Here is a 57,671-nt window from a genome sequence, read left to right on the forward strand (position 1 = left end):
GTACCACTCCAAGACCCACTACCCGCTCCAGGGACCCCGGCCCCCGCTGCCGCGGTACTTCGGCCCCGCCCAGGTGGCGGAGCTGGCCGCGACGGGCCCGGTCGACCTCCGGCGCGACGTCCTGCCGCTGATGGCGAAGGAGATCGGCTTCGGGCACTACCACGAACTGTTCCTCGCCCACCCGGAGCGCACCGCCCTGCCCTGGCCTGAGTTCGAGGCCGCCTACGACCGTCTCGAACCGCACGGGACCGGCCTGGCGGAGCTGGTCGCCACGGCGGTGCCGGACCCCGCAGACCGGCTGGACCTGGAGCGGCTGGACCGGCCGCTGGACGGCCTCTCCTTCGCCACCCCCGAGGCGTTCCAGGAGCACCTGCGCCGCTACGTCTCCCACGACGTCGCGCGGCGCGCGGACCCGGCGCACAGCGCCGACCTCGGCGCGTTCCTCGCGCTGCTCTCGGTCTACGGGAACCTCGCGCGTCTCGCGGCGACGGGAACCCTGACCGCCCGCTCCGTCGCCCGCGACCTCGACGGCTGGTGGCAGGGCTTCTTCAGCTTCCTCGCCTCCGGCCCGCCCGGCTTCCGGCTGCGGCAGCTCCTCGCCCTCTCCCGGGCGGGCGTGGTCCGGTTCACGGGAGCGGACCTGCGGGTGGGGACGGACGAGGGGACCGGCACGTTCACCGGTGTCAGCCCGTCGGTCCCGGGGCACACCGTGCACGCGACGGCGCTGGTCGAGGCCCGCCTCCCCCGCTCCTCCGTGCTGCGCACCACCGACCCCCTCCTGCGGGACCTGCACCGCAGGGGGGCGGTCACCGAGGAGGTGCTGGCCGACGCGACCGCCACCCACCGGTCCGGGCTGCTGACGGTGACGCACCCGGACGGCGGCCTGGTCGACCCCGGGCTGGGCGGCCGTCCGCACCCGCGCCGGGTGGCCCTGGGCGCGCCGACGAACCAGCGGGCCGTGGCCGCCTTCGCCAGGCCCCTCACCAACGCGCCGGGATTCCAGCAGAACGACGCGACGGCCCGGAGCCTGCTGCGGTCCCTGGCCTCGCTCCCCCGGGAGACCGGCGCGCCGGGCGCCCCTGGCCCGGCCGACGTCCCCGGCGCGTCCCGCGTTCCCGGCGTTCCCGGCACAGTCGGCGTCCCCGGCGCCTCCGCCGCGGCCGGCGCTTCCGGTGCCGTCGACGTCCCTGACGTTGTTCGGTGTCCCTGACGCCGTCGCGTCGCTGACGTCGCCGGTGCGGTCGGCGCCACCGGCGCAACGGGCAAGCCCCGCGCGGTGGGCATCCCCGCCACGGCCGGCATCCCGGCGCGGTGGGCGCCCTCGCCGCGGCCGGCGCCTCCGGCGCACAGGGCGCGTCCGCCGCGCCGTCCCGTCCCCGGACATCGCCGCGGACGGTGCAGCCCCCGGATGCCGGCGGCCCCCGCGCGTTCCTCGCCGACCGACGCGTCGTCTCTCACACCGAGGGGGACCGCCCGCCGGCCCCGCCCGTCCCGTACGCACACGCCACCCGGCAGCCGGCCGCGGCGACCCCGTCCCGCCGGCCCCACGGACTCCGGGAGGGGTCGCTGCGGGAACGGGGGACGGGGACCGGTGTCCCGGAGAGGGGCCGAACGCAGCGGCCGCGGGCCGGAACCGCACCATGGGTCCCGGCCCGCGGCCGTCGGTGCGCCGGCCGCACCGGTCAGCCGGGCTGCCGCACCGGCTCGGGCGCCGTCCGCCGCGCGTACGCCGCCCAGTCCACGATCTGCACCGCCGCGCCCGCGGCCTCCTCGCCCCGGCAGCGCGCGTGGTGCCTGCGAGCGATGCCGTCCAGGTCGAGGTGGGACCCGAAGGCGGGGTGCGCCGCGAGTCCCCGTGCGTACGCCCACAGCCGGGGATGACCGGTGATCCGGTGCACCGCGGCGGCGTCCAGGTGGTGGCGGTGCACGGTGTCGAGCTGCAGCAGCGTCGCCCACACGTGGACGTCCGCGAGGGTGAGCTCGTCGCCCGCCATGTGGTCCTGGAGGGCTAGCCGCCGCTCCAGCGCCTCCAGACCCTCCAGCAGGGTGGCCAGTGCGGCGTCGCGCGCCTCCTGGTCCGTGCCGGGCAGCCCGGCGCGCTGGGCCGCGCGGCCCATCTCCTCGCAGAGCCGGTCCACGCCCCCGATCGCCTCCTCGGCGCCGTGCGGGAGCAGGTCGGGGTCGCCGGCGCCGAACTGCCGGACCAGGTCGCGCAGGATGTCGGGTGTGTGGGTGCTGACGATCCGTCCGGTCCAGGTGTCGTGGAGCACGGGAGCGGCGGCCGGTCCCGGGTACTGGTGGGAGCTGGCCTCGTACAGCGGGCGCAGGAGCCGGTGGCCGCCGTCGGGACCGTCCGGCACGGCGGGCAGCAGTGTGACCGGCAGGCCGTCGCCCAGGCCGAGCAGGCTGTGGGTGACGGCGATCCGCAGGCTCTGCGGACAGGAGACGGAGAGGTGGAGCCGGTAGCGACGCGCCGCGGCGTAGTAGCCGCTGCGGGCGTCGCGGCCGATGCGGCCGCGGAAGGACGGCACGGCGGAGGGCGAGATGGCGGACATGGGTCTCCCTGGGATGCTCGGCGCGGGTGCGGGAAGGCGCCGGCGCGCGCGGTCCCGCGCGGCCGGGACGGGATGCCTGCGCCAACCGGTCAGAGGTGACCGGCGGCGACGGCACCGCCGTGCGGGCGCCGTGCGGCACTGCACACACGCATGAGATCGATGTGGCGGCGGGAGGTCAGCAGGGGCAGCGGGCGGACGGCGACGCGGACGGCGTCGCTCCCGAGGTCCGGTCCCGCACGGCCCATGTGATCCCCCATCGATTCACCAGGGTTCCTGAACGGAGTGTCAGGCGGTCCTCGAGCGGCGTCAAGGGACCGGGTACGGTCCGTCGCCGGCGTCTCACCCTGTGGAAGGAGGAGGTCCACCCCCGGGCGGCCCGGGACGGCCCGCGAAGGCGTCCCGGAGGAACGACGCGGACGCCCCGCCGGCGGACCGGCGGGGCGTCGTGGACGGCCGTCACGGGCGGGCGGCCGCCGGCACGGATCACAGGGCGGAGCAGGCCGCCCCGTTCAGGGTGAAGGTGGCGGGAGCGGTGTTGGCGCTCCCCTTCGAGGCGAGGAAGCCCAGGGTGACGGAGCCGCCCGCCGCGATGGTGGTGGTGTAGGAGGCGGGGGTGACGGTCACCGCGGCGCCCGACTGGGCGACGGTGCCGCCCCACATGTTGCTGATCTTCTGGCCGTCGGCGAAGGAGAAGGCGAGCTTCCAGTTGCTGACCGCCGTGGTGGCGGTGTTGCGCAGGACGATCTCGCCCTGGAAGCCGCCGGACCACTGGTTGGTGATCTTGTAGCCCACCGCGCAGCTGCCGCTCGGGGTGTCCCCGCCGGGCTGCGTGGTGACCTGCAGGGTGGCCGAGTTGGCCGAGCGGTTGCCGGCCGCGTCGCGGGCCCGGACCGCGAAGGTGTAGGCGGTGCCCGCGGACAGGCCGCTCACCGTGGCGGAGGTGGTGGCCGAGGTGGCGACCACGGTCTGCGAAGAGCCGTCGACGCGGACCACCTCGTAGCCCGTCACGCCAACGTTGTCAGACGAGGCCGACCAGGTCAGGGCCACCGAGCTCGAGCTCACGGTGGACGCCTTCGGGGTGCCGGGGGCGGTGGGCGCCTGAGTGTCGCCGCCCGTGCCGCCGGAGTAGATCGTGGCCTCGCGGGAGGTCTGGGCGATGCCGTTGGCGCCCTTGAAGAAGCGGGTGCCCCAGCTGGTCAGGGAGGCGGCGTCGAAGGTGGTCGCCATGTCGAGGTACTCGACCCCGCCGCCGTTGCCGCTCCACGACCAGCCGATGTAGCCGATGCCGAGGGACTGCGCGGTCGCCATGATGGCGTCCTCGTCCGGGTTGCCGTCGCTGTGGTCGTGACCGAACTCGCCGACGACGATCGGGAGTTTGTTGGTGACGAAGGTGTTCAGGTAGCTCTGCACCTCGGCCGCCGTGTCGTACACGCCGTACATGTGGATCGAGAAGACGGTGTTGCGGTCCGGGTCGGAGGCGAAGACCGAGGCGGCGTTGTCGCGCATCGTGTTCGACCAGTCCTGGCCCCAGTTGGGCGCGTCCACCATCAGCGCGTGCCGCAGGCCGGCGCCGCGCAGTTTGGCGATCGCGTTCTTGGTGGCGTCCGTCCAGCCGGTGTAGTTGTTGTTGCCCCACGGCTCGTTGCCGATGTTGATGACAACGTAGTCCTCCTGGCCCGCGAGAACGTCCTTGAGGCCGATCCAGTAATTCGCGGCCTGCTCCAGCGTGCCCGCGGCGGACTCCTCGCCGTACCCGGTGGTGTCGTGCACCTCCAGGACGCAGATCAGCTTGTTGGCCTTGCAGCGGTCGACCACGGCCGCCACGTCGGAGGCGCTGTTGGCGGTCCACCGGTGCCCGTCGGCGAGCACGACGCGGACGGTGTTGGCGCCGAGCGCCTTGATGTCGGCGAACGACTTCGTCTGACTCTGGTACCAGGTGTGCGCGTGGTTGACCCCGCGCATCACGAAGGGGTTGCCGTTGCTCTCGACCACGCGGCCGTCGGTGACGCGGAGGCCGGCCGGGGCGGCCGCCGCCTGGGCGGGCTCCTTGGCCTGGGCGGGTGCGGCGCCGAGGGCGAGCAGCCCGAGGAGCGTCGCCAGGGTGGCGATCACGGCCGCGAGGGGCCGTCGTCTTGGTGCGCGTGCGGTTCTCACTCTGCCTCCAGCAGTCCGGCGCCGGCTGTGTCCGGCCACCGGTGAGGGGGATGCGCGGATAGGGGGACAGCAGGTTCTCGGGCCGTCGGCGCGAGAGGGTGGAACGCATACTTGGGAGCGCTCCCATGAATCCAGCCGGAAGGGTCCACGTCAAGGTTGAGGATGCGCCAACCGCACGAACTGTTGTATGCGACACGGGACTTGACCGACCCGCACGTCACGGGGGTCGCACGCGCCCCCGCCACCCCGCACGCCCCCGCAACACCCCAGGGCGAGCGTGGCGCGATCGGACGTTGCCCTTCCGCCGCACTTTACGCACCCTTGACGTGGGAGCGCTCCCAACGAGCCCGACGCTGAAGCGACGTCAACTCCGCCCCGTGATCCACCCCGGCACCACGCTTGATCCATTCCGACCTGCGCGTCGTCGACGGTTCCGCTCCGGCGAGGCGCCGTGTTGCGGGCCCGTGAGGCGAAAGTTGCGACGAAGTTTCGTAACAAAAATTGTCCTCCGGGGCGCAACTCCCCGTCCTGTTCGCTAATTTCTCGCCTCGCAGCGGTAAACGGCGCCTCACGGCACAGCTTGCGTTTCGATGCGGTACGAAAGTTTCGGTGAGGCGCCGTCCAAGCCGACCGTTGCCTGTTCGATCCTGGCCACCCCCAGCGAAGGGTCGCAAGACAATGAAGATGCAGTCCTTGTGGCACACAGCCGCAAGAAAGGCGGTCGTCCTCGGGACGGCGGGCGCCATGGCCCTCGGAGGAATGGTCGCCCTGGCCGGCTCGGCCGAGGCGGCGACCACCCTCGGCGCCGCCGCCTCCGCGAAGGGCCGCTACTTCGGTACTGCGGTCGCGAACAACCGGCTCAGCGAGACGGACTACGTCAACACGCTGAACACCGAGTTCAACTCGGTGACGCCGGAGAACGAGATGAAGTGGGACGCGGTCGAGCCCAGCCGCGGCAGCTTCAACTTCGCCAACGCCGACAAGATCGTCAACCATGCCAAGAGCCGCAGCATGCAGGTCCGCGGCCACACCCTGGTCTGGCACTCGCAGCTGCCCAGCTGGGTCGGCTCGCTGAGCGCCGACGAGCTCCGCAAGGCCATGACCACCCACATCACCGAGGTGATGACCCACTACAAGGGTCAGATCGCGGCCTGGGACGTCGTCAACGAGGCCTACCAGGACGGCAGCAGCGGCGCCCGCCGCAGCTCGCCCTTCCAGGACAAGCTGGGCGCGGGGTACATCGAGGAGGCGTTCAAGATCGCGCGCTCCGTCGACCCGGCGGCCAAGCTCTGCTACAACGACTACAACACCGACGGCGTCAACGCGAAGTCGACGGCCGTGTACAACATGGTCAAGGACTTCAAGTCCCGTGGCGTGCCGATCGACTGCGTGGGCTTCCAGGGGCACTTCAACTCCAACTCCCCGGTGACCGCCGACTTCCAGCAGAACCTCGAGCGCTTCGCCGCTCTGGGCGTCGACGTCCAGATGACCGAGGTGGACATCGAGGGCTCCGGCTCCACGCAGGCCGCCGACTACGAGAAGGTCGTCAAGGGCTGCCTGGCGGTGAGCCGTTGCACGGGCATCACCGTCTGGGGCGTCACCGACAAGTACTCCTGGCGATCGAGCGGCACCCCGCTGCTCTTCGACGGCAACTACCAGAAGAAGCCGGCGTACACCGCCGTCCTCAACGTGCTGAACGGCGGCACCACCACGCCTCCGACCAGCCCGCCGCCGTCGACGTCGCAGCCGCCCACCAGCCCGCCGCCCGCCGGCAGCGGTTCCTGCACCGCGAGCTTCAAGGCCGACTCCTCGTGGTCCGGCGGCTACAACGCCACGGTGACCGTCAAGGCCGGCAGCGCCGCCATCAGCAAGTGGACCGTCACGCTGACCATGCCCTCCGGGCAGACCATCGCCTCGCTGTGGAACGGTGTCGCCACCACCAGCGGCAGCACGGTGACGGTCAAGAACGCCCCCCACAACGGCTCGCTCGCGGCCGGCGCCTCGACCAGCTTCGGCTTCACGGCGAACGGTGGCAGCACCGCTCCGACCGTGGCCGGGTGCTCGGTCTCCTGAACCCAGGCCCTCGGGCCTGACGGGGGACCTGCCGGTCCTGCCGGGACGGAGGACGTGCCCCCCTCCCCCGGCAGGCCGGTCCGGTTCCCGTGACCGTGCCCCCCACCACGGTCGGCCGCCGGCCACACGCCTTGTGGCCGGCGAACACCCCCCAGGCGCCCCCGCCGGATTCTCCGGCGGGGGCGTCGGCGTTCCGCGTTCACACCGTCCGTGGCGCGTGTCCGCCGGTCACCGGCTGCCGAGGCATTCCCAGAAGCGCTGGACGACGCCGTCGAGGTAGTTCTTCCCCTCCTCGCCGGAGGTGGCCGCGCCGGTGGCCCGGCTCAGCGTCCTGGCGATGAGGTTCTGGTACTCGCCGTGCATGAGGCGTAAGGGTTCCTGCAGTTCGCGTTTCTCCATCGACAGCAGCCGCGCGACGGCACGGATGTGCGCCTGCCACCGGGTGGAGACCGCCTCCACGAGCAGCGCCGCGAGCTCACCCTCGAGACCGGTGACGGCGACCATGTCGGGCGCCGTCAGCTGGAGGGTGCGGCCCAGCTGGGTGGACTGGTACGCGCTCCCCGTCCACCGTCCGGTCTCCTCCATGCGGAGGTAGTCGCCCACGCCCATGCCGATCGAGTGGGCGACGTCCTCGGGGGCCATCCCGCGGGCCAGCCGGTGCTCCCGCAGGGTGCGCGGCGCGCCCATGAGGTCCCCGGGAGCACACCACAGGGCGCCGGCGAGCGCGGTCAGTTCCTGGAGGCTGGGCATGGCGACGCCACGTTCCCAGGCCGCGATGTGATCGGGCGTCACGTAGCTCATCCCGTAGGAGGCGCGCATTCCGTAGGCGACATGACCGGGGGCCATCCCGAGCCTCTCGCGCAGTGTGCGGGCAGCGCGTGCGTTGAAAGGGAGTGGTGGGTGCACGGGCGGAGACTATGCAGTCACGGGGCGTTGTTCCATGGCCACTGTCTGCGGTGTCCCGGTTGGGCGGGATAGATCACCACGAGGTTCGTAGCTACCTACGAGAACTTGATGCATGATCAACTCGGCGTATACACAGAGGAGTTGTGACCTGACGCGGGATGCGTATGATCCGCACCGCGAGACGCCGCACACACGTTCGTCACATCGTGCGGCGTGCTCCGTCCACGACGGCGCCCTCGCATCTCCCCCTGCCCGTTCGTCCCAGGAGACGTCATGCACAAAACAGATGCTGGTCCCGCCGCGCCGCCCTCCGGCGGCGGTGGTGGCGGCGGCGGTCTGGACCGGTTCTTCCGCATCAGCGAGCGGGGATCGACCCTCGGCCGGGAGGTCCGCGGCGGACTGGCCACCTTCTTCACCATGGCGTACATCCTGGTGCTCAACCCGATCATCCTGGGCAGCGCCAAGGACAAGTTCGGCGACCAGCTCGACGTCCCGCAGCTCGCCACGGCCACCGCCCTGGTCGCCGCGGTGATGACGGTGATCATGGGTGTGGGCGGCAACCTCCCGCTCGCCCTCGCCGCCGGTCTCGGGCTCAACGCGGTCGTCGCCTTCCAGATCGCCCCGCTGATGGCCTGGGACGACGCGATGGGCCTCGTCGTGCTCGAGGGCCTGCTGATCTGCGTGCTGGTGATGACCGGTCTGCGCGAGGCGATCATGCACGCCATCCCGCAGCCCCTGAAGCAGGCGATCAGCGTCGGCATCGGCCTGTTCATCGCCTTCATCGGCTTCGTCGACGCCGGCTTCGTCACCCGCATCCCGGACGCCGCCAACACCACCGTGCCCGTGCAGCTGGGCACCGGCACCCTCGGCGGCTGGCCGATCCTCGTCTTCTGCCTCGGCGTCCTGGTGACGATCGTGCTGCTCGCCCGCAAGGTGAAGGGCGCCATCCTCATCAGCATCGTCCTGATGACGCTGCTGGCCATCGTCATCAACGCGCTGGCCGACGTGAAGAGCTGGGGCCTGACCACCCCGGCGCTGCCCGACAACCCGGTCGCCAGCCCCGACTTCGGGCTGCTCTTCCAGTTCGACCTGCTCGGCTCCTTCGGCCAGGTGACCGTGCTGACCGTGGTCCTGCTGATCTTCACGCTGATCCTGTCGGACTTCTTCGACACCATGGGCACGGTCGTCGGCGTCACCGCCGAGGCCGGACTGCTCGACGAGCGGGGCCAGGTTCCCGGCCTGAGCCGCGTCCTGCTGATCGACGGCGCCGCGGCGGTCGCCGGCGGTGTGGCCTCCTCCTCGTCCGCCACCACCTACGTGGAGTCCGCGGCCGGTGTCGGCGAGGGCGCCCGCACGGGCTTCGCCAGCCTGGTCACGGGTGGCCTGTTCGCCCTCGCGCTCTTCTTCACCCCGCTGCTGACCATGGTCCCGATGCAGGCGGCCTCCCCCGCGCTGGTGGCGGTCGGCTTCCTGATGATGACGCAGGTCCGGCACATCGAGTGGGACCGCTACGACGTGGCGATACCCGCCTTCCTGACGATCACCGTCATGCCGTTCACGTACTCGATCACCAACGGCATCGGCGCCGGCTTCGTCGCCTACGTGGTCATCAAGGCGTGCCTGGGCCGGGCTCGCGAGGTCCACTGGCTGCTGTGGGGCACCGCGGTGCTCTTCCTGGCCTACTTCGCCATCGGCCCGATCGAGATGCTGCTGGGCGTCAAGTAGGGCGCGCCTCCCCCGCGACCGGTGTCCGGAGGCGGCCTTCGCGGCCTCCGGACACCGGCCGTGACCGATGACCGGATCGGTCCGCCGCCGGACCCGATGGGGCCTGTCCCGGGCCTCCGTCGGTGGCCGAGGCTTGAGGGCATGAACAGAGCGCTGATCGTCATCGACGTCCAGGAGTCCTTCCGTGCCGGCCCGCAGTGGGAGGCGATCTCCGACCCGGAGATCGCCGGCAAGGTGAACCGGCTGGTCCGCCTCGCCCGCGCCGCCGGCGACCTGGTGGTGTGGGTGCTGCACTCCGAACCCGGCACCGGCGGCCTCTTCGACCCGGCGCTCGGCCAGGTGCGCCTGATGGAGGAGCTGCGGCGGGCGGAGGGCGAGCCGCTGATCCACAAGACCTCCCACAACGCGTTCACCACCACCAACCTGCAGCAACTGCTCACCGAGCGCGGCATCGGCGAGCTCACCGTGTGCGGCATCCGCACCGAGCAGTGCGTGGAGACCACCACCCGGGTCGCCGCCGACCTCGGCTACCGGGTGACCTTCGTCGTCGACGCCACCGCCACCGGTCCGATCCCGCACCGCGACGCCCCCACCGGCCGGAGCGTCGCCGAGATCCTGGCCGACCCGCGCACCCTGCCGGCCGAGGAGGTCGTCCGGCGCACCGAGTACGCCCTCTCGGGCCGGTTCGCCACCGTCACGACGGTCGGCCGGCTGGAGGCCGGGGCGGCTCTTCCGGCATGATGACCGGATCGTGAGCCGAGTCGTCTTCCTCCTGGTGCCCGGAGTCCATCTGCTGGACCTGGCCGGCCCCGCGCAGGTCTTCTCCACCGCGGCCGACCAGGGGCACCGCTACAGCCTCTCCTACGTGGCCGAGCGGTCTCCGGTCGCCACCGCGCAGGGTCTGCCGGTGGCGGCGGACACCGCGTGGCCGCCGCTCTCCCCCGAGGACCTGGTCCTCGTCCCCGGCTGGCGGACCGACGGCCGCAGCGGCGGCCCGCAGGCCGGGGACCCCGCGCTGCGGGTGCTGCGGGAACACCACGCGCGGGGCGGCACGGTGGCCAGCGTCTGCGCGGGGGCGCTGGCGCTGGCCCGGGCCGGTCTGCTCGACGGACGCACCTGCACCACCCATCACGACGTGCAGGAGGCACTGGCCAGGAGCCACCCGAAGGCCCTGGTGGTGCGCGACGTCCTGTTCACCACGGACGACAGGGTGATCACCTCGGCCGGCATCGCCAGCGGCATCGACCTGGCCCTGCACCTCGTCGCCACCCGCCACGGTCCGGCGGCCGCCGCGCGGGTGGCCCGGCAGATGGTGGTCTACGCCCGCCGCAACGGCGACCAGCCGCAGGACAGCACCATGCTCCGGCACCGGTCCCACCTCGACGACGTGGTCCACCGGGCCCAGGACGTCCTGGACGCACGCTTCGACCGCCCGCTGCGGCTGGCCGCCCTGGCCGCCGCCGTCGGCGTCAGCGAGCGCACCCTGTCCCGCCACTTCCCCCGGGCCACCGGCCTCACCCCGCTGCGCTACCAGCAGGCGCTGCGGCTGGAGCACGCCGAGCACCTGATCGGCCACGGGGCGACGGTGGAGGCGGCGGCCCGTTCCGCCGGGTTCGAGGACCCGCGCATGCTGCGGCGGCTGCGGGGCCGCGCGTCCTGAGGACGGGGAGGGCGGCGCCCCGTACGCGACGGCGCCGCCCGGTCGCCCGGCCTCCGGCGGGGTCGGCCGGGGCGGTCCTGGCCGAGGGGGGCCGGGCGGTCGTGCCCGGCCCCCCTCGGATGCGCTCAGTGAGCGTCGGGTCCCTCGAGGACCACCGGTACCTCCTCCCCCGGTGCGACGACCAGCGTCTGCGCCCGGTGCCGGGAGACGTGACCGTCGGCGTAGGTCTCGCCGGTGACGGTGAAGGTCAGCGGGGCGTGGCCTTCGCGGAGGGTGGCCAGCGGGGCGTCGAGCCGGTCGAGCCAGCGGATCAGCTTGTGCCCCAGCCGGTGGACCACCTGCGGCTCGCGGGCGGCCAGGTCGTCCTGCTCGCCGATGTCGGCGACCACGTCGTACAGCTCCCAGCGCCGGCTCTCGTAGTCGTAGATCAGCTTCCAGCGGCCGGACCGGACCACCGACTGCGGATGCTGGTCACGGGCCTCGTCGACGAGGTAGCCGGGCAGGTGCCAGTACAGGGCGTCCCGGTCCGGTGCGCCGGTCGCGCCGGAGAGCAGCCCGCTCAGGTCGGCGCCGTCCAGCGGCTGGTCCGCCGGGACGTCCGCACCGCCCAGGGCGGAGAAGGTGGCGTGCAGGTCGGCGCTGTAGACCGGCGTGTGGTGCACGGTGTGCCCGCGCACCAGGTCCGGGTCGCCGCTCCAGGCGATGAGCGGGACGCGCAGGCCGCCTTCCCTCAGCTCCCCCTTCTCGCCGCGCAGCGGGCCGTTGTCGGTGAACCGCCCGACGCCGCCGTTGTCCCCGGTGAAGACGACGACGGTGTTGTCGGCGAGGACGTGGCCCGGACGCCGGGGGTCGGCGGTGGTCTCCAGGTGCTCGACCACCCTGGCCACGCTCTGGTCGAGCCCTTCGACGAGGGCCCCGTAGGCAGGGTCGGACGGGCCGGTCCCCGGCGCCTTGGCCCGGTACTTGGCGAGCAGGTCCGCGCGCGCCTGCTTGTCCCCCACCGGCGTGTGGACGGCGTAGGGGCTGAGGAAGGCGAAGAACGGCTGGGCCTTGTTGCGGTCCACGAAGTCGATCGTGGCGTCCGCCAGCGCGTCCGAGACGTGCTTGTCGGTGCCGACGAGGGCGTCGACGGCGGCGGGGTCGGTGCCGTGGGCGTACGGCTTGATGTTCTCGTCGACGTACCGCTGCGTGTAGTCGGCGGCGAAGGCGTCCAGCTCCGGTCCGATCTGCTGGACGAACCTGCCGTTCTGCGCGTGGTAGGCGCCGGGGGCGCCGGCGTGGGTGCCGCCGACGTTCTCGTCGAAGCCGTGCAGCGCGGTGATGTCGGACGGGGTCGCCGCGACGTGGAACTTGCCCAGGTAGCCGGTGGTGTAGCCGGCGCCCTGGAGTCGTTCGCCGACGGTGACCGCCGCGGCGGGCAGCGCGACGTCCTCGTCGGGCAGGCCCTGCGGGGGCCCGACCAGCAGGGTGTCGTCACCGCCGCGGTTGAGGTCGTCGACGAGGTAGATGTTGTTGGTGGGCCGCGGGGCGTAGAGGCCGGTGAGCAGGGCCGCGCGGGTCGGCGCGCAGTTCGGGGAGGCGTAGGCGTTGTCGAACGCGGCTCCCTCCTGGGCCAGCCGCTCCAGGGTCGGCGTCTCGTAGAAGTCGTTCGGGTTGCCCTGGTTGGTCAGCGGGCTGCTCAGGTCGGTCCAGCCGAAGTCGTCGCCGAGGACGAACACGATGTTCGGGCGTTCGCCCGCCGGCTGCTGTGCTCCGGCCGCCTCCGGGGTGGTGGCCGGCGGACCGGCGGCGGTCAGGGTGAGGGCGACCGGAAGGGCGAGCAGGCCCAGGCGCCGGGAGTGGCGGTGTCTCATGACGGGTCCTCGGGGGTGACGGGGTGCACGGGTCGGTCAGGGGAGTCGTTGGCGCAGCGGAAGCCGATGTTCCCGGTGGCCGAGTCGGCGGTGTTGGCGGACCGGGCGGCGACCCGGTAGCGGTAGCAGTACGAGTCGTGGCACAGGTAGGAGCCGCCCCGCATGACACGGGGCGCCGAGCGGCCGGGGTCGTGCCAAGGGCCCCGGGGGTCGTCCACGGGGGTCTTGGCGGCACGGTCCGCGTAGGCGTCGGCCGCGAAGGTGTCGGCGCACCATTCCCAGACGTTGCCGACCATGTTCCACAGCCCGTAGGCGTTGGGCCGGTAGGACTTCACCGGCGCGGTCGTGACATGGCCGTCCTCGGCCGTGTTGTGGGTGGGGAAGGTGCCCTGCCAGATGTTGCACATCCAGCGGCCGCGCGGAGTCCGCTCGTTCCCCCAGGGGAACCTGGCGCCCTCGAGGCCTCCGCGGGCGGCGAACTCCCACTCCGCCTCGGTGGGCAGCCGCTTGCCCGCCCAGGCGCAGTACGCCTGCGCGTCGTTCCAGCTGACCTGTGTCACCGGGTGGTTCTGCAGGCCGGCGACCGAGGACAGCGGTCCGGCGGGCCGCCGCCAGGAGGCGCCCCGCACGGTCAGCCACCACGGGGTGCCCGCGGCCTGCCCGAGCACGTCGGAGCTGTCGGCCCGGACCGCGAGGTGGAAGACGGCCGAGACGCCGAGCCGTTCGGCGTCGGTGACGTATCCGGTGTCCTTCACGAACGCGGCGAACGCGGCGTTGGTGACCGTGGTCGCGTCGATCAGGAAGGACGGCAGCCGCACCGCGTGCACGGGTCCCTCGCCGTCGGCGGCGTACCCCTCGCCGTGGGCGTCGCCCATCGCGAACGTGCCGGCCCCCAGGCGCACCTGGCCCCGGGTGGTGCGGTCCGCCGGCGCGGGGCGGAAAGGGCCGGGAGGCCCGACCGTGACAGTGGCGACCAGCGGGCCGCCGCCGGTCCGCGGGGCGCCGCACGACCCGTGGCCGTGGCCGGCGTTCGGGCTGTGGCTTCCTGCCGAGGGTGCGCAGCAGCTCACGGTCGGCCTCCCGCCACCGCGTCGGCGAGCAGGCGCTCCGCCTTGCGGACGAGCGCGGGGTGCCGCGCCGCGAGATCGGTGCTCTCGCCGGCGTCCTGGTTCAGGTGGTAGAGCTCGACCGGACCGCTCTTGGGCCGCACGGCCTTCCAGTTGCCGAACCGCACGGCCTGGTCCTTGCGGTCGTGCTCCCAGAACAGGTAGTCGTGCGGGGGCTGTTCGCGGCCGGTCAGGGCGGGCACGAAGGAGATCCCGTCCAGCGCGGGCGGGACGGGCGCCCCGGCCACCTCGGCGAACGTCGGGAGGAAGTCCCAGACCGCGACCGGGTCGTGCACGACGGAGCCCGGCGCGACGCCGCCCTCGGCCCTCAGCGCCTCGGGCAGCCGGACGATCAGCGGGATCCGGATGCCTCCCTCGTACACGGTGAACTTGACGCCGCGCAGGGGGCCGTTGCTGTCGAAGAACTCCGGGTCGTGCGGCAGGGTGCTGCCGACGTGCTCGAAGCCCGCGCCCGCCGTGTGCGGTCCGTTGTCGCTCGCCACCAGCACCAGGGTGTCCTCGGCGAGACCGAGTTCGTCCAGCCGGGAGAGGACCCGGCCGATCTCCGCGTCGACGTGGGTGATCTGGGCGGCGTGGTTGCGTTCGCCCTGGGGCCAGTCCTCGGCGCTGTACGGGGCGTCGCTGGGGATCTCGTTGGGGGCGTGCGGCGTGGTGTAGGCGAGGTTCAGGAAGAACGGCTCGTCCCGGTGGCGCTCGATGAAGTCCAGCGCCTCCTGGGTGAACAGGTCGGTGGCGTAGGTGACGTCGGCGTCCGCGTTCTCCGGGAAGCGGACCTTGACGCCGTCGCGCCAGAGGTAGGTGGGCCAGTAGTCGTGGGCGTGCGTCTGGTTGATGTAGCCGAAGAAGTGGTCGAAGCCCTGGCGGTTGGGGTGGCTCGGGTTGTCGCCGTTGTCCGGGCCCAGGCCCCACTTTCCGACGATCCCCGTGGTGTAGCCGGCGTCGCGGAGCACCTCGCCGACCGTGACGTCCTCGGCCCGGAGTCCCTTGCCGGCGTCGCTGTTGGCCTTCACCGTCGCGTGGCCGGTGTGCAGTCCGGTCAGCAGGGAGGCGCGGGTGGGCGCGCAGGAGGGCGCGGCGTACGCCTGGGTGAAGCGGGCGCCCTGCGCTGCGAGGTCGTCGAGCACCGGGGTGCGGATGGTCCGCTGGCCGTAGGAGCCGAGTTCGCCGCTGCCGAGGTCGTCGAGCAGGATCAGCAGGATGTTCGGCGCCCTGCGGCCGGCGGTCCGGGAGTCCGCCGCCTCGGGCGCCCCGGCGATCGCGGAGGCGGGACGGGTCGTCGCCGTGGCCAGGGCGGCGACCGCCGATGCGGCCGCGCCGGCCAGCAGTGCTCTTCGGGAGAGACCGGTGCGGGGCGTCGTGCTCATGGAAGGACCTTTCGACAGGGCGGGCCGCAGCGCGGCGGATGGGGTGCGGGGTGGCGGGGCGGGCCGCTGGACGGCCGGATGGGGTGCGGGGTGGCGCGGGGAACGGACGGCCGCGCACGCATCCGACGGTCCGCCGGGCTGCGCGACGGGGTCCGCGCGGCCGGACGGGGTGCCGGCCGGCGGAGGGAAGAGGCCTCGGCCGTTCGCGCGGGGACGCGCCGTTCGGGCGCGTGCCGACGGGGGCGGTGTCCGGGCCGGCCGGCGGGTGGCGGTGGTCCGGGAGGAGGCGTTCGCGGGCGTGCGGGGACCCTGCGTGGGGAGTCGCGACGCAGGTCGTGGCTCAGCGACAGATCTGGTCGAAGTGGTCGGCGCGGCGCGTCGGCCAGAAGGGGTCGAGCGGCACGGGCCGGCCCGCACAGACGAACGGCATGAGGCGATTCGATCACGCGATCGACGCCGGCTCCACGGTCCCGGCGGGGATGCAACACGACTGCCACACGGCCGTCACGACCGCCCGGGTCCTGCCCCGCGGCCCCGTCCGGACCCGCGACGGCCACAAGTTGTGCCGTCCCGCTGACGGAGCGTCGCCATTCGTTCTACAGTTCGGCTCCCGAGTACGTTCCGTGCGTTCCGGAGGCGAAGACATGGGGCCGGAGTGAGAAGGGGTGCGGCCGCCCTGCTGTGCGCGGGGCTGGTGGTGCTGGGAAGCCCGTGGGTGGCGGACCCACTGATGGAGCTCCCGCCCGACGAACCGGTCCTGGCGGTGCTGAGCAGGGCGCTGCTGTCCGTCCGGTGGGACCTGTCACCCGGCCCCGACGAGTGGGACCAGGCGTACTCCCTCGCGGGGCGCACGTTCCTGGTCACCGTGGTGGTGGGGATCATGCTGCTCGCGCCCCGCGTCCTGGGCGGCGCCTCGCCGGCACGCGTGCGGTGGGCTGCCGCCCTGGGCCTGGCGGTCGCTCTCTCCCTCGTCGCCTCGGTCGTCTCCTGGCTGTCGCTGCTCACCCGGGACGGCTCCACCTGGGTCCTGGGCCTCGGCCCCGAGCAGGTCTTCCTGAACTTCCTGGTGGACGGGCTGCTCCTCGGTCTCCTGCTCGGCCTCGTCCTGGCTGCCGTCGCCGCCGCCCGGCCCCGTGCGTCCGCCCCCGTACCCGGCGCGGCGGCCCACCCCGTCGCACCGAGATTCGTGCGAGAACGGAGCAGACTGATGCGCCTCTCCGTCCTGTCCTCGTCGGCCGGCCTGCCGGGCGGCGTGGTGGCCGGCGGCAGCGTGCCGGGGGACGCCACCCGGTACCTGTGCGCCCTGGCCCATCTCGATCCCGTCTTCGCCCGCCGGGTGGTGGACGGGGTGCTGGACGACGAACTCGGCGCCGTCGCCCCGTCCCCCGGCGTGGACCTGGTGCCGGTCGTGCGGCACGCGCTCGCCGCCCGTCGCCGGCACGCGGCGCTGAGCCGACGGCTGGCGGCCGTCTGGTGCCTGATCGGCGTCCTCGGCCCGCTGTGGCTGCTCTTCGCGGCCTTCGCCTTCCGCGCCCTGGGCGCCGCTCCGGCACGCGTGGCCCGCCGCGGACGGGCAGCGCGGGCGGACCTCTGGTCGGCCCGGGGCAGTGAACTGCCGGATGTCCGCGCGACCTTGCGCGGCACGATCGGCACCGCCGCGTCCCTGCTCGTCGCGGGACTGCTGCTCGGGCTGGGCCTCTCCGCCCTCCCGCTCCCCGGCTTCGCGGCCTGGCTGGTGGGCGGCTACCTGGGAGGCGTCCCGCCCCTGCTCGCCGTGGTGGCGGGCGGTCTGGTGGCGTTCCGGGTGCTGCTGCGCGACGAGGAGGAGCTCGACGCCCGGCTGCGGGCGAGCCTGCTCCGCGACACCTTCGACCCGCGCTCCGCGCCGCTCCCCTGGCCGGACCCGCACCTGGCCGCACGCGTCGAGGCGGTGGCGGAGGCGCAGCACGGCAACGTCACGGTGTACAGCGGCTTCGACCCGTACGTCGGGTGGGGGTCCCGGGACTCGCAGTGGGCGTTCTCCGTCCCGCTGCTGCCCGCCTCCCCGGGCGAGGCCGTCGACGCGTTCGACGCCTGGGACGTGGTGGAGCGGCTGAGGGTCCGTCTGGCGGAGACGGCGGGCGCGGCCGGAGCGGTGGTGAAGGACCGGGTGTTCCTCGCGGGCACCGAGCTGGAGGGGCACGCAGACCTGCTGCCGGACCTCATGCGCGCCCCGGCTGCCCGGCTCGGGCCGGACGCCGTGCGGGACATCGCGCGCACGCCGGCCGGCCCGGCCCGGCACTGCCTGACCGCGCATCTCCCGCTGTGGGGAGGCGAGGTGGTGCCCAGTCACCTGCTGCACGTCTCGGTGGCCGACCGGACGCTCCACCTGCGCTGCGAGCGGTACGTGCTGGCACCCGTCCGGCGCGACGCCCACGAGATCGACCTGCGAGGCTCCGTTCCCCCCGAACTGTTCCGGGGCACGCTGCTGGTGCGGGCGTTGCGCCGGACCGGCGGGGTACCGGGGGGCGCCGTCGGGTCGTTCCTCGACCACGCCTTCGAGGGCCGGCGGCGCGCCCGGCGACTGGACCGTGACCGGGGCGCGGCGGTGACCGACCCCGCCTTCGACCGCGGGGCCCGGCTGAGCGTCCGGGAGCTGGGGCAGGGCGGGGAGTACCTCAACCACTTCCAGCGCTCCGACGCGGAGGAGGCCCTCGCCTCGCTGGACCGGCACACCCTGGCGGCGGTGCGGGACTTCCTGGACGAACGCGGGGTCAGCACCGAGGACTTCCGCAGCCAGGCGCAGACCATCCTCAACCACGGGGTCCTCCAGACCGGCGGGGTGAGCGTGGTGGGCAACCAGGCCGTCGGGCAGGGCGCCCAGGCACGGGCCGGCACGGCGAACGCCCAGGCGCCGGGGCCGCGGACCGGCGCGGGAGCGGCCACGGGGCCGGGAGCGGGCCCTGCCGGCGGCGCCGGCGGGGCAGCGCGGGGGTAGGGCACGCGATCGCGGAACGTACGGCGACACGCAGGCGGGCGAGACGTAGGGAGGGAGAGTCGTGTCCGACCAGGAGAACGGTCAGATCCGGCAGATTCACGCGCAGGCACAGGCGCGGGCGCGGGCACAGGATCAGGCGAACGGTCAGGATCAGGCGAACGGCCAGGATCAGGCGAACGGCCAGGACCGGGCCGCTCAGGTGAACCACGGGATCCAGCAGTACGGGGGCCACAGCCAGGTGGGCAACCAGGCCGTCGGGCAGGGCGCACGCGCCGAGGCGGGGCAGGTGGCCGTCGGAGCGGCCTTCACCGGCGAGCAGTCGGCCCGGGTGGAGGAACTGCTCACCCGCATCGAACTGCTGCTGGACCAGCATCAGGACGAGCTCGCTGACGGCAGCACACCGCGGGTGGAGCTGCGCAGGCTCCGCGAGGAACTGGCGGAGAGCGAACCGCAGCCGGGGGTGCTGCGCAGGGCCCTGGACCGTCTGACCGCCATCGCCGAGCCCGTGGTCCCGCTGGCGACCGCGGTCGGCGAGCTGGCCCGGCTGGTTCAGGGCGGGTGAGGCAGTGAACCCACGGTGACACGCCGTCCGACGACGGGACGTCAGCGCAGCGGCGGGTCCGGGGGGAGTTCGGCCGGGTCGAGTGCCGGGCCGAGGGCCGTGAGCGCGCCGACCGGGTCCGGATCGGCGGCACCGCGCGGCCACCAGTCGTCCGCGCCGGGTTCCGACTCGTAGGCGTACCAGAGGTTGTCCTGGCCGAGTCGTAGCTGGGCGTGCCCCACCGGGTGGGTGAGGCGGTTGCACCAGGGGCGGAACGGCGGCAGCCCGGCGGCCGTCAGGAGTGGGCGGGCGCGGTCGAAACGGCCGGCCGGCGGGTTCCACGGCTCGCCCTCCAGCACGGCCAGGCCCGCGAGGCCGCCCTGCCGCCAGGCGGCGACCGCGCGCGCCAGGTCGACGGGGGTGCGGCCGGACGCTGCGGCGAGGGACGCGTAGAGGGTGCGGGTCGTGGCGGTCAGCCCCGAACCGGGACGGGCCGCCGCGATGCGCACGGCGTCCTGCCAGAGGGTCAGCTCGCCCACCGGGTCCTCGCCGGTGGTGAGCAGGGCGAGGGCGCGGGCGGCGGCGTGCGTGGCCAGCTGGTCCAGCGCGTAGGGGTCGGGGCCGCCCGGGGCCGCGGGGTAGGCGGGCGGATGACCAGGGTGCGGGGGCGGCGGCAGCGGGGCGGGCAGGGGCGGCAGCCCCGACGCCCCACGGGCCAGCGCCTCCGTGGCCCGCACGCCCTCGAGCACTCCCCCGTCACGCCCGCCGGCCGCGTTTTGGCGGGCGGCGTGCGCCTCGGCCGCCGCCCGGGCGGCGTGGGCGGCGTTGCGGCGGGAGAGGGCGTCGAGGATCTCCTGCTCGCCCCGGCCGCGCAGCAGGAGCAGCGCGAAGGGGTCGGCGTCGAGGAGCCGGGCGGTCTGGTAGCAGAGTGCGGCGGCGTGCTTGCAGGGGCGGCCGGTGTCGGGGCAGCCGCAGAACGGCAGCAGGTCTCCCCGGCGCGGCAGCAGCGGGGCGCCGACACCGCCCTCGATCAGGGCCTCCGGCAGCTGCCGGTCGAGCAGCGCGGCGATGTGGGCGGGCCGCTCCGCCACGGCGTCCAGGAACGCCTCCCACTCGTCCTCGTCGAGGGTGCGGACCCGGACCTGGGCACGGTAGGGGCGCGGGCGGCTGCCGTGCACGTACGCGAGGACGAGCCCGGGCGTCACGGTGACGGAGTCGACCCGGCCCTCCTCGGCGTAACGACGGCCCCGGGCCAGCCGGGCGGGGTCCAGCGCCCGCTCGGTGAGCGCGGTGATCCATGCCTCGCCCCAGGGCGTGCCGGCGAGGGCCGCGCCCTGCTCGCGCGGGGGCAGCCGGTCGAACGTCTTGCGGAGCTCGGCACCCGCACCGCGGGGCCGGGTTGCGGGCGCGGGATCGTCGTGCGGGAGGGTGTCCTGCACGGGGGGTCGCGGCGGCCCGGCCCGGCGCGACGCGGCGTGCCCCTCCCCGGCCTCACCGGCCGGTATGCCGATCCCCGACCGGTCGCGGGCCGAGGCGTCAGCCGCGGGGACGTCATGGTCCTCGGGAAGATCCCCGCCTGCGGGAAGTTCCCCGAGGGAGCCGTGCTCGGTGGAGCGGTCCTTGGCGAAGCCGTGCTCGGCGGAGCGGTCCTTGGCGGATCCGTGCTCGGCGGAGCGGTCCTCGGCCAAGCCGTCAGCTGGGGTGCGGTCCTCAGCGGGACCGTCCGCGGTGGAGCCGACCTTGGCGGAGCGGTCCTCGGCGAAGCCGTCAGCAGGGGTGCGGCCCTCAGCAGGGCCGTCTGCGGTGGGGGCGGCCACGGCGGAACCGGCCGCAGGGGCGCGGCCCTCGGTGGAGCGGGCCTCGGAGGTGTGGCCAGCAGCAGAACCGTCAGCGGTGGGACCGTCCGCGGGGATGCCGCCCGCGGCCGCGGACCGATCGGGCAGAGCCGCACCGCCCCGGGGCACGGCGGCGCCCAGATCAGCGAGCCTCCTCACGGGCGACACCGACGTCTTGCCGTCAGCGGCCGACGAGGCGTCGACCGCCCGGTCGTTACCCGCTCCCGCAGCCGCGTCCTCCGTCGAGCCCGCCCTGTCCGTACGGGCCTCCGCTGCCCGGGCGGCGCGCAGGGCCTCGCGGGCACGTTCCGCCGGCCCCGACCGAACGGCTCCCTCCGCCCCGTTCCCGCCGTGTTCGTCCGGTCCCTGTCCTCGCCCGGTCGGGGCGTCCGCAGCCGCCGGACGGCGACGGATGGCCGCGCGGGCAGCAGCGGAAGGGCTCGCCCCGGTGGCCGGAGCGGGGGTCACGGCCGGGCCGGAACGCTCGGTGCCGCGTTCCCCCGGCGTCGCGGGGCGCGCCAACGCCCGCGCCACCCGCAGCGCACGCCGCGCCGCCTCTGCCGGGTTCCCCGCCGGGTCCGGGTCCGCCACCGCCGGATCCGGCGCATCCGGTTCCGCTACCTCCGGGTCCAGCGCATCCTCGCGACGGACCACGGGGCCGCCGCCGGTCCCGTTCGTGCCGGGGCAGCCGGGATCGTCGCCGGAAGCCGGGCCACCGCCGGAGGCCGCCCCGTCACCCGAGGTCGCGTCCTCCTCGGGCCGGCCGCCCGGGTCCTCCCCCGGGACGGCCGCCCTGCCCGTGCGGCCCAGGTCGTCGTCGGCGGCGTCGCCGTGGTCGGGAACGTGCGGCGGGGTCATGCCGGCCTCCGGAGGGAGACGAGATCGGTGAGTTCGCGGTCGGTGAGCTCGGTCAGGGCCGCCTCGCCGGAACCGAGGATCGCGTCCGCCAGCGCCCGCTTCGCCTCGAGCATCTCGGCGATGCGGTCCTCCACCGTGCCCTCGGTGATCAGCCGGTGCACCTGCACCGGCTGGGTCTGCCCGATGCGGTACGCGCGGTCGGTGGCCTGCTCCTCCACCGCCGGATTCCACCAGCGGTCGAAGTGCACGACGTGCCCCGCGCGGGTGAGGTTCAGGCCGGTGCCGGCCGCCTTGAGGGAGAGCACCAGAACGGGCGTGCCGCCCTCCTGGAAGCGGTCGACCATCCGCTCCCGCTCGGGGACGGGGGTGCCGCCGTGCAGCATCTCGGCGGGGACGGACCGGGCGGTGAGGTGCGCGGTGATCAGCCGGGCCATGCCCACGTACTGCGTGAAGACCAGCATCGATCCGTCCTCGGCGAGCACCGTGTCCAGCAGCTCGTCGAGCAGGGTGAGTTTCCCGGAGCGGTCGGCGCGGGCCCGGTCCGGCGAGACGCCCTCCTTGAGGTAGAGCGCGGGATGGTCGCAGATCTGCTTGAGCGAGGTCAGCAGCTTGAGGACCAGGCCACGGCGGGCGATTCCCTCGCTGCCCTCGATGACCAGCATCGACTCGCGGACCACCGCCTCGTAGAGCGACGCCTGCTCGCGGGTGAGCGGAACCGGGCGGTCCGTCTCGGTCTTCGGCGGCAGTTCCGGCACGATGCCGGGGTCGGACTTGCGGCGGCGCAGCAGGAAGGGCCGGACCAGCCGGGCGAGCCGCTCCGCGGCGTCCGGGTCCTCGCCGCCCTCCACCGCGCGGGCGTGCCGGGCGCGGAAGGACTTCAGGGGCCCCAGCAGACCCGGCGTGGTCCAGTCGAGCAGTGCCCACAGCTCGGAGAGGTTGTTCTCGACGGGGGTGCCGGTGAGCGCGACACGCGCGGGTGTGGGGATGGTGCGCAGGGCACGGGCCGTCGCCGAGTACGGGTTCTTGATGTGCTGTGCCTCGTCCGCCACGACCATCCCCCACCCCGCCTCGGCGAGCTCCTCGGCGGCGGAGCGCATGGTGCCGTACGTGGTGAGGACGAAGCCGCCGTCGAGGTCGGCGAGGGTGCGCCCGGCGCCGTGGAAGCGGCGGACGGGAACGCCGGGGGCGAACCGGTGGATCTCGCGCTGCCAGTTGCCGAGCAGGGAGGCGGGGCAGACCACCAGCGTGGGCCTGCCGGCCCGCTTCCCGCCGGCCGGGTCGCCGTCCACCGGGTCTCCGTCCACCGGGTCCCCGCCGGCCAGGTCGCGCTCGGCGCGCCGCAGGTGCAGCGCGATCAGGGTGATCGTCTTGCCCAGGCCCATGTCGTCGGCGAGGCAGCCGCCGAGTCCGAGCGAGGTCATGAGGTCGAGCCAGGCGAGACCGCGCAGCTGGTAGTCGCGCAGCTCGGCGTCGAGGCCGGGGGGCGGGGAGGTGGGCTGCGGGCCCGCCACCAGGCGGTCCCGCAGGGCGGCGAGGGCGCCGGCCGGCACCGCCTCGACCGTCTCGCCGTCGACCTCGGCGGAGCCGGTGAGGGCCACGGCGAGCGCGTCGACCGGGTCGAGCAGGCCGAGGTCGCGCTTGCGGGCCTTACGGGCCAGGGCGGGGTCGACGACCACCCAGCGGTCGCGGAGGCGCACGACGGGCCGGTGGGCCTCGGCCAGGGTGTCCATCTCGGCCTCGGTCAGGGGCTCGCCGCCCAGCGCGAGCTGCCATTCGAAGCGGAGCAGGTCCTCGCTCTCGAAGAACCCGGTGCCGTCGGTGGCGGAGCCCGGGGCGGAGCGGACCACGGCGGTGGCCGCGAGGTCCTGGGCGAGGTCCCGGGGCCAGTGGACGGTGACCCCGGCGGCGGCCAGCCGGGAGGCGGCCACGCCCAGCAGGTCGGCGACCTCCTCCTCGCCCAGGGCCATCACGTCGGGGACGTGCTGCTCGGTGAGGCGTTCCAGCGGCGGCCAGACCCGGGCGGCGCGGCGGATCGCGAGCGCGGCGTCGACGCGCGCCCGGGGGCCGAAGGCGTCGGGGGCCTCGCCCGCCCAGAGCGCGGCGGCGTCGACCATCAGCGTCGGGTCGGCGAGGCTGTGCACCTGGACGACGGCGGCGCCGGCGCGGCGCGTGACGGCGCCGGCTGCGTGGCCCTCACCGGCCGGGCCGGTGGCTCCGCCGTCGGAGTCACCGCTGTCGAAGAGGCTGAACGCGGACAGGTCCAGGCGCAGCGAGACGCGGACCCCGGCGTCCATCCCGGACGCGACCTCGGCCGCCCATTCGTGGGCCCCGGGCAGGTGCTGGGCCTCGGGCGCGGCGAAGGGGCCTCCGACGGCGTGCGGGGCGGCGGGGGTGCGGGGCAGGGCGTCGGCCACCGCGTCGACGAAGGCGCGGACCAGCGCCTCGGGGCCGGGCAGCCGCAGCGGGGCGGGGCCGGGCAGCGGGACGGCGTGGCCCTCGGGCGGGAGGGCGGCCGCGACCGCCCGCAGGTGGGCGGCGTCCTCGGGTTCCAGCGGGCCGGCGCGCCAGGCGTCGTACCCCTCGGGTGTGAGACCGGGCAGCAGCCGGCCCCGGGCGACCAGTCTCAGGGCGTGCAGCGCGGCGGCGCCCCAGCAGACGGTGGCGGGATGGGCTCCCGGGTCCTGACGCGCGCGCACCAGCAGCGGCAGGGCCGCGACGACGGGGAGGACGACGGCGGGGACGGTGCGACGGCGGACGCCCGCTCCGTGGGCCCGGACCACGGTGAGCTCCGTGGTGGGTGCGCCGTCCGGCGGCGGCTCCCCTGCCGGGTCCCAGAAGGCGACGCGCCCCTCGCGGGGAAGGGTGGCCGGGAGGAAGACCGCGGCCAGGCGTGCGAGTGCCGTGGTGGTGTTGCCGGTGCCGTGCATGCCTCTGCCCTCCTCCTCTTCCGCGCCCCGGCCGCGAAGCCGTTCTCACGGGTCGACCGCCGGGATGGTTCGCCCCGGCGCTTCCGCCGGGTCGTTCGCCAACTGTTTTCGACTCTACGTTCGGGTTCCGACAACCGGCGCGCGCCGCGGTCCCCCGACACGGCAGGAGGGTCGTCCACCACCCTGCGACGGGCGGGGAACGACCCCTTGCACCCTACGTACCCACAGGTCAGGGCGTTGCGCGAGAAACCACGTACACCATCGGGTTAGCCGGATCCGACATGTTGACGACCACGTCCTGCGTGGGGAGCGGGTCCTCCTGGGCGTGGGTCAGCCCGTACCAGGGGCCTGCCCCGCGGAACTCCCACCCGGCGGTGCTCCGGTCGCGGTCGCTGATGGTGATCCTGCCCTCGACCAGGTCCTCGCGGGTGACGCCCATGGACCGCAGGAAGGTGTCCAGGCCCGCGTCGGTGGTCAGGAACTGGACGTGCAGCCGGCTGGTCCGCCAGTTGTTGGTCTCGTACTGGGCGACCAGCTCCGCCGGGTGCGGGATGGGCACCTGGTAGATGCGGCGTTGCACCTTGGAGGGCCAGCCCCAGGTGAGGCCGGTCGCGGAGTAGCGTGCCTCCTTGTCCTTGCCGCTGTCCCGGCTCTGGGCGCCGGAGATCACCAGGTAGACGGCCGGGACGCCGATCAGCAGCACGATGGTCAGCAGTGTCAGCGCGCGGCGCCGGATCACCCTGCGGCGGGCCTCCGGGTCGTCGCCGGCCAGCAGCAGCGGGTCCTGGGGCGCGTCCGGGCGGGACGGCTCGACGTCACCGCCGGGCTGTGGCGGCCGGGCGTCGGTCACAGGCCGTCCCCGGAGGTGCGGGCGGCCGCGTCGGGGACCCGTTCGAAGCGCTCGGTGCGGCGCCGCTTGGCCCGGCGGAAGCGGCGGGCGACCAGCCGGGACAGGTCGGCGGCGCCGACCATGCCGGCCTCGGGGCCGAGCTGGGCGCGGGCGATCCGGGCCTCGGGGCGGTAGCCGCGGCCGGTGAGCTGGCGGCGGAAGGCGTCCCGGGCCGGGCCGATCAGCAGGTCGTCGGCGGCCGAGACGCCGCCGCCGATCACGAAGCAGGACGGGTCCAGGGCGGCCGCCAGGTTGGCGATGCCGACGCCGAGCCACTGCCCGATGTCCTGGAGCAGCTCGACGCACATGGCGTCGCCCTCGCGGGCCAGCTCGGTGATCATCGGCCCGGTGATCGCGGAGATGTCGCCCTTGACGTGCTCGAGGACGCCGTAGGCGACCGGGGAGTCGGCCGCGGCCAGTTCCCGGGCCTCGCGGACCAGGGCGTTGCCGGAGCTGTACTGCTCCCAGCAGCCGCGGTTGCCGCACGGGCAGCGGTGCCCGCCGGGGACCACCTGCATGTGGCCGAACTCCCCGGCCACGCCGAACTTGCCCCGCTTGACCCGGCCCTCCTCGAGGATGGCGCCGCCGATGCCGGTACCCAGCGTGATCATGACGAGGTGGTCCTCGCCCTTGCCTGCCCCGAACCGCCACTCCGCCCATGCCGCGGCGTTGGCGTCGTTGTCCACGAGCACCGGCACCGAAAGGCGCTCGGCCAGCCGGTCGCGCAGCGGCTCGTTGCGCCAGGACAGGTGCGGGGCGAAGAGCACGCGGTTGAGGTCGGCGTCGATCCAGCCGGCCGCACCGATCCCCACGGCGTGCACGTCGTGCCGGTCGGAGAGGTCCAGGACCAGCTCGGTGATGGTGTCCTCGACGACCTTGGGGCTCTTGGACTTGTCCGGCGTCTCGGCCCGGAGCTTCTCCAGGATGTTGCCGTCGGCGTCGACGACGCCGGCCATCACCTTCGTACCGCCGATGTCGATCCCGACCGTGGGCACGCGGGGCGCCGACAGGTGCGAACGGCGTTCCCGGGAGCCGACCGTCCTGAGGACGGGGGTACGGCGCGAGCCGATGGGGGCTCCGGCCGCCCTGGCCGGGTTCAGCGCCCGGGGCAGTGCGAGGTCGCGGTAGGTGCTCATCGCGCCGATTCTGCCTCAATCCGAGGAGCCGCCGCATGGCGCCGCCCCACCCGGCCCGTCCGCCCCGGGCGTCCCGCCCGTCCCACCGGCCCCGGAACCCCGGTCCGTCCTGTCGCTCCGGTCACGGCCGCGGACGCTCCTCGTCCGCCCCCTTCGCGGCCTCCGGGCCGCCGGGAGCGGGCGGTCCCGGACGCTCCAACTCGTGCCGCAGGTCCTCCAGCTCGTCGCCGCCGGCCATCTGCCGGGTCAGCTCGTCGAGGGTGATCCTGTCGCGGGTGTGGTGGCCCGCCATGGTGCCGCGCTTGAGCAGCACGAAGCGGTCGCCGACCAGGTGGGCGTGGTGAGGGTTGTGGGTGATGAACACAACGGCCAGCCCGGCGTCCCTGGCGGCCGCCACATATTTGAGGACCACACCCGACTGCTTGACGCCCAGCGCCGCGGTCGGCTCGTCGAGGACGAGCACCTTGGCGCCGAAGTACACCGCGCGGGCGATGGCCACGCACTGACGCTCGCCGCCGGAGAGCGTGCCGATGGGCTGGTCGACGTCCCGCAGGTCGATGCCCATGCGCAGCAGCTCGGCGCGGGCCGTGCGGCGCATGAGGTCGACGTCCATGCGCCGGAAGGGGCCGCGCCCCTTGACGGGCTCGGAGCCGAGGAAGAAGTTCCGCCAGACCGGCATCAGCGGGACGACCGCCAGGTCCTGGTAGACGGTGGCGATCCCGCGGTCCAGTGCCTCTCGGGGGCCGGCGAGCCGGGTCTCCTCGCCCGCGATGCGGAAGGAGCCGGCGTCGTGACCGTGCAGACCGGAGATGATCTTGATGAGGGTGGACTTGCCCGCGCCGTTGTCGCCCAGCACGCAGGTGATCTCACCGGCCCGTGCCTGGAGGGAGACGCCCTCCAGGGCGCGCACGTTGCCGTAGTACTTGCTGACCCCTTCGAGCTCGACCAGGGGGGCCGCCCCGGGGGTCCGCTCGGCGGTCGGTTCGGTCGCCGTGGTCACTTCGTCGCCTCCGCGCGCTTGCGGACCCAGTGGTTGAGCAGGGTCGCCAGGAGCAGCATCGCCCCGAGGAAGAACTTGAACCAGTCCGGGTTCCACTCGGCGAAGACGATGCCCTTGCTGGTCATGCCGAAGATGAGCGCGCCGACCGCGGAGCCGACGGCGGACCCGTACCCGCCGGTGATCAGACAGCCGCCGATCACCGCCGCGATGATGTAGATCAGCTCGTTGCCGACGCCCTCGCCGGACTGGACGACGTCGTAGCTGAAGAGCAGGTGCTGGCCGGAGATCCACGCGGCCAGGGCCACGCCCATGTACAGGCCGATCTTGGTGGCCCGCACCGGCACGCCGACCGCCCGGGCCGCCGTCCCGTTGCCGCCGACCGCGAAGATCCAGTTGCCCGCCCGGGTGCGCAGCAGGATCCAGGAGGCGACGGCGATCAGCGCCAGCCACCACAGGATGGTGATCTTGAAGTTGATCCCGCCGACGGTGAGCGTGGAGGCGAACACCGCCTTGGCCTGCGAGAAGCCGTCCATGTCCGCGATGGACCGGGTGGAGACGGTGTCGCTGATCAGCTTGGTGAACCCGAGGTTCATGCCGATCAGCATCAGGTAGGTGCCGAGCGTGATGATGAAGCTCGGCAGCTTGGTGCGGGTCAGCATGAAGCCGTTGAAGGCGCCGACGGCGAGCGTCACCAGCAGGGAGACGCCCACGCCGACCCAGACGTTGGCGGTGGTCTGGTAGCTGAACATCGACGAGATCAGCGCCGACGAGGTGACCAGCACGCCCGCGGAGAGGTCGAACTCGCCGCCGATCATGAGCAGCGCCACCGGGACGGCCATGATGCCGATGGTGGAGGCGGCGTACAGGACGGTGCTCAGGCCCGCGCCGGTCAGGAAGCTGTCGGCGGCGAAGGCGAAGAAGACGAGAACGGCGACGGCGCCCACCACGGCGCCCAGCTCGGGCCTGCCGAGCACCCGCCGCAGCGGCGAGGTGCGCAGCAGTCGTTCGTCCACCGCGGCGACGGCCGGGGTGGTGGTGCTCATCGGGTTCCCCGCTCCGCGTACTCGGCCAGCTCGGCGGCCTGCTCCTTGGTGACGATCTGCGGGCCGGTCAGGACGGGCTGACCGCCGCCGAGGACGTCGGCGTTGTACTTGTACAGCCACAGCAGGTCGACGGCCTGGTAGCCCTGGAGGTAGGGCTGCTGGTCCACGGCGAAGCCGAGGGTGCCGTCCTTCAGACTGGCGGCCACCTTGCCGTTGAGGTCGAAGGTGTCGATCTCGGCCTTGCTGCCGGTCTCCGCCTTCGCCTTCGCGGCGGTGTCGGCGAAGGGGGCGCCCAGGGTGACGATGGCGTCGATCTTCTTGTCGGCCTGCAGCTTGGCGCCGATGGAGGACTGGACGTCGGGCATGTTGGTGCCCTCGACGTAGAGGTTCTCGACCTTGCCGTCGAAGGTCTCCTTCACGCCGTCGCACCGCTGCTCGTGACCGACGTTGCCCTGCTCGTGCAGCACGCACAGGACCCGCTTGCGCCCGCGCTCGTTGAGCTCCTCGCCGACGGCGCGGCCCGCCACGGTCTCGTCCTGGCCGATGTGGGTGAGGGCGCCGAAGTCCTTGGAGACGTCGGAGCCGGAGTTGACCGTGATCACCGGGATGCCGGCCTTCACGGCGCGGTCGACGGCGGCCTTCATGGCGTCCGGCTTGGCGAGGGTGACGATGATGCCGTCGACCTTCTTGTCCACGGCGGCGTCCACCAGCTGGGCCTGCTGCTGCGCCTCGGCGTCGTGGGAGTAGAGGAAGTTGATGTTGTCCTTGGCGGCGGCCTGCTCGGCGCCGTTCTGCACGATGTCCCAGAAGGTGTCGCCGTCACCCGAGTGGGTGATCATGGCGAACGTCCACTCGGGAGTGTTCACCGCCGCCTTGCCCTGGGACGCCGAGGCCTTCCGGGCGTCCTCGGCGCGCTTGCCGCCGGTGCTGCTGCAGCCCGCGACCGAGACGCACAGCGCCCCCGCCACCGCGATACCCACCCAGGTCCGAAACCGTCCCACGAGGCGTGACCTTCTTCCTTCTCGTTTCCACGGATCTTCGTCCGCGTTGTGCGGCACCGGGTGCGGCCACCGGCGGCCGCACCCGAACGCAGCATTATCGAACATCCGGATGGGGGGAAGGTCGGCGGGGGGAGGCATCGCGGGCCTTCCCGCCGAAGGCGTGGAATGCGTCACGCCGACGCCCGGACGGGCCGGCACAGGGGCATCGGGCCTCCCGGTCGCCGGGCGCGGGAGGGCGCGGCCGATCGGTGGTGGAAGTGAAACCGTATGTCCGGTCAAACGGACATGCGCTTTGACATCACGTCAGGTGAGGGCCATTTTTTGTCCTCATGCGCATCGGAGTCATCGGTACGGGACGGATCGGGGCCCTGCACGCCCACGTCCTCAGCCGACACAGCGAGGTGGGGTCCCTGGTCGTCACCGACACGGACCAGAACCGGGCCCACGAGATCGCCCAGCGGCTGGGGGCGACGGTGGCGCCCGGTGTGAACGAGGTCTTCAGCTGGGGCGTCGACGCGGTGGTCATCACGGCGGCGACCTCGGCGCACTCCGACCTGATCCGGCGCGCCGCCCGGTACGGGCTGCCGGCGTTCTGCGAGAAGCCGATAGCGCTGGACCTGCGGTCCACGCTGGAGGCGATCGCCGATGTCGAGGCGGCGGGCACGGTGCTGCAGATGGGCTTCCAGCGCCGCTTCGACGCGGCGCACGTGGCCGCGCAGGAGGCGGTGTGGAACGGCAGGCTGGGGCGGCTGCACACGGTGCGGGCGCTGTCCGCCGAGCCGGCGCCGCCGCCCGCGGAGCACCTGGTGCTGTCCGGCGGGCTGTACCGGGACGTGCTGATCCACGACTTCGACTCGCTGCGCTGGGTGACCGGCCGCGAGGTGGCCGAGGTGTACGCCGCGGGGTCGGCCGCCGGTCCCTCGATGTTCCGGGACGCCGGGGAGGTGGACACGGCGGCCGTGGTCCTCACCCTGGACGACGGGACGCTGGCCACGGTGACCGGGACCCGGCTGAACGGCTCGGGGTACGACCAGCGGATGGAGCTGGCCGGGGAGCTGGACCAGATCGTGGTGGGCCTCGACGAGCGCACGCCGTTCTTCTCCGCCGGGCCGGGTGGCCCGGCCGCGGCGGAGAAACCGTGGTCCGGGTTCCTGGAGCGGTTCGCCCCGGCCTACCAGGCGGAGCTGTACACCTTCCTGGACGTGGTGCGGGGCGACCGGCCCAACCCGTGCGACGGCCGGCAGGCGCTGGAGGCGCTGCGCGTCGCGGAGGCCTGCGAGCTCTCCCGCCGCGAGCGGCGCCCCGTCCACCTCGGCGAGATTCCCTCCGGGCTGTACTGATCCCGGTGGGCCGGCCCGCGCGCCACGGGACGGCGGCCGCCGGGTCTCCCCCGGCGCGCCGCGAGCCCTGAGCTGTCACCGGCGTGCCGCGGGCCCCTGAGCTGTCACCGGCGCCGAGGCCCGCCCGTCACCACTTCAGCGGCAGGGTGCGCAGGCCGCGGACGAGCATGCCGGGCAGCCACTCGCCGGGCGGGCCGTCCAGGGCGAGGCCGGGAGCGCGCCGCAGCAGGGAGCCGATGGCGATCCGGGCCTCGAGCCGGGCCAGCGGCGCGCCCAGGCAGAAGTGGATGCCGTGGCCGAAGGCCAGGTGCCCGGTGCTCACCCGGCGTATGTCGAAGCGGTTCGGGTCCAGGTGACGGCCGGGGTCCCGGTTGGCGGCGGCGAGGCCGATCATCACCTGGTCGCCCCGGGCGACGGGCACGCCGGCCAGCTCCAGCGGCTCGGCGGCGAAGCGGAAGGTGGCCGTCTCGACCGGTCCGTCGTAGCGCAGGGTCTCCTCGACGGCTCCCTCGAGCAGCCCCATGTCCGCGCGCAGCAGTTCCAGCTGGTCGGGGTGGGTGAGCAGGGCGTGGACCCCGCCGGTGATCAGGTTGACCGTGGTCTCGTGTCCGGCGAGCAGCAGGACGAAGGCCATGCCGATGAGCTCCCGGTCGGAGAGGCGGTCCCCGTCGTCGCCGGCCACGTCGATGAGTTCGCTCAGCAGGTCGTCGCCGGGCCCGGCGGCCCGCTTGTCCTCGATCAGTCGCGTGAGGTAGGTGCCGAAGGACTCCGCTGCCTTCTGCCGGTCGGCCTCGGTGGCCGGCGCGACGGCGTCGTTGGACATGGTGCGGAAGGCGGCGCGGTCGCCCTCCGGGACGCCCAGGAGCTCGCAGATCACCGCCATGGGCAGCGGGTAGGCGAGCGACTCGACGAGGTCGGCGCGGCCCGCGGGCAGCATCCGGTCGAGCAGTTCGTCGGTGATCTCCTGGACGCGCGGGCGCAGCGCCTCGACCCGGCGGGGCGTGAACGCCCTGGAGACCAGGGTGCGCAGTCTGGTGTGCTGGGGCGGGTCGGAGGCCAGCATGTGCTTGCCCACCGGGTCGCCGTCGAACCTGCTGGAGCCGAGCTTCTCCGGGTCCTTGGACAGCCGCGGGTCGGCGAGCGCGGCGCGCGCCTCCTCGTGCCCCACGACCAGCCAGGTCTCGTACTCGTCGGGCGCCGGCAGCAGCACCCGGTGCACCGGCCCCTTGCGCCGTAACTCGGCGTACACCGGGTGCGGGTCGGCGCGGAAGCTCTCGCCGTACTGCCGAAGGTCCACCACGTCCGTCATCGGATCCCCCTGTGCGTCGCTCGGGGACGCCCCGTGCCCCCCGGCCCGTAGAACGGGTGGGGGGCACGGCGAGTTCCGGGAGCGGTGGGGCGCGCGGGCGTCAGCGGTCCGGTCCGCGCAGCCGGGCGATGAGTGCCTGGGCTCCGTCCTGGGTCAGGGCGCCGTGGAGGCGGAGACGGGAGATTCCGCCGTCGGGGTGGACGTCGAGGCGTGCGTGGGTGCCGGTGGCCGGGCCCGGCAGGAGGAAGCGGTGGTTGGTGTCGGGCTGGAGCCGGGTGCGGGGGACGATCTCGGTCCAGGGGCCGTCCTCGCCGTCGCGCAGCGAGACGGACGCCCAGCCGGCGCTGTTGCCCTTGAGGCAGGCGGTGTCGATCTCGACGGCCCGTACCGACGCCTGGGCCGCGAGCCGGTAGGTGATCCAGTCGTGGCCGCGGTCGCGCCGCCGCCGGGTCTCCCAGCCCTCGTCCATCCGGGACGACCGGCCGGGCAGGATCGTGTGGGAGGCCGGGGAGTAGAAGCGGTCGGAGACGTCCTCGACGACGCCGCCGTTGGCGAGCGCGACGACGTCGAAGACGCCCAGCGCGGTCAGCCACCCGGGGTCGGGGACGACCTCGCCGTGGACCCGCAGCCGCGCGATGCCGCCGTCGGGGTACTGGCGCACCCGCAGGTGGGTGAACCGCTGCTCGACGGACACCTCGAAGCCGTTGGCCGCGTGGCCGCCGACGGGGGTGCGCGGCACCAGTGGGGTCCACGGCACACCGTCGGCGAGCAGCTCCCCGGGCGACGACGTGCCCGGCAGGGCGGTGCCCTCGAGGGAGATCGCCTGCGGGTGGTTGCCGCGGAAGTGGGCGGTGTCCACCACGACGCCGCGGACCACGCCGGGGGCGCCGAGACGCACCAGCGCCCAGTCGTGGTCCTCGGCAGTGGGCCAGGGGTGTTCGGCGGAGGCGCCGCGGCGCCGGCGGGTCTCCCAGCCGTCCATCACCTTGCCCTTGTGGCCGAAGACGTCCGGCTCGAAGACGGCGGGCCCGGGCAGCAGCAGGTTCTCCCGGGGGGCGAAGAACTCGTCGTTGGCGGCGATGACGGCCGCCCCGAGCCGGCGGTCCGCCAGGTCGGGCAGGCCGGAGAAGGGGAACCGGGCCGTGCGGTGGTCGGCGTAGGGGTCGCCGCCCCGGTAGGGCTCGGCGGGGCCGGTGAAGCGGGGGATCGCCGTCACGTGAGGGGGTCCTGCCTTTCGGGCGTGCGGTCGGCGGTGCGGCGGGCGGTCGGCCGGGAGTCCAGCAGGCGGCCCGAGGGTTCGGTGAACGCGCCGTCCCGGTGGATCCTCCGTCCGCGCAGCCAGGTGGAGCGGACGACACCCCGCAGGGTGCGGCCGGCGTAGGCGGTGACCGGGTTGCGGTGCTGGAGGCCGGCCGGGTCGACGGTGAACGAGGCGTCCGGGTCGAAGGCCACGAGGTCGGCGTCGCGGCCCGCGGCGAGGGCTCCCTTGTGTTCCAGAGCGGCGAGGGCGGCGGTGCGTTCGGCCATCCAGCGCACCACGTCGTCCAGTCCGTGCCCGCGGCGGCGGGCCTCGGTCCAGACGGCGGACAGGCTGAGCTGAAGGGAGGAGATGCCGCCCCAGGCCGTGGCGAAGTCCGGGGTCTTGAGGTCGGCGGTGGACGGGGAGTGGTCGGTGACCACGCAGTCGACGGTCCCGTCGGCGAGGCCCTGCCACAGCAGGTCCTGGTTGGCCGCCTCGCGGATCGGGGGGCAGCACTTGAACTCGGCTGCCCCGTCGGGGACCTCCTCCGCGGTGAGGGTCAGGTAGTGCGGGCAGGTCTCCGCGGTGACCCGGGTGCCGGCGGCCCGGGCGGCCGCGACCAGGGGCAGGGCGCCGGAGGAGGACAGGTGCAGGATGTGCACCCTGGCGCCGGACTCGCGTGCCAGGGCGAGGACCTGGGCGACGGCGCTGTCCTCGGACCCGCGGGGCCGGGAGGCCAGGAAGTCGGCGTACCGGGGACCGCCGCAGGGCGGAGCCTCGGAGAGGCGGTGGGGATCCTCGGCGTGCACGACGAGCAGGCCGTCGAAGGCAGCGATCTCGTCCATGGCGTGGGCCAGCCGCCCGAGGTCCAGCTCGGGGAACTCCTCGACGCCGGAGGGTGAGAGGAAGGCCTTGAAGCCGTACACGCCCGCCTCGTGGAGCGGACGGAGTCCGCCCGCGTTGGCGGGGACGGCTCCGCCCCAGAAGCCGACGTCGACGTGGACGCGGCCCCGTGCGGCCTCCCGCTTGATCTCGAGGTGGCGTGGGGTGGTGGTCGGCGGGAGGGAGTTGAGCGGCATGTCGATCAGCGTCGTGACGCCGCCGGCCGCGGCGGCGCGGGTGGCGGTCCAGAAGCCCTCCCAGTGCTCCCGGCCGGGGTCGTTCACATGGACGTGGGTGTCCACCAGGCCCGGGAGGACGGCGAGGTCGCCGAGGTCCTCGATGCGGGCGCCGGCCGGGACGGGGGCGTCGTGACCCGCCACGTCCGTGATCACCCCGTCGGAGACGGAGACCATGACGGAGGCGGGGCGGATCCCCTCGGGGGTGACCACGCGGGTGGAGCGCACCACCAGTTCCGTCCCGGGCGTTCCTGCTTCGGGCACGAGGACGGCCCCCTCTCCCGCTCCGCGCGCCGGACCGGGTGAACCGGCGTGCTTCAACGATTTGTTGAAGGATTCCTCCGCGCCCCCGCCCCGTCAAGAGCCACCGGCCGACGCCGCGCCGCAGCGTGGTGCGGCTACGCTTCCCCCGTTCCGGACCCCGGTCGAAAGGACCATGCCCGTGCCGACGCCCAGCTCACCGAGCGGATCGGTCCAGTCCCTCGAGCGCGCCTTCGACCTGCTGGAGCGGATGGCGGACGCGGGCGGCGAGGTCGGCCTGAGCGAACTGGCGACGGACAGCGGCCTGCCCCTGCCGACCATCCACCGCCTGATGCGGACCCTGGTGACCTGCGGTTACGTCCGTCAGCAGCCGAGCCGCCGGTACGCGCTCGGGCCGCGGCTGATCCGGCTGGGCGAATCCGCGTCGCGGCTGCTGGGCTCGTGGGCGCGGCCGTCCCTGGCCCGGCTGGTCGAGGAGACCGGGGAGACGGCCAACATGGCGCTGCTGGACGGCGACGAGGTGGTGTACGTGGCCCAGGCGCCGTCCCGGCACTCGATGCGGATGTTCACCGAGGTGGGCCGTCGGGTGCTGCCGCACTCCACCGGCGTGGGCAAGGCGCTGCTGGCCGACTCCTCGCCCGAGGAGGTGCGGGCGCTGCTCGCCCGCACCGGGATGCCGGCGGCGACGGACCGGACCATCACCACGCCCGACGCGTTCCTCGCGGCGCTGGAGGAGGTCCGGCGGGCCGGGTACGCGGTGGACGACAACGAGCAGGAGATAGGCGTCCGTTGCCTGGCGGTGGCGGTGCCCGGCTCGCCCACCCGGACGGCGCTGTCGGTGTCCGGGCCGGCGGGACGCCTCACCGACGAGGCGACGGAACGGATCGTGCCGGTGCTGCGGGCGGTCGCGGCCGAGCTGGGCGAGACCCTGCGGGGAGCCGCTCCCACTCCGTGAGCCCCGCCGCCGTGGTCCGCCGTGGTGGTCCGCCGTGGTGGTCGTCCCGGCGGCCCGGCCGACGGGCGGACACCGCGTCAGGCGGACATCGGAGGGCGACGCCCCGGTCCGCCTGGGGCCGCCCTCGCCGCCCGGCCGACGGCAGCACCGGCGAGGCGCCGGCCCACCCGACGAACCGACCGAAACCGACCGACCTGCAGCGGGTGGGCATCGGTCCGGCGGGCCACAGCGGGCGGGCCCGCGTCGCAGGCGCGTCCGGGACGCGACGGCCCGGCGCAGTGACACCGCGCGGGGCGGATACTCGGGCGCGGCAGCAGCCCTACCGGGCAGGCGCCGAACCGGAGTTCGGGCGGACGTCCCCGTAGGGGCAACCGATCGGCGGCGGACCCGGCGGACCGCCTGTCGAGGCGACCGCCCGTCGAGGCGGACCGCTCGTCGAGGCGGGCGAACCTGACGCACGGGCGACCCGGCCCCAGGGCCCTGGCGGCCCCGTCGGCCGCCCCGCCACACGCACCCCCTGCGGATCGGACAGCCCGACCCGGGACGCACCGTCGGCGGTCGCCCGCCCCGGCTCCGGCAGCGCGGGCAGCACCGCCACCCCGCGGCCCCACAGCCCGCCGCCCCGTCGCCTCGCCGACCAGCGGCGCACCCGGACGAGCCGTCAGACTGTAGCGGCCGGGGAGTCGAACCGCTCCACCGCGTGGCGGACGTCGCGCATGCCGCCGGCCAGGGCGGAGACGGATCCGACCGCGCTCGCGATCAGCAGCAGCGACCGCCGCAGCCGGGCCGGATCGGGCGAGCCCTCGGCCGCGAGCGCGGCGAGACCCGCGATCTCCTCCTCGGCGACCGCCCGGTCGGTGAACTCCACCTGATAGGACGCCAATTCCCGCCGCAGCCGCGCCACGGCGGCCTTCAGCCCCGCCACCCGCGGGTCCTCCCCCCGGCCGTCGGCCGGCGGACGTTCCAAACTCCGCAACACCGCACTCCCCCTCACGTCGTCGGCCGGGCACCGTGTTCGCACGTCGACTCCCCTGGGACCAGGGCCACGAGCCGCCGCGCAGATCATGCGCTCGCTCATGCGCGACCCCTCCCGCGCACGGCACTGGTCAGGCGCCGAGGAACGCGGGGCAGCCAGTAAACGCCACCCCGGCGCGCTCGCGCCACTCCAAGGCGACAAATTCCACCCATAGGGTTCACTCCCGGCAACGAAGCTGCCGGTTGTCCACAGGCCCGCGACGCCGTTCGCCCAGGTCAGGTATGCAATACCCATGACAGACACTCATCGGGCCCCGGAGACCGCCGAGAAGGTCGCCGGACTGCTGCTCGCCGCGGGCGGCGGGCGGCGGCTCGGGGGCCGCCCCAAGGCCCTGCTGGAGGACCGCGGCGCCCTCCTCGTGGAGGGTGCGGCCCAGGCCCTGCGCGCCGGCGGCTGTGCGCGCGTCCACGTGGTGCTCGGCGCGGCAGCCGAGGAGGTCCGGGCGCGGGCCCGCCTGCCCGACTGCGTCCTGGTCGACAGCCCCGACTGGCAGCAGGGCATGGGGGCGTCGCTGCGCGCCGGACTGGCCTCGCTGGAGGGGACCGGCGCCGAGGCCGCGCTGGTTCTCCTGGTGGACCAGCCCGGCATCGGCGCGCCGGCCGTGCGGCGGGTGCTGGAGGCGGCTCTCGCCGAGGGCGCGCGGGCGCTTTCGAAAGCGCTGGTGTCGGCGGCGTACGCCGGGGCACGCGGCCATCCGGTGCTGTTCGGCGCCGCGCACTGGCCGGGGATCGCCGCGGATGCCGTGGGCGACCGGGGGGCACGTGCCTACCTGAAGGCGCGCGAGGCGGAGGTCGTGCGGGTGGAGTGCGGGGATCTGGCCCATCCCTACGACATCGACACCGCGGCGGATCTGGCCCGGCTGCGGCCTGGGCGTTGACCCCGGCTTTCCGCCATGAGGAAACTGTTGTCCACTGTCCAGAAGTACTGACGTGCAGATGTACGGAATGCCCAGAAGTGCCGTGCCGAAGGAGTCCGCTGATGTCCGCTACCGCGCCGTCCCCGGCCGTCGTCGTCGACGCCGAGCCGCTGCCCAGGCAGGAGGAGGTCCTGACCGGTGAGGCGCTCGCCTTCCTGGCCGAGCTGCACCGCCGCTTCGCCCCGCGCCGCGGCGAGCTGCTCGAGCGCCGCGCCCGGCGCCGTGAGGAGATCGCCCGCACCGCCTCCCTCGACTTCCTGCCCGAGACGGCGGCGATCCGCGAGGACGACACCTGGCGCGTGGCCCCGTGTCCCGACGCGCTGCAGGACCGCCGGGTCGAGATCACCGGCCCCACCGACCGCAAGATGACCATCAACGCGCTCAACTCCGGCGCGCGGATCTGGCTCGCCGACTTCGAGGACGCCCTCTCCCCCACCTGGGAGAACGTGGTGCTCGGCCAGGCCAACCTGACCGACGCCTACACGCGGAGCATCGACTTCACCGATCCCGCCTCCGGCAAGTCGTACGCGCTGCGCCCGGACGAGGAGCTGGCGACGGTGGTGATGCGGCCGCGCGGCTGGCACCTGGAGGAGCGCCACCTCGAGGTCGACGGCGAGAAGGTGCCGGGCGCGCTGGTCGACTTCGGCCTGTACTTCTTCCACAATGCCCGTCGTCTGCTGGAGATGGGCAAGGGTCCGTACTTCTACCTGCCCAAGCTGGAGTCCCACCTGGAGGCCCGGCTCTGGAACGACGTCTTCGTGTACGCGCAGGACGCCCTGGGCGTCCCGCAGGGCTCGGTGCGGGCGACGGTGCTGATCGAGACGATCACGGCCGCCTACGAGATGGACGAGATCCTCTACGAGCTGCGCGACCACGCCTCCGGGCTGAACGCCGGCCGCTGGGACTACCTGTTCTCCATCGTGAAGAACTTCCGTGACTGCGGACCGAAGTTCGTCCTGCCGGACCGCAACTCGGTCACCATGACGGCCCCGTTCATGCGCGCCTACACCGAACTGCTGGTCCGCACCTGCCACCGGCGGGGCGCCCACGCGATCGGCGGCATGGCGGCGTTCATCCCCTCGCGGCGTGACGAGGAGGTCAACAAGGTCGCTCTGGAGAAGGTGCGGGCCGACAAGGACCGGGAGGCCGGCGACGGCTTCGACGGCTCGTGGGTGGCGCACCCGGACCTGGTGCCGCTGTGCCGGGCGTCCTTCGACGCGGTGCTGGGCGAGCGCCCGCACCAGAAGGACCGGCTGCGCGAGGAGGTCGAGGTGCGAGCGGGCGACCTGCTGGCGGTCGACTCGCTGGAGGCGCGGCCGTCCTCCGCCGGTCTGGTCAACGCGGTCCAGGTGGGCATGCGGTACATCGAGGCGTGGCTGCGTGGCCTGGGCGCGGTGGCCATCTTCAACCTGATGGAGGACGCGGCCACCGCGGAGATCTCCCGGTCGCAGATCTGGCAGTGGATCAACGCGGGCGTGGAGTTCGAGAACGGTGAGAAGGCCACCCCGGAGCTGGCGCGCCGGGTCGCCGCCGAGGAGCTGGAGAACCTCCGCGCCGAGCTGGGCGAGGAGGCGTTCGCGGCGGGCCGCTGGCAGGAGGCGCACGACCTGCTGCTGAAGGTGGCTCTCGACGAGCAGTACGAGGAGTTCCTCACGCTGCCGGCGTACGGGCACCTGGCCGGCTGACCGCGCGGGCTGCGGCGCGCCCTCCCGGCCGCCGCACACCGGTCACGGCCGGCCTGCGGCTCCGGGGTGTCCCCAGGGGGCGCCCCGGGGCGGGGTCAGCTCGCGTCGTCCAGGTGGGCGGACCAGTCCTGGGCCGCGGCAGGCTTTCCGTGGAGGTCGGGGACGCGCTGGAGCCACCCGGGGCGTCCACGCCGGCTCTTCTCCCGCCGGGCGTGCTCCTCCGCGGCGAGCTGGTCGCCGCTGGGGAAGTCGACGGGCAGCCAGGCGGCCGAGGAGGCCGCCCGCGCGGTGAGCCAGGCGACGTAGGCCTCGCGGAGCGCGTCCGGTCCCGGGAAGCCGGGCTCGGCCTCCAGCCACTCGTCGGGGACCTCGGCGGCCACCTCGCGCAGCAGCGCCTCGGTGACCCGGGGCGCCAGTGCGGCGTCGGCGGCGCGGGTGTCCGGGGCGTAGCGGCCCAGCGCGTGGTGGCGGAAGTCGTAGGCCTTGTCGGGTGCGGTGTCGTCCCACCGGTGGTGGAACACCAGGGCGGCGCCGTGGTCGATGAGCCAGAGGCGGGCCGGGGCGGTGCCGCGGGTGGGCCAGACCATCAGGTTGGAGCTGTGCACGGTGCGGTCGACGTTGGCGGTGAGGGCGTCCAGCCAGACGACCCGGCCGGCTTCCAGGGGGTCGACGGTGAAGGTCTCGGCCAGCTCCGGGGTGAGGTCGGCGCCGCCGGAGAGGAGGTCCATGCCCAGGTTGAGGCCCGCGCTGGCGTCCAGCAGGCCGCGGACCTCGGCGTGCGGCTCGTCGGCGCCGAGGGCGGGGTCGAAGCGGACCCGCACCAGTTCGGGCACCCGCAGCCCGAGCCGGCGCCCCAGCTCCCCGACGATCACCTCGGCGACCAGCGCCTTGCGGCCCTGCGCGGAACCGGTGAACTTCACGACGTAGGTACCCAGGTCGTCCGCCTCGACGACCCCGGGGACCGATCCACCGGTCCGCAGGGGTTCGACGTAACGGGTGGCAATGACCTCTCTCAGCATGTGTCCCAGGCCCTACCGGTCGTCGCCTCGCCGTCACGGCCGGCTCCTGAGGGGGTGGGCGCCCGCCCGGGGTGCCTGCCTCGCCTGCCGCCTCCGGCACGAAGGAAGCATGGTAACCGGGCGGGGACCCGGGGGTCACGCCAGCGGGTCGTGGCCCCAGTTCATGAGCGAGTGCCGCCAGCGGGTGTCCCGCACGTCGCCCGAGGGGCGCTGGGCGAGGTGCCGCCGGACGTAGCCGACCACCTTGCGCATGTGCCCGTAGTCCTCGTCGGAGAGGTCGCCCTTCTTCGCGCGCAGGATCTCGACGATCCTGCGGCCGGAGGCGTGGCCGGTGGACTCGCCCCCGTCCTTGTGCCGGCCCGCCTCCTGCGACTCCTCGGAGGCCAGCCACTTCTCCAGGTCGGAGGGGCTCATGTTCACCAGCTCGCGGAACTCGCCCCAGGTCTCCTCGCGCTCGCCGTCGTCCACCGGCGTCACTTCTTCTTCAGTGAGGACGGCTTGTGCACCGCCGACCGGCCGGACTTCTCGCTGCGGACCTTGTACTGCGGGTCGTCCGACGAGGCGTCCACGGTGCGCCCCGCCGCCTCGGTCCGTTCGGTGATCTTCTTCTCCACCTTGCCCTCGGTCTCGCTGCCGTGGCTGCTCCAGGCGACCTTGTCGCCCTTCTTCAGCTTCTTGCCGCCGCCGTCGCTCTTGGCCATCGGGCACTCCCTCGCCGGTGCGCCGCGCACCGCGCGCGACGTCTCCTCCCAGCGTGGGGGCTCGGGGCCAGCTCCGCAGGTCCGGTTCTCCCGCCCGGGGCAACGGGCGACGGGACCCGCCCGCGCGGCCCCGCGGCCCGGACCGGTTGCGTCACGCCGTCGCCGACAGCGGGTTCGGCAGCGGGAGGTAGCGGGCGTCCGCCCCGTCCGCTCCGGTCCACCGCAGCAGCAGATTCGTCTTGCCGGGCACGGTGGGCTGGGTGAGCAGCCGCCGGGCCTCCGGGAAGTCGTGCCGGGCGACCTCGCGCCGGACCGCGGGCCACGGGTCGACCTCCGGGTGCCGCTCACGCAGAGCTTCGGCCACTTCGCCCAGATGGTTGACGAGCAGGCAGTAGACCAGCCGCTCCCAGCCCGCGGCCCTCCCCTCGGCGCCTCCGGCCACGCCCTCCGCTCCCCCCGCCCTCTCCACGCCCTCCGCTCCCCCCGTTCCCTCCGCGGGCACCGTCTTGACCCCCTCCGCGTCGCGGAAGAGGGCGCGCACGGGCCGTCCGTCGGGGCCGACGGCGATCAGGCAGTTCTGCAGGTGGGCCTCCAGGACCACGCCGTGCCGGTGGAAGAGGTGGAACGCGGGCGGGACCACCGCCCGCAGGTACGCCCTCCACCAGGACAGCGGGTCGTCGCCGGCCCGGTCCAGGGGACTCCCGTCGAAGCCCTCGGCGAGAGCGGCGGCCAGCAGGGGGGTGGAGCCGGGCGGAAGGTGCGCGGTGAGGCCGTCGCGGACCAGCACGGCCAGCTCCTCGAAGGCGAAGGACGCCGTCCGGTAGCCGCGGTCGCTCAGCCAGGCCGCGCCCGCCGCCTCCTCGGCCGGCAGGGCGGCCAGCGCGGTGGTGACGGCGGAGTCCGTGCGGCGCAGACGCAGCAGGTCGTGCCGCCACAGGCGCCGGACGTCGTTGGTGATCCGCACGTCGAGGCTGAACTTCAGGAAGAGGTCCGCACCCGACAGGTACAGGGTGCGCACGGCGGCGGTGGGCCAGGCGGACTCGGCGGTGCGGCCCAGGCGCAGCAGCCGCCCGTCGGCGAAGGCCCGGCGGACCTCGGGGTGGCCGGACACCAGGTCCAGCTGCCAGGGGTGGGCGGGGAGCAGCCGGTAGCCGGGCGGGGCCTCGCCCAGGGCGTCCAGGGCCCGGACGTCGCCCTCCTCGACGACGGCGTCCTCCCGGACGGCGAGCAGGGTGAGCGGGAAGCGGGCGTGGGCCTCGGGCGCGTAGGGGAGCCAGGCGGCCGCCGGGCCGGCGCCGCGGGCCTTGGGCGCGGGGTGGAAGGGGTGGCCGGTCAGCAACGACTGCTCGGAGCGGAGGTAGGGGTCCGCGGGCGGCTCGGCCGCGGCGCGGGCGGCGAGCAGGGCGGCGACGGCGTTGCGGCTGTCGAGCATCTCGCCGGGCAGCTCGTCGTTGGTGAGGCCGGTGTGCAGGCGGAGCTCCTCGGCGACGAGTTTGACCAGTTCCGTGTGGTCCAGCCGCCGCCATCCCGTCTCCGCCCGCACCTCCGGTGCGGTGGGTCGCCTGGTCCCGCGCACTCCGAGCAGCCGACCACTGCCCGCCAGCCGGTGCACGCGCCGGACCGTACCCTCCTCGCCCACGACGGCCTCCGGCCGGGCGGCCTCCCGCAGCAGGCAGTTGAGGAGCGGCGTGCAGGCGTAGGCGTCGGCGCTCTCGCCGAGGTCCGCGATGGGAGGCATGTGCGCTGATGGTCCGTTCGTCCGGCGGCGCGGTCGCGGTCAGTATCTCCGGCATCGGCACGGCCGCGAAGACCGCGCCGGAGGGAAGGGCGTGGGACGGCCATCCGCGGGAGACCGCCTGGACAAGTGCCGCTCCGCTGTGAAGGATCTTGTCGCGGCACGCAGAACCGCACCCGGGGCGGGGGGCCACGGCCGTCCACGCCGGCTCGCTCGCACCACCGGCGTAAGGACAACCCCGTGGACCACCGGCAGGAAGTCGACCTGAACGACGCCACCTGGCTCAATCCGCCCCTGGCCACCGCGGTCGAGGGCACGGACCTGCTCGTCACGGCACGGGAGCGGTCCGACTTCTGGCGCACCACCAGCTACGGCTTCGTCCGTGACGACGGCCACGCGCTGCTCACCGCGTTCCCGGGCGGGTCCGCGGTGGAAGTCACGTTCCTGGCCCGCTTCGACGCGCTGTACGACCAGGCGGGACTCATGATCCGCGTGGACGCGAGCACCTGGATCAAGGCCGGGGTGGAGATGAACGACGGGGTCCCCCATCTGGGCGCCGTCGTCACCCACGGCCGCTCCGACTGGTCCCTCGCCCCCGTCCCCGACTGGCACGACCGTCCGGTCACGGTGCGGGCCAGTCGCGCGGGCGACGCGGTGACCATCCGCGCGCGGGTCGCGGAGGAGCCCTGGCGCATGGTCCGCCTCGCGCCGCTGGCGCCGGACGCGGTGGCCGGCGCGGGACCCTTCTGCTGCTCCCCGCAACGGGCGGGACTCCAGGTACGGTTCACCGGCTTCACGCGGGGCCCGGCGGACGCCGGCCTCCACGAGGACCCGGACGCCTGACCGGCGCCGCCGGCCACGAACGGTGCGAAGACGCGGCACCGTGCCGAGGCGCGCGGTTCGCGAACGCACGGCACGGTGCCCAGGCACGGAGCGACCCGGAAGGGGACCGGCACCGCGGCACGACCCGCGCGGCACCGGCCGATGCCCCGGGACGCGGCGACACGGAGGAGACGGCGACGTGCGGTGTTCGGCCCGCGAAGGGCAGGAGAGGCACGAGGAGCGCGAGACGGCGCGGCAGTTGGCGCAGGTGTGCCCCGGCCTGGTGGAGCCGTTCCACGCGGCCCTGCCCGGGGCACGGGCCGCCGTGCTGACGCGGCTGTGGCGGGCCCTGGCCTTCGAGCCGCTGCCGTGGATCGCGGGACGCGGGCACACGGCCGGCGGCCTGACCGTGCGGCTGGCGGACGGCCGCACGGTCCACGGGCCGACCGCCGATCCGTTCGCGGTGGACGGGAGGGTGACCCGGCTCCGGCTGGCGGGCGCGGAGTACCAGGATCCGGCCGCGCTGGTGGAGGACCTGGGCGTTCCGCACGGAGCCGTGTTCGCCGCCGAACTCGCGCAGAGCGTCGCCTCGTTGGCCCTCTCCCGCGCCGACGCGGCTCCGGCCCCCGCGGCTTCGGCGGCGTCGTGGGAGTGGGAGCAGCGGGTGGTGGACGGCCACCCGTACCACCCGGGCTGCCGTGCCCGGCCCGGATTCACGGTGGCCGACGAACTGGCCTACGCGCCCGAGCACCGGCCGGTGGTGCGGCTGTCACTGCGCCCGGTGGAGCGGGAGGGGTGCCTGGTGGCCGGCGACTGGCCCGCCGAGTGGCGCGACGGCGGCCGACTGCTGCTGCCCGTGCACCCGTGGCAGGCACGGCACGTCCTGCGCCCGCCCGCGGACGGCGAGGGGACCGGCCACCGGAGCGGGACCGGCCATCGGAGCGGGCTCGGCTACCGGAGCGGGGACGGCCGCCGCGACCGGACCGGCCCCGGCGACGCGACCGGGGGCGAGGAGGGGTTCATCGCGCACCCCCTGATGGCCCTGCGCACCCTCGCGGTGCCCGGCGGGCCGCAGGTGAAGACCGCGCTGTCCGCCCGGCTGACCTCCTCCGTGCGGGACATCTCCCCCGGGTCGATCGCCTCCTCGGCGGTGGTCTCCGCCTTCGCCGAGTCCCTGACGCCCCGTCTGGGCGGTCTGCTGCACGTCACCCGCACCCTGGGCGCCGCCTGCGACAGCACGCCGGACCTCGCGGCGGTGGTCCGCGAGGCGCCGGAGGCGTACGCGGGACCCGGCGAGCGGATCGTGCCCGTCGCCGCGCTCCCCGCGCTCGCCACGGCGGGGGCCCTCCCCGCGTCCTCCTGGCTCGCCGATCTCACGGCGCTGTCCCTGGGCGTCGGCCTGCGCCTGCTGGAGATCGGGGTGGCCCTGGAGGCACACGGGCAGAACCTGCTGGCGGTGCTGGCAACGGACGGCAGACCGGTGCGTCTGGTCTACCGGGACCTGGCGGACATCCGGGTGAGCCCACGGCGGCTGGCCCGTCACGGCTTGCGGCTGCCGGACGGTTTCCCGCCGCGGATCGTCACCGACGACGTGACGGCGCTGCGCCGCAAGCTGTTCGGGTCGCTGGTCGCGGGTGCGCTCGGCGCCGCGGCAGGCTCGTCCGAGGCCTTGGCCTCCGTGCTGCGGGAGGCCGCTCCCGGGCTGCCGGCCACCCCGGACCGCGAGGCGCTGCTGCGTGACCCGCTGCCCACCAAGGCGCTGACGCTGATGCGTCTCTCGCCGGACGCGCCGGGCGACCGGTGGACGTTGCTTCCGCCTGCGCTCGGCGGGTGACCGGATCCGTCAATCCGCCGTCCGGGTACGGGAGATCGACCCCCGCCGCCACCGCACGACCCATCGTTCAATACGATCCGGCGATGATCAGAAGAAAACGGTTGGCGGCAGGCGCACTCGCCCTGCTCGCCGCCCTGGCGGCAGGACCGGCGTTCCCCGCGTCGGCCGCGGCCGACGAGACGGACGGACGGCCCGCGCCACAGGTCGAGTTGGTGCTCGACGTCAGCGGCTCCATGCGCGAGCGGGACGTGGACGGCGGCAGCCGGATGGCGGCGGCCAAGCAGGCCTTCAACGAGGTCCTGGACGCGACCCCCGAGGAGGTGCAGCTCGGCATCCGGACGCTCGGCGCGAACTACCCGGGCGACGACCGCAAGGAGGGCTGCAAGGACACCGAACAGCTCTACGCGATCGGCCCGTTGGACCGGGTGGAGGCCAAGACGGCGGTCGCCACGCTGGCGCCCACCGGCTGGACCCCGATCGGCCCCGCGCTGCAGGCGGCGGCCCGCGACTTCCAGGAGGGCGAGGGCACCCGCCGGATCGTCCTGATCACCGACGGCGAGGACACCTGCGCCCCGCTGGACCCGTGCGAGGTGGCCCGCGAGATCGCGGCCCGGGGCATCGGCCTGACCATCGACACCCTGGGTCTGGTCCCCGACGCCAAGACCCGCGACCAGCTGCTCTGCATCGCCGAGGCCACCGGCGGCACCTACACCTCCGTGCAGCACAAGGAGGAACTCGCCGACCGCGTGGGCCAGCTGGTCGAGCGCGCCGCGGACCCGACGGTCACCCCCGTGGCCGTCGAGGGCACCGGCGCCTGCGAGGGCGCGCCGGCGCTGAAGTCCGGCCTGTACACCGACCGCGCGGACTTCGGGAAGGCCCGCTGGTACCGGGTGGACCTGGAGCCCGGGCAGGAACTGCGCGCCGCGGTGAGCGTCGCGGCCGACCGCGAGGTGACCCCCGGATACGGGGTGCTGCTGCGGGCGGTCACCGTCCACGGGCGGGAGATGGTGCGCGGCGAGGCGTCCGGGCACGGGCGCACCGACCTGGTCTCCACGGGCCTGCGGATGCCGAAGGCGGAGAGCGACGAGGACGAGGCGCCCGCCGAGGCGGTCTGCCTCGAGGTGACGCACTCCTTCTCCCCCGCGGCCGGCGTCAAGACGACGCCGGGTCTGCCGGTGGAGCTCACGGTGGACGTGGTGGACGGGCCGTCCGACGCCGACGACGTGGCCGCCTTCGGGCTGGGCCGCGGCTGGTGGCTGCTCGGCGCGCTGGTCCTCACCGGATTCCTGGCCGGCCTCGTCTGGGGCTGGGTCTCGCGCTGGCGGGTCGCCGTCTGGAGGACGAACTGATGCGAGTGCGACGTGCGTTGACCGCAGCACTGCTCCTGGCCGGGCTGGCCGCCGCACCAGCGGCCGCCGATGCCTCCCCCTCCCCCGGCGAGGACGGGACGAGCGCGGGGCCGACCGAGGCGGGCACCTCGTTCCGCAGCGCGACGGAGATCGATCCGGGGGTGAAGGCCACCGCCCAGGGCTCCACCGGTGACTACCTGTACTGGTCGTTCCCCGTGGACGCCACCCAGCGGGCCACCGTCCGCGCCTCCGTGCGGCTGCCGGAGGAGCACGCCGGGGAAACCTGGCAGATCGACGTCTACGACGGCCTGCGGCGGCGGCAGGCCTGCCGCTACGGGGCGCAGACCCGTGCGGTCCCGGCGGGCACCACCTCGGTGGAGCTGGCGTGCGCGCTGCGCACCGTGCGCGGCTGGGCCGAGCCGTGGGCCAACGACCCGCTCCCGGGGACGTACTACGTGCGTCTGTCGGCCGTCGGCCTGCCGGTCTCGGACGTGGGCCGGGCCATTGCGGCCGAGGTGGAGGTCGAGGTGGCGGACGCCGGCGGATCGGCGGCCGTGGACGGTTCGCTGGCGGAGCCGCTGATCCCTGGCGTCTCGATGCGCACGGACGCCGAGGCCGAGGACGACGCGGAGGGCACGGACGAGGAGGGCGGCCTCCTCGACGACGCCGCGCCGGTCCTGGCCGGCACGGATCTGGAGGACGGCTGGTCCTCCGGGTGGTGGACGGACCGCTGGCTCTGGACCGCCGCGGGCGGCATCCTCGCCGCCCTCGCCGGGGTCTGGGGCTACACCCTCACCCGCGGCCGGGGTCGCCCCGGGGCGTGAACCCCGCCGCCCGGCCCGGGCGGCACGTCTCCCGGCCCGGGCGGCACGTCTCCCGGCCCGGGCGGCACGTCTCCCGGCCCGTTGCCGGGGTCCCGCGATCGCAGGACCCCGGCAACGGGCCTCGGCAACGGACCCCGGCGACGGGCTCGCCCCGGTCCCGGGCCGCGGGCCCTGCCACGCGCCCCGCACCGGCCCCCGAGGACGACGACGAAGAGCACCGAGCGCCGGGGCGCCCGACGCGGGCAGAGAACGCCGAACCCCTGGCGCGCGCCCAGCGGCCGTGGCCCGGCCGACGAGCCGCGTGCACGGGGCTCAGCGGGCCAGCAGCTCCTGGATCGCCGCCGCGATCTCGTCGGGCGCCTCTTCGGCCATGAAGTGCCCGGCACGGGTCAGCCGGTGGTCCAGGTCCGGCGCCCACGCCTTCCACACCCCGGCGGCGTCGTAGCCGAGCTGCGCGCCCCAGTCCTGCTGGACGACCGTCACGGGCATCGCCAGCTGCGACCCCGCGTCCAGGTCCGCCTGGTCGTGCTCGACGTCGATGCCCGCCGAGGCCCGGTAGTCCGCCACGATCGACGTCACCGCCGCGGCGCTCGCGCGCAGGTACTCGGCACGCACCTCCTCGGACATGGCGGTCGGGTCGGCGGCCCAGGCGTCGAGGAAGGAGCCGAAGAACGCGTCCGCACTGCCTGCGATCATCGCCTCCGGCAGGCCCGGCGGCTGCGCCATCAGGAAGAGGTGGTAGCCGACCGCCGCCGGGACGCCGTGCAGGACGTTCCACATGTCGAGTGTCGGCACGATGTCGAGGATGCCCAGGTGCGTGACCGTCTCGGGGTGGTCCAACCCCGCCCGGAAGGCGACCAGGGCGCCTCGGTCGTGACCGACGAGGGCGAAGCGCTCGTGACCGAGCGCCGCCGCCAGCGTCACGACGTCGGCGGCCATGGTGCGCTTGGCGTACACGTCGGGGCCGGTGGCCGCGGGCTTGTCGCTGGCGCCGTAGCCCCGCAGGTCAGGACAGATCACCGTGTGCGCGTCGGCGAGCCGCTCGGCGACGTGTCGCCACATCAGGTGGGTCTGGGGAAAGCCGTGCAACAGCACGACCGGGCTGCCGCTGCCACCGACGGCTGCGGCCAGCTCCACACCGTCCGCGCCGGGCAGGCGGACGTGATCGAAACCGGGAACGGTGGGCGTCATGAGGGACCACCCTTTCGGGTCGAGGGCTTGACCGGATCAGCTTGGGCGACGGCGATCAGCAGCCGATCAGTACGGTGGGGCGCAGCCGGCCCCTGGCACGGAGGATGGGGGCATGAGAATCGACGTGCTCGGTGCGGTGCGTGCCCTCCGCGACGACGGCAGCCCGGTCGACCTGGGCGGACCCCGCCACCGTGAGGTACTCGCCCGGCTCGTCGCCGCCGAGGGACGACTGGTCACCACCGACACCCTCGTCGACGACCTGTGGACCGATCCGCCGGCCCGCGCCGTGGGCGCCTTGCGTACGTTCGTCGCCGCGCTGCGCCGCGCCCTGGAACCCGACCGGCCGCCCCGCAGTCCGCCGCGCGTCATCGTCACCGAAGGTCCCGGCTACGCGCTGCGCCTGCCGCGCGAGGACGTGGACGCCCATCGCTTCCAGGACGCGCTGGCCCGGGCCCGCCGCAACCCCGACGCTCCGACCGACCCCGACGCTTCGACCGACCTCGGCGCGGCACTCGCGGCGTGGCGCGGCCCCGCCTACGCCGATGTGGCCGGCTCCGCATGGGCGCGGCACGAGCGGACCCGGCTGGAGGAACTGAGGCTGGAGGGGGTGGAACTGCGCGCCCGCATCCTCCTCGATTCCGGGGAAGGGGCCGATCTCGTCGCCGAACTGGGCGCCCATGTCGCCGAACACCCGTGGCGCGAGCCGGCCTGGGAACTGCTTGCCCGCGCGCTGTACCGCGCGGGCCGCCGGGCCGACGCGCTGGCCGCTCTGCGCCGCGCCCGCGCGATGCTCGTCGGCCAACTCGGACTCGACCCCGGTGCCGGCCTCCAGCGCCTGGAGACGGACATCCTCAACGGCTCGGCTCCCTACGAAGGCGTACGCACGGGGTGGACCGGCAATGGTGTCCGGCTCGGCCCGCGCACCACCGTGGACCTGGCCCGCACGCTCGCGCTGGCGGGCGGCGACGCCCTCGTCCACTCCCGGCGCGACCGCCTCGCCGCCATCCACGCGGCCGAACGCACGGGAGACCTCTTCCTGACCGCCCGGATCATCGGCGCCTACGACGTGCCCGCCCTCTGGAGCCGGGCCGACGACCCCGAGCAGTCCCGAGCCGTCGTGGCGGCTGCCGAGCGTACGCTCACCGGGCTCGGCCAGGACGGCCCCGCGGACCTGCGCGCCCGCCTCCTGGCCACGGTCGCCGTCGAGAGCCGCAGCGCCGATCTGTCCGGACCCGAGCGGGAGCGCGCGCAGCAGGCGGCACGGCAGGCCGAGGAACTGGCACGGGAGCTGGCCGATCCCGCCCTGCTGGCCTTCGCCCTCAACGGAGTGTTCCTGCAGTCCTTCACCCGCCCCGGGCTCGCGGCGGCACGGGACAGGACCGGCGCCGAGATCCTCGACCTCGCCACCCGGCACGAGCTGCCGAACTTCGCCGTACTCGGCCGACTCGTGCGCCTGCAGTCCGCCTCGGCCTTCGGCGACCTCGACTCCGCGACCTCGCACGCCGACGCCGCCGACCAGCTCGCCGCCAGCACCGAAGCGCCCCTCGTCCCCGTCCTCACCGGGTGGTTCCGGGCCCGGGCCACGGCCGCCCACAGCACCGAACCCGGCGGGCCCACCGCCGCCGCGGCCGCGGCGCACTACCGTGCCGCCGAGGACGCCCTCCGCGGGGCCGGCATGCCGGGACTGCACCGCGGCCTGTTCCCGCTCGCCCTGCTGGGGCTGCGCCTGTTGCACGACCGGCCCGCTCCCACCGACCCGCGCCTCGACTGGGGCCCGTACGCGCCCTGGACGCGCCCCCTCGTGCTGCTCGCCCAGGCCCGGGGCGACGAGGCCCGTACCGCCCTGGCCGCGGCGCCCGAACCACCGTGTGACCACATGCAGGAGGCCATGTGGTGCCTGACCGCCCGCGCCGCCGTACGCCTCGGCGAGCACGAAGTGGCGGCACGCTCCGCGGCTGCCCTGCGTGACGCCCGTGCGGAACACGCCGGCGCCGCCGGCGGCATGCTGACCCTGGGCCCGGTGGCGCGGTACCTGGCAGAGGCGGAGGCATGCGCCGGAGCGGGATGAGCAACCGCCCTCCGGCTCTCACCCCGGCCCGCGACAGCCGCGCCTCAGACCCGCACCAGCAGCGCCGCCGCGTCCAGCTCCCCCCGCGCCAGTGCGAGGCACGTCCGGGCGTCCAGGTCCAGGCGCAGGTCCGGCTCCCCCGGCGCCGCTCCGATGCCGTAGACCGGGCCCTCGGCCGAGCCCGCGTGGAGGTGGAACTCCCCCTCCTCCAGGGACACCTGCACCACTCCCCGCACGCCCGCGGCCTCCAGCGCCCGCAGCAGCGGCAGGGCGAACCAGTGGGCGCGCACCGCGTCCGTGGGCCCGCGGTCCCCGAGCTCGCCCGCGCCCCACTGTCCGAGCGCGTGCAGCACACCCGTCAACTCACGCCCACGGGAGGTCAGTTCGTAGACGGAGGCGTTCCCGGGCGGCGCCAGCCGACGCCGGGCGAGGAGCCCGTCGCGCTCCATGTCGCGCAGCCGGGTCGCCAGCATGTCGGTGCTGACGCCCGGCAGGTCGGCGTGCAGGTCGGTGTAACGGCGCGGTCCGGCGAGCAGCTCCCGGACGATCAGCAGGGTCCACCGGTCCCCCACGAGGTCGAGCGCCCGCGCGGCGGAACAGTACTGGTCGTAGCTGCGGCGAGGTGACATGACCGGCAGTCTAGACAACAGGTTGGACTTTCCAAGTGCCCGCTTGGTAAAACCAAGCAACACCACGAACCCGAGGGGCACACGATGGAGTTCCGCCAGTCGAGCAAACTCAGCGAGGTCTGTTACGAGATCCGCGGCCCGGTGATCGAGCACGCCAACGCGCTGGAGGAGGCCGGGCACAGCGTCCTGCGCCTCAACACCGGCAACCCGGCGCTCTTCGGGTTCGAGGCCCCGGAGGAGATCCTCCAGGACATGATCCGGATGCTGCCCCAGGCGCACGGCTACACCGACTCGCGCGGCATCCTCTCCGCGCGCCGCGCCGTGGCCCAGCGCTACCAGGCCCGCGGCGTCGAGGTGGGCGTGGACGACGTGTTCCTCGGCAACGGCGTCTCCGAGCTGGTCTCCATGGCGGTGCAGGCCCTCATGGAGAACGGCGACGAGATCCTCATCCCCGCCCCGGACTTCCCGCTGTGGACCGCCGTCACCACGCTGGCCGGCGGCAAGGCGGTGCACTACCTCTGCGACGAGGGGTCCGACTGGTACCCGGACCTGGCCGACATGGCGTCGAAGATCACCGACCGCACCAGGGCGGTCGTGATCATCAACCCCAACAACCCGACCGGCGCGGTGTATCCGAAGGAGATCCTGGAGGGCATCCTCGACCTCGCCCGCCGGCACGGGCTGATGGTGTTCGCCGACGAGATCTACGACGAGATCCTCTACGACGACGCCGTGCACCACCCGGCCGCCGCCCTCGCGCCCGACCTGGTGGTGCTCACCTTCTGCGGCCTCTCCAAGACCTACCGGGTCGCCGGTTTCCGCAGCGGCTGGCTGGTGGTGTCCGGTCCGCGCGAGCACGCCAAGGACTACCTGGAGGGCCTCACCATGCTGGCCTCCATGCGGCTGTGCGCCAACGCCCCGGCCCAGTACGCCATCCAGGCGGCGCTCGGCGGCCGGCAGTCGATCCGCGAACTCACCGCGCCCGGCGGACGGTTGCACGAGCAGCGCGACACGGCGTGGGAGAAGCTGAACGAGATCCCGGGCGTCTCCTGCGTGAAGCCGAAGGGCGCCCTCTACGCGTTCCCCCGCATCGACCCCGCCGTGCACCCGATCGTCGACGACGAGCGGTTCGTGCTCGACCTGCTGCTGCGGGAGAAGATCCAGGTGGTGCAGGGCACCGGCTTCAACTGGCCCGGCACGGACCACTTCCGTATCCTCACGCTGCCGCATGCCGACGTCCTGGACACCGCCATCAGCCGCATCGGCCGCTTCCTGTCGGGCTACCGCCAGTGATCCCGCGCACGCACGGACGACGGCGGGAAAGGCCCCGGCGCCCGGCCGTGCCGGCCCGCCGATATCGCCGTGCGGACGCGGCGGCCGCTCTGCGATGCTCTGACGATGGCTGACTTCGACGAACTGCTGGCCGAGGGGGCGTCGGTCCCGACGGAGGGCTGGGACTTCTCCTGGTTCCGGGGCCGGGCGAGCGAGGCGCGCCCTACCTGGGGGTACGCCCGGCTGCTCGGGGAGCGCATGGCCGGCGCCCGGGCGGCGCTCGACGTGCAGACCGGCGGCGGGGAGGTCCTGGCCACCGTCCCGCGGGCGCCGGCGCTGCTGGCCGCGACCGAGGCGTGGCCGCCGAACGTGGCGATCGCCCGCCGCACCCTGGCGCCGCTGGGCGGGACGGTGGTGCACGTCGGGGAGAGCGACGGTCTGCCCTTCCGCGACGGGCTCTTCGACCTCGTGGTCAGCCGGCACCCGGTGGTCACCCGCTGGGACGAGGTGCACCGGGTCCTGCGGCCCGGCGGGACGTACCTGTCGCAGCAGGTCGGGTCCGGGACGGTGCGCGAGCTCGCCGAGTTCATGCGGGAGGGGCGCGACGACGGGCCCACCAGCCCCGCGGGGGCGAAGGCGGACCCCCTGGCCACCCGCTCCGGGAGCACGCCGCACGCCGCGACGGCCGCGGCGGAGGCGGCGGGCCTGGAGGTGGTCGACCTGCGCCAGGAGGCGCTGCGGATGGAGTTCCACGACGTCGCCGCGGTGGTGCACTTCCTGCGCAAGGTGATCTGGACCGTCCCCGGCTTCACCGTCGAGGAGTACCGCGACCGGCTGGCCGTGCTGCACGACTTCATGGAGCGTCACGGTCCCTTCGTGGCCCACTCCCAGCGGTACCTGATCGAGGCGCGGAGGCCCTGACCATGGCGGCGAGCACTGCGGGAGGCGGCCCGAGCACTAGGGGAGGCGGCCCGACGGCCGCGCAGCGGCGGGTGATCGACGCGGCGGACCCCGCGACGGGCAGGCTGAGGGGCGCCTCCGCCCAGCTGACCGCGCTGGTCCGCCTGGGGCTGGCGTTCCGGCACCCCCGGCCGCCGCACGACTGCTACCTCACCCCGGCGGGCCGTCGGCTGCGCGATCGGCCGGAGACCGTGTCCGCGCCCCCGCCCGGGCCGGACGCGGCGGCGCAGGGCGACGCCGTGCGGGCGGCCCCGGCCGAACCGTCCCGTGCCGGCGTGTTCGCCGCCCGGCTCGGCGGGGAGAGCGACGCGCCGGCCCGCACGGCGGAGGTGCGGGGGGCGTGGCAGGGGCTGGTGGAGCTGCGGCGGATGACCAACCCCGACGGCTCGGTGGACCGCCCGTGCGGCTGGGAGCGCTCGCACCTGCCGCAGGCGGCGGCCATCGCCCTGGAGGCCGCCGGCTGCCGCCCGGCGGGGCCGGGCGCCGAGGGCTACCGCGTGGAGCCGTCCGCCCAGCCCGAGGCGGTGGAGGTGCGGACCGCCGACCCCGCCCTGCTCAGTGCCTGCGAGGAGGCGCTGAACGCCTCGGGGTGGCACGCGGGCGCCTACAGCGAGCCCCGCACCGGTGTCCGCTACCTCGTGGCCTCCCCCCGGCGCAGGTGACTCCGCACGCCGCCCGCCTCCGCACCCGCGACTCCCGCAGCCCACGGGTCACGGGCCGCGGGACGGGAGGCCGCCCGGGGGAAAACCGCGTGGAGCCGCCCCGCCCCGCCGGTTAGGGTCGCCGGATGAGCACACGCACGTTCCGCATCACCGTCCGCGGCGTCTTCGACGGCCTCGACGCCGGGCAGCGGTCGGAGCTCCTGGCCCACGCCGCGGAGCACGACATGCTGCGGGCCGCCTTCACCCCCGAGGGGCACCTCAGCTACGACGTGGCCTCCCGGCCGGCCTTCACCTTCCGCTTCCAGGACACCGGGGAGGCGGAGGAGGACATCCTGGAGGCCACCGAACGCGCCGAGCGGACGGCCCGGGCGTGGCTGGAGGAGCGGGGTTACGGCTACAAGCACCTGCGCTCACAGGCCGAGGACCTCTCCCAGGCGCCCCTGGGCAAGCGGCAGCGGCAGCAGGCCGCCCGCAAGCAGACCTGAGCCACCCCGCCCCGCACTTCTGCACGCCCCGTACGCCCCGCGAGCCGCGCCCCCGTCTCAGCGACCCTCGCCGCCGGTGAGCCACTCGGCCAGGACCGCCGTATGGCTGATCGCCGGGTCGCGGGTGGCCGTCAGCAGCGCCACCGGGCCCTGGTCGGCGAAGGCCCGCAGCCGGTCCGCGGCCTCGCGGTGCGCGTCGTCGGCGAGCTCGGCGAGGTAGCGGTCGCGGAACTCCTCGTACCGCTCGGGGTCGTGCCCGTACCAGCGGCGCAGCTCGTTGGTGGGCGCGACCTCGCGCAGCCACGCGTCGAGGTGCGCCGCGTCCTTGCTGATCCCGCGCGGCCAGAGACGGTCGACGAGGACGCGCGCTCCCTCGTCGTCGGGGGAACTGTCGTAGATCCGGTGCTGGGTGATCTGCCTGTCCATGCCTCCACTCTGGCGTCCCCGACCCGCTCCGCCACTCGAAAACTCCGGTGCGCCCGCACGAGGGCCGCTGGGATCATCGCTGCATGCACACCGCCTTCGAACAGTTGGTCGTCCGCCGCACCTTCCGCCTGCCGGCTCCTGTGGGCCGGCCGGGTGACGGCGCCTCACTCGCCCGTCGGTTCGACGCGGCGTTGCTGTCGGTGGGCTTCACCCTCTCCGGCGACCTGCTGAGGCACCTCTCCGGGCTGGCCCCGGAGTTCGTCGAGCCGGTGGCGCGGCGCACCCTGGCGACGGTCCGGGAGCTGGTGGGCGACCACGTGCGGCACAACGTGTACTTCAAGGACTTCCCGGCCGGCGTGCCGGACACCGAGGAGTTCTGGCACCGCTGCGTGACCGAGGCGCTTGCCGACGAGGTGGCCCGGCCCGGCGTGCTCGAGCAGCTGAGCGACGGTGTGCTGAATCTGCTCACCCTGCCTTCCTACGGCTCCTACGGGCACCGCTACGAGGAGATGCTCGCCGCGCACGACGAGCTGATCGCCGCGGCCGGCGACCGCGTCACCGTTCTCCACCTCGGTGGCCCGCAGGAGGACGAACTCACCGCGCTGTACCTGTCGCTGGCCGGCTCCCCCGTCCCCCTCGGCGAGGACGGGCTGGAGGACCTGCGGCTGCTCGCCGGGCACTGCGCGCGCGGCCCGCAGCCGGAGACGATCCCGCTGCGCGAGAACCGGGCGGTGATCAACGCGGTACGGGCCGTCGCCGGGCAGGAACTCCTGCTCGACACCGTGACGGACGTGCTGCGGCTGGCCTGCGCCCTCTCCGGCGCGTCGGTCACCCTGGAGGAGCCGGTCCGGTTCCGTTCCCTGCGGCGGCCGTTGCGCAGGGCCCTGCTCGCGGGGCTGGACGGCGTGGTCGCGGACTCCCCCGCGAAGCTGGCCGACGTGCACCGGCACCGTGAGCGGTGGAAGCGGCTCGGCGAACGGCTCCACCCGCACGAGCACCCGCGGTGGCCGCACGCCGCGAAGGTGTTCGCGGTGGCCCGCGGCGAGCTGGAGGCGCCCACCTTCGAGAGCCGTGTCGAGAGACTGCTGGCCGAGGGCGACATCGTGGGGGCGACGGGTCTGCTGGCCTCCGCGCCGGGTCGGCTGTACCGGGCGCTGGACCGCCTGGTGCTGGCCGCCGGCGACGAGGCGCAGCGGGAGGCGGTGCTGGACGCCGCCGCACGGGTGGCGCCGGAGGTGTCGGGACGGGTCCTGCTCTCGATGCGCGAGCACCTGGAGAACCGGGCCGGCCGCTTCGGCGGGCAGCGGCTCTTCCTCAACCGTTCGGGACGCGCCTGGGCGACGGCAGACACCCGGCCCGGCATGCCGCGCAAGGTCCGGGAGCGGCTCGCCGCGCTGGCCGACACGGAGTTGCGGCGGCGTCTTCCGGTCACCGGCACGGTGGTCGTGGACCCGGCGATGCTCGACGTGGCGCTGCCGCTGAGCGGGAAGAACGTCCCCTCGGACCTGGGCGTGCTGCCGCGTGGCTCGACGTCGGAGGTCGAGGGCGAGCTGCTGCGGTTCTTCATGTACTGGAGGCAGACGGAGCGCACCACCGACCACGACCTGTCCGCGCTCCTGCTGGACGAGAACTACCGGACGCTGGGATGGCTCGACTGGACCGCCCTCACCGCGGTCGGCGGCGCCCACTCGGGCGACATCACCGACGCGCCCGAGGGCGCCTCGGAGTTCATCGACCTGCGGCTCGCCGCCGTCGAGGCGGCGTTCGTCGTGCCGATGGTCCACGTCTACAGCGGGGAGAACTTCGAGCAGGTGGCGGAGTCCTTCTTCGGGTTCATGCTGCGCGACGCCGAACAGGCCGGGGCGCCCTTCGAGCCCCGCACCGTCCGGATGAAGTCGGAACTGCGCGGTCCTGGCCGGGTGGCGCTGCCCCTGGTCTTCGCCCGTGACGAGCACGGCGGCTGGCACGCCAGGTGGATGCACGTCCACCTCAGGGGCAGCCCCGAATCCAACCGGGCGGCCGGCCACCGGGTCTCGACGGGCATGCTGGTGCGGGGCGCGGTCGAGCGCAGGCCGCTCACCGTGCGGTACCTGACCGGGCTGCTCGCGGACAACGGAGTGCGGGTGATCGTGGGCGACGAGGAGAGGGCGCCGGACGGCCCGGTCACCTTCGTCGGGCCGGCGCGGCCGGAGGGACTGGGCGCCGAAGCG

Annotated in this window: 45 protein-coding genes (2 of these 45 running past the window's edge); 21 read left to right on the top strand and 24 right to left on the bottom strand. The window is 74.4% G+C overall.

Translation table 11 applies throughout. The features are described 5' to 3' along the window. On the top strand, nucleotides 1-1,210 hold the 3' portion of the coding sequence (locus tag ABT026_RS02965) for an FAD/NAD(P)-binding protein (RefSeq protein ID WP_351111491.1). 875 nt of this gene lie to the left of the window's left edge; 1,210 of the gene's 2,085 nt are visible here — the last part of the coding sequence; the start codon falls outside the window, past its left edge; it ends in the stop codon at nucleotides 1,208-1,210. 472 nt (nucleotides 1,211-1,682) lie between these two features. Here the strand turns inward: ABT026_RS02965 and ABT026_RS02970 are convergent, their stop codons facing one another. Next, nucleotides 1,683-2,555 (bottom strand): glutathione S-transferase C-terminal domain-containing protein, encoded by an 873-nt coding sequence (locus ABT026_RS02970; RefSeq protein ID WP_351111493.1) that lies wholly within the window; start codon nucleotides 2,553-2,555, stop codon nucleotides 1,683-1,685. Nucleotides 2,556-3,038: 483 nt separating this feature from the next. Continuing rightward, a complete protein-coding gene (locus tag ABT026_RS02975) occupies nucleotides 3,039-4,709 on the bottom strand; it encodes a cellulase family glycosylhydrolase (protein ID WP_351111495.1) in 1,671 nt (556 codons plus the stop codon). Nucleotides 4,710-5,453: 744 nt separating this feature from the next. Between ABT026_RS02975 and ABT026_RS02980 the strand changes: the two genes are divergently transcribed. Continuing rightward, the gene (locus ABT026_RS02980; protein WP_351111497.1) at nucleotides 5,454-6,782 is read left to right on the top strand and encodes a glycoside hydrolase family 10 protein; all 1,329 of its coding nucleotides are present in this window, start codon (nucleotides 5,454-5,456) and stop codon (nucleotides 6,780-6,782) included. 228 nt (nucleotides 6,783-7,010) lie between these two features. On the opposite strand, the gene ABT026_RS02985 is transcribed toward ABT026_RS02980, so the two are convergent. Beyond that, the gene (locus tag ABT026_RS02985; RefSeq protein WP_351111498.1) at nucleotides 7,011-7,628 is read right to left on the bottom strand and encodes a helix-turn-helix domain-containing protein; all 618 of its coding nucleotides are present in this window, start codon (nucleotides 7,626-7,628) and stop codon (nucleotides 7,011-7,013) included. Nucleotides 7,629-7,961: 333 nt separating this feature from the next. On the opposite strand from ABT026_RS02985, the gene ABT026_RS02990 reads away from it, so the two are divergent. From ABT026_RS02990 to ABT026_RS03000, 3 genes are all read left to right on the top strand, one after another. Beyond that, nucleotides 7,962-9,413, top strand: a complete 1,452-nt coding sequence (locus ABT026_RS02990; protein WP_351111500.1) for an NCS2 family permease — start codon at nucleotides 7,962-7,964, stop codon at nucleotides 9,411-9,413. Between the two features lie 141 nt (nucleotides 9,414-9,554). Further along, nucleotides 9,555-10,154: a cysteine hydrolase family protein gene (locus tag ABT026_RS02995; protein WP_351111502.1), complete on the top strand. Its 600-nt coding sequence runs from the start codon at nucleotides 9,555-9,557 to the stop codon at nucleotides 10,152-10,154. Between the two features lie 10 nt (nucleotides 10,155-10,164). Beyond that, nucleotides 10,165-11,073 carry a GlxA family transcriptional regulator gene (locus ABT026_RS03000; RefSeq protein ID WP_351111504.1) on the top strand — a complete coding sequence of 303 codons (909 nt, stop codon included), beginning with the start codon at nucleotides 10,165-10,167 and terminating at the stop codon, nucleotides 11,071-11,073. Between the two features lie 125 nt (nucleotides 11,074-11,198). Here the strand turns inward: ABT026_RS03000 and ABT026_RS03005 are convergent, their stop codons facing one another. From ABT026_RS03005 to ABT026_RS03015, 3 genes are read right to left on the bottom strand one after another with little or no spacing between them, the layout of a single operon-like run. Further along, nucleotides 11,199-12,926, bottom strand: coding sequence for a sulfatase (locus ABT026_RS03005; RefSeq protein WP_351111506.1), 1,728 nt, complete (start codon nucleotides 12,924-12,926; stop codon nucleotides 11,199-11,201). Then, on the bottom strand, nucleotides 12,923-13,996 hold the full coding sequence (locus ABT026_RS03010) for a formylglycine-generating enzyme family protein (RefSeq protein WP_502967882.1): 1,074 nt from the start codon (nucleotides 13,994-13,996) through the stop codon (nucleotides 12,923-12,925). The genes ABT026_RS03005 and ABT026_RS03010 overlap by 4 nt, the downstream gene beginning before the upstream one ends. Further along, entirely contained in the window at nucleotides 13,993-15,417 is a 1,425-nt protein-coding gene (locus ABT026_RS03015) for an arylsulfatase (protein WP_351111508.1), read from the bottom strand. Before ABT026_RS03015 ends, ABT026_RS03010 begins: the two co-directional genes overlap by 4 nt. Nucleotides 15,418-16,072: 655 nt before the next feature. Between ABT026_RS03015 and ABT026_RS03020 the strand changes: the two genes are divergently transcribed. Then, entirely contained in the window at nucleotides 16,073-18,394 is a 2,322-nt protein-coding gene (locus ABT026_RS03020) for an AbeC-like domain-containing protein (protein ID WP_351111510.1), read from the top strand. A gap of 61 nt (nucleotides 18,395-18,455) precedes the next feature. Continuing rightward, nucleotides 18,456-18,956 (top strand): hypothetical protein, encoded by a 501-nt coding sequence (locus ABT026_RS03025; protein ID WP_351111512.1) that lies wholly within the window; start codon nucleotides 18,456-18,458, stop codon nucleotides 18,954-18,956. 41 nt (nucleotides 18,957-18,997) lie between these two features. Here the strand turns inward: ABT026_RS03025 and ABT026_RS03030 are convergent, their stop codons facing one another. The 7 genes from ABT026_RS03030 to ABT026_RS03060 form a co-directional block, all read right to left on the bottom strand. Next, nucleotides 18,998-20,929 carry an SWIM zinc finger family protein gene (locus ABT026_RS03030; RefSeq protein ID WP_351111514.1) on the bottom strand — a complete coding sequence of 644 codons (1,932 nt, stop codon included), beginning with the start codon at nucleotides 20,927-20,929 and terminating at the stop codon, nucleotides 18,998-19,000. Nucleotides 20,930-21,624: 695 nt separating this feature from the next. Then, entirely contained in the window at nucleotides 21,625-24,555 is a 2,931-nt protein-coding gene (locus tag ABT026_RS03035) for an SCO1167/SCO6262 family helicase (RefSeq protein WP_351111516.1), read from the bottom strand. Between the two features lie 229 nt (nucleotides 24,556-24,784). Beyond that, complete coding sequence (locus ABT026_RS03040; protein WP_502967883.1) at nucleotides 24,785-25,405, bottom strand: sugar kinase; 621 nt, start codon at nucleotides 25,403-25,405, stop codon at nucleotides 24,785-24,787. Then, a complete protein-coding gene (locus ABT026_RS03045) occupies nucleotides 25,402-26,580 on the bottom strand; it encodes an ROK family glucokinase (protein ID WP_351111518.1) in 1,179 nt (392 codons plus the stop codon). The genes ABT026_RS03040 and ABT026_RS03045 overlap by 4 nt, the downstream gene beginning before the upstream one ends. 121 nt (nucleotides 26,581-26,701) lie before the next feature. After that, nucleotides 26,702-27,580, bottom strand: coding sequence for an ATP-binding cassette domain-containing protein (locus ABT026_RS03050; protein WP_351111520.1), 879 nt, complete (start codon nucleotides 27,578-27,580; stop codon nucleotides 26,702-26,704). After that, nucleotides 27,577-28,623 (bottom strand): ABC transporter permease, encoded by a 1,047-nt coding sequence (locus ABT026_RS03055; RefSeq protein ID WP_351111522.1) that lies wholly within the window; start codon nucleotides 28,621-28,623, stop codon nucleotides 27,577-27,579. Before ABT026_RS03055 ends, ABT026_RS03050 begins: the two co-directional genes overlap by 4 nt. Then, a complete protein-coding gene (locus ABT026_RS03060) occupies nucleotides 28,620-29,624 on the bottom strand; it encodes a sugar ABC transporter substrate-binding protein (protein WP_351111524.1) in 1,005 nt (334 codons plus the stop codon). The genes ABT026_RS03055 and ABT026_RS03060 overlap by 4 nt, the downstream gene beginning before the upstream one ends. 329 nt (nucleotides 29,625-29,953) lie before the next feature. Here ABT026_RS03060 and ABT026_RS03065 point away from each other — a divergent pair, with 329 nt between their 5' ends. Then, nucleotides 29,954-30,964, top strand: a complete 1,011-nt coding sequence (locus ABT026_RS03065) for a Gfo/Idh/MocA family protein (protein WP_351111526.1) — start codon at nucleotides 29,954-29,956, stop codon at nucleotides 30,962-30,964. Between the two features lie 127 nt (nucleotides 30,965-31,091). Here the strand turns inward: ABT026_RS03065 and ABT026_RS03070 are convergent, their stop codons facing one another. The 3 genes from ABT026_RS03070 to allB form a co-directional block, all read right to left on the bottom strand. After that, nucleotides 31,092-32,273 (bottom strand): cytochrome P450 family protein, encoded by a 1,182-nt coding sequence (locus ABT026_RS03070; protein ID WP_351111528.1) that lies wholly within the window; start codon nucleotides 32,271-32,273, stop codon nucleotides 31,092-31,094. A 100-nt stretch (nucleotides 32,274-32,373) separates the two neighbouring features. Then, nucleotides 32,374-33,489 carry an allantoicase gene (gene alc / locus ABT026_RS03075; RefSeq protein ID WP_351111530.1) on the bottom strand — a complete coding sequence of 372 codons (1,116 nt, stop codon included), beginning with the start codon at nucleotides 33,487-33,489 and terminating at the stop codon, nucleotides 32,374-32,376. Continuing rightward, nucleotides 33,486-34,895 carry an allantoinase AllB gene (gene allB / locus ABT026_RS03080; protein ID WP_351111532.1) on the bottom strand — a complete coding sequence of 470 codons (1,410 nt, stop codon included), beginning with the start codon at nucleotides 34,893-34,895 and terminating at the stop codon, nucleotides 33,486-33,488. The genes alc and allB overlap by 4 nt, the downstream gene beginning before the upstream one ends. Before the next feature lie 172 nt (nucleotides 34,896-35,067). On the opposite strand from allB, the gene ABT026_RS03085 reads away from it, so the two are divergent. Next, nucleotides 35,068-35,847: an IclR family transcriptional regulator gene (locus ABT026_RS03085; RefSeq protein WP_351111534.1), complete on the top strand. Its 780-nt coding sequence runs from the start codon at nucleotides 35,068-35,070 to the stop codon at nucleotides 35,845-35,847. Between the two features lie 661 nt (nucleotides 35,848-36,508). Here the strand turns inward: ABT026_RS03085 and ABT026_RS03090 are convergent. Then, nucleotides 36,509-36,868, bottom strand: a complete 360-nt coding sequence (locus tag ABT026_RS03090) for a DUF5955 family protein (RefSeq protein WP_351111536.1) — start codon at nucleotides 36,866-36,868, stop codon at nucleotides 36,509-36,511. 247 nt (nucleotides 36,869-37,115) lie between these two features. On the opposite strand from ABT026_RS03090, the gene ABT026_RS03095 reads away from it, so the two are divergent. Together ABT026_RS03095 and aceB are read left to right on the top strand one after the other, a co-directional pair. After that, nucleotides 37,116-37,760, top strand: a complete 645-nt coding sequence (locus tag ABT026_RS03095) for a nucleotidyltransferase family protein (protein ID WP_351111538.1) — start codon at nucleotides 37,116-37,118, stop codon at nucleotides 37,758-37,760. Between the two features lie 101 nt (nucleotides 37,761-37,861). Then, entirely contained in the window at nucleotides 37,862-39,484 is a 1,623-nt protein-coding gene (gene aceB, locus ABT026_RS03100) for a malate synthase A (RefSeq protein ID WP_351111540.1), read from the top strand. A 95-nt stretch (nucleotides 39,485-39,579) separates the two neighbouring features. On the opposite strand, the gene ABT026_RS03105 is transcribed toward aceB, so the two are convergent. From ABT026_RS03105 to ABT026_RS03120, 4 genes are all read right to left on the bottom strand, one after another. After that, entirely contained in the window at nucleotides 39,580-40,503 is a 924-nt protein-coding gene (locus ABT026_RS03105; RefSeq protein WP_351111542.1) for a HipA family kinase, read from the bottom strand. Nucleotides 40,504-40,638: 135 nt separating this feature from the next. Continuing rightward, the gene (locus ABT026_RS03110; RefSeq protein WP_351111544.1) at nucleotides 40,639-40,971 is read right to left on the bottom strand and encodes a DUF3140 domain-containing protein; all 333 of its coding nucleotides are present in this window, start codon (nucleotides 40,969-40,971) and stop codon (nucleotides 40,639-40,641) included. Between the two features lie 5 nt (nucleotides 40,972-40,976). Beyond that, on the bottom strand, nucleotides 40,977-41,204 hold the full coding sequence (locus ABT026_RS03115; protein WP_351111546.1) for a hypervirulence associated TUDOR domain-containing protein: 228 nt from the start codon (nucleotides 41,202-41,204) through the stop codon (nucleotides 40,977-40,979). Nucleotides 41,205-41,355: 151 nt separating this feature from the next. Beyond that, complete coding sequence (locus tag ABT026_RS03120; RefSeq protein ID WP_351111548.1) at nucleotides 41,356-42,942, bottom strand: IucA/IucC family protein; 1,587 nt, start codon at nucleotides 42,940-42,942, stop codon at nucleotides 41,356-41,358. Between the two features lie 237 nt (nucleotides 42,943-43,179). On the opposite strand from ABT026_RS03120, the gene ABT026_RS03125 reads away from it, so the two are divergent. From ABT026_RS03125 to ABT026_RS03140, 4 genes are all read left to right on the top strand, one after another. Continuing rightward, nucleotides 43,180-43,782: a DUF1349 domain-containing protein gene (locus ABT026_RS03125; RefSeq protein ID WP_351111550.1), complete on the top strand. Its 603-nt coding sequence runs from the start codon at nucleotides 43,180-43,182 to the stop codon at nucleotides 43,780-43,782. Nucleotides 43,783-43,960: 178 nt separating this feature from the next. Further along, on the top strand, nucleotides 43,961-45,595 hold the full coding sequence (locus tag ABT026_RS03130) for an IucA/IucC family protein (protein WP_351111552.1): 1,635 nt from the start codon (nucleotides 43,961-43,963) through the stop codon (nucleotides 45,593-45,595). A gap of 83 nt (nucleotides 45,596-45,678) precedes the next feature. After that, a complete protein-coding gene (locus ABT026_RS03135; RefSeq protein WP_351111554.1) occupies nucleotides 45,679-46,944 on the top strand; it encodes a VWA domain-containing protein in 1,266 nt (421 codons plus the stop codon). Further along, nucleotides 46,944-47,768 carry a hypothetical protein gene (locus ABT026_RS03140; protein ID WP_351111556.1) on the top strand — a complete coding sequence of 275 codons (825 nt, stop codon included), beginning with the start codon at nucleotides 46,944-46,946 and terminating at the stop codon, nucleotides 47,766-47,768. Before ABT026_RS03135 ends, ABT026_RS03140 begins: the two co-directional genes overlap by 1 nt. A gap of 312 nt (nucleotides 47,769-48,080) precedes the next feature. Here ABT026_RS03140 and ABT026_RS03145 read toward each other — a convergent pair whose 3' ends face one another. Beyond that, on the bottom strand, nucleotides 48,081-48,959 hold the full coding sequence (locus tag ABT026_RS03145; protein WP_351111558.1) for an alpha/beta fold hydrolase: 879 nt from the start codon (nucleotides 48,957-48,959) through the stop codon (nucleotides 48,081-48,083). A 112-nt stretch (nucleotides 48,960-49,071) separates the two neighbouring features. On the opposite strand from ABT026_RS03145, the gene ABT026_RS03150 reads away from it, so the two are divergent. Next, nucleotides 49,072-51,027, top strand: a complete 1,956-nt coding sequence (locus ABT026_RS03150) for an AfsR/SARP family transcriptional regulator (protein WP_351111560.1) — start codon at nucleotides 49,072-49,074, stop codon at nucleotides 51,025-51,027. A 44-nt stretch (nucleotides 51,028-51,071) separates the two neighbouring features. Here the strand turns inward: ABT026_RS03150 and ABT026_RS03155 are convergent, their stop codons facing one another. Then, complete coding sequence (locus ABT026_RS03155; protein WP_351111561.1) at nucleotides 51,072-51,656, bottom strand: winged helix-turn-helix transcriptional regulator; 585 nt, start codon at nucleotides 51,654-51,656, stop codon at nucleotides 51,072-51,074. An 84-nt stretch (nucleotides 51,657-51,740) separates the two neighbouring features. Between ABT026_RS03155 and ABT026_RS03160 the strand changes: the two genes are divergently transcribed. The 4 genes from ABT026_RS03160 (at nucleotide 51,741) to ABT026_RS03175 (ending at nucleotide 55,035) form a co-directional block, all read left to right on the top strand. Beyond that, a complete protein-coding gene (locus ABT026_RS03160) occupies nucleotides 51,741-52,949 on the top strand; it encodes a pyridoxal phosphate-dependent aminotransferase (RefSeq protein ID WP_351111563.1) in 1,209 nt (402 codons plus the stop codon). A gap of 105 nt (nucleotides 52,950-53,054) precedes the next feature. After that, nucleotides 53,055-53,849: a class I SAM-dependent methyltransferase gene (locus ABT026_RS03165; protein WP_351111565.1), complete on the top strand. Its 795-nt coding sequence runs from the start codon at nucleotides 53,055-53,057 to the stop codon at nucleotides 53,847-53,849. 2 nt (nucleotides 53,850-53,851) lie between these two features. Further along, a complete protein-coding gene (locus ABT026_RS03170; RefSeq protein ID WP_351111567.1) occupies nucleotides 53,852-54,550 on the top strand; it encodes a hypothetical protein in 699 nt (232 codons plus the stop codon). A 125-nt stretch (nucleotides 54,551-54,675) separates the two neighbouring features. Then, a complete protein-coding gene (locus ABT026_RS03175; protein WP_351111569.1) occupies nucleotides 54,676-55,035 on the top strand; it encodes a DUF6204 family protein in 360 nt (119 codons plus the stop codon). 57 nt (nucleotides 55,036-55,092) lie between these two features. On the opposite strand, the gene ABT026_RS03180 is transcribed toward ABT026_RS03175, so the two are convergent. Then, on the bottom strand, nucleotides 55,093-55,461 hold the full coding sequence (locus ABT026_RS03180; RefSeq protein ID WP_351111571.1) for a DUF488 domain-containing protein: 369 nt from the start codon (nucleotides 55,459-55,461) through the stop codon (nucleotides 55,093-55,095). 83 nt (nucleotides 55,462-55,544) lie between these two features. Between ABT026_RS03180 and ABT026_RS03185 the strand changes: the two genes are divergently transcribed. After that, nucleotides 55,545-57,671 carry the 5' portion of a hypothetical protein gene (locus ABT026_RS03185; protein WP_351111572.1) on the top strand. It continues 45 nt past the right edge of the window, so 2,127 of the gene's 2,172 nt are visible here — the first part of the coding sequence; the start codon lies at nucleotides 55,545-55,547; its stop codon lies off the right edge, out of view.

The organism is Streptomyces sp. NPDC002734, from assembly GCF_040295685.1.
Taxonomy (GTDB): Bacteria; Actinomycetota; Actinomycetes; order Streptomycetales; family Streptomycetaceae; genus Streptomyces.

Bases quoted from the DNA above. Each gene is read 5' to 3' on its own strand.
- ABT026_RS03150 (WP_351111560.1), top strand. From the start codon at position 49,072: ATGAGAATCGACGTGCTCGGTGCGGTGCGTGCCCTCCGCGACGACGGC.
- ABT026_RS03065 (WP_351111526.1), top strand. From the start codon at position 29,954: ATGCGCATCGGAGTCATCGGTACGGGACGGATCGGGGCCCTGCACGCC.
- ABT026_RS03045 (WP_351111518.1), bottom strand. From the start codon at position 26,580: ATGAGCACCTACCGCGACCTCGCACTGCCCCGGGCGCTGAACCCGGCC.
- ABT026_RS03165 (WP_351111565.1), top strand. From the start codon at position 53,055: ATGGCTGACTTCGACGAACTGCTGGCCGAGGGGGCGTCGGTCCCGACG.
- ABT026_RS03070 (WP_351111528.1), bottom strand. From the start codon at position 32,273: ATGACGGACGTGGTGGACCTTCGGCAGTACGGCGAGAGCTTCCGCGCC.
- ABT026_RS02995 (WP_351111502.1), top strand. From the start codon at position 9,555: ATGAACAGAGCGCTGATCGTCATCGACGTCCAGGAGTCCTTCCGTGCC.
- ABT026_RS02980 (WP_351111497.1), top strand. From the start codon at position 5,454: ATGGCCCTCGGAGGAATGGTCGCCCTGGCCGGCTCGGCCGAGGCGGCG.
- ABT026_RS03115 (WP_351111546.1), bottom strand. From the start codon at position 41,204: ATGGCCAAGAGCGACGGCGGCGGCAAGAAGCTGAAGAAGGGCGACAAG.
- ABT026_RS03135 (WP_351111554.1), top strand. From the start codon at position 45,679: ATGATCAGAAGAAAACGGTTGGCGGCAGGCGCACTCGCCCTGCTCGCC.
- ABT026_RS02990 (WP_351111500.1), top strand. From the start codon at position 7,962: ATGCACAAAACAGATGCTGGTCCCGCCGCGCCGCCCTCCGGCGGCGGT.
- ABT026_RS03175 (WP_351111569.1), top strand. From the start codon at position 54,676: ATGAGCACACGCACGTTCCGCATCACCGTCCGCGGCGTCTTCGACGGC.
- ABT026_RS03085 (WP_351111534.1), top strand. From the start codon at position 35,068: ATGCCCGTGCCGACGCCCAGCTCACCGAGCGGATCGGTCCAGTCCCTC.
- ABT026_RS02985 (WP_351111498.1), bottom strand. From the start codon at position 7,628: ATGGCCCCCGGTCATGTCGCCTACGGAATGCGCGCCTCCTACGGGATG.
- ABT026_RS03015 (WP_351111508.1), bottom strand. From the start codon at position 15,417: ATGAGCACGACGCCCCGCACCGGTCTCTCCCGAAGAGCACTGCTGGCC.
- ABT026_RS03155 (WP_351111561.1), bottom strand. From the start codon at position 51,656: ATGTCACCTCGCCGCAGCTACGACCAGTACTGTTCCGCCGCGCGGGCG.
- ABT026_RS03145 (WP_351111558.1), bottom strand. From the start codon at position 48,959: ATGACGCCCACCGTTCCCGGTTTCGATCACGTCCGCCTGCCCGGCGCG.
- ABT026_RS03035 (WP_351111516.1), bottom strand. From the start codon at position 24,555: ATGCACGGCACCGGCAACACCACCACGGCACTCGCACGCCTGGCCGCG.
- ABT026_RS03005 (WP_351111506.1), bottom strand. From the start codon at position 12,926: ATGAGACACCGCCACTCCCGGCGCCTGGGCCTGCTCGCCCTTCCGGTC.
- ABT026_RS03140 (WP_351111556.1), top strand. From the start codon at position 46,944: ATGCGAGTGCGACGTGCGTTGACCGCAGCACTGCTCCTGGCCGGGCTG.
- ABT026_RS03170 (WP_351111567.1), top strand. From the start codon at position 53,852: ATGGCGGCGAGCACTGCGGGAGGCGGCCCGAGCACTAGGGGAGGCGGC.
- ABT026_RS03120 (WP_351111548.1), bottom strand. From the start codon at position 42,942: ATGCCTCCCATCGCGGACCTCGGCGAGAGCGCCGACGCCTACGCCTGC.
- aceB (WP_351111540.1), top strand. From the start codon at position 37,862: ATGTCCGCTACCGCGCCGTCCCCGGCCGTCGTCGTCGACGCCGAGCCG.
- ABT026_RS02970 (WP_351111493.1), bottom strand. From the start codon at position 2,555: ATGTCCGCCATCTCGCCCTCCGCCGTGCCGTCCTTCCGCGGCCGCATC.
- ABT026_RS03095 (WP_351111538.1), top strand. From the start codon at position 37,116: ATGACAGACACTCATCGGGCCCCGGAGACCGCCGAGAAGGTCGCCGGA.
- ABT026_RS03055 (WP_351111522.1), bottom strand. From the start codon at position 28,623: ATGAGCACCACCACCCCGGCCGTCGCCGCGGTGGACGAACGACTGCTG.
- ABT026_RS03160 (WP_351111563.1), top strand. From the start codon at position 51,741: ATGGAGTTCCGCCAGTCGAGCAAACTCAGCGAGGTCTGTTACGAGATC.
- ABT026_RS03105 (WP_351111542.1), bottom strand. From the start codon at position 40,503: ATGCTGAGAGAGGTCATTGCCACCCGTTACGTCGAACCCCTGCGGACC.
- ABT026_RS03180 (WP_351111571.1), bottom strand. From the start codon at position 55,461: ATGGACAGGCAGATCACCCAGCACCGGATCTACGACAGTTCCCCCGAC.